The following is a 43,089-nucleotide window of genomic DNA, read 5'->3' on the forward strand; positions in this document are numbered from 1 at the left end:
GGAAATATGTTACAGTATAATTAAAATAGCTGTATAAGTAGAAAGTCGAGATATTGTAGTAAGCTAATTGAAACTTTTGCAGTAAAAGGAGAGGGAACAATGGACGAAGAAAGAAGAAATGGTTCGAATTGGGATGACAAAACGATTCCATTAGAGGAAGAACAGACTGTTCCGCTTAGAGAGAATAGAGTGTTTTCAAATCAAGTTAGAAAGCCAAAACTGAAACATGCATGGTCCTCTAATGAACGATCATCGTACAATCAATCGCAGGGAAATCGACCTCCCTATGGGCAATCACAGGATTCACAATCATGGGGTGATCCGCACAGTCAGAATCCATATCAGCAAGGTGGGCAGAATCCGTATAGTGGCAATAATAATCCATATCAACAGAGCAATCAAAACCCCTATGGTCGGCAGCCGTATCCACCGGTGGGTCAAAATCCCTATAGCCAGCAGAGCAATCAAAATCCTTATAATCATCAACCGTACCCACAAGGGAATTTCAATGCCTATGGTTCACAGTCATATCCACAAGGGAATTCCAATGTCTATGGACAACAGTCAAATTTACAGGGAGAGCCAATTTCATATAATCAGCCGTCTTATATACAGACTCCAGTAAAGGTGCGTTCAAAAATGCCATTTATTATAGCAGGAGCATTGATTGTAATATTATTTTTAGGAGGGCTGGCGATTGGGCTGATTTCCTCAAATAAAAGTGGAACACAGGCTAATAAAAATAGTCAAAATGCAGAACAAGGAGATTCATCTAAGATTCTGGTACAAAATGGCGACTTTGATACTGTAGTAACAGTGAAAAGCAAAGATATTGATAATATTAAACTTTTTAAAGAACCGGGAGGAAAGAAAAAAGCAGGAAAAGTACAGGAAGGAGTTCCCTGTGCGCTATTACAGGAAAAAACGGTAGATGGAGAAAAATGGGCAAAAATTGATTTTTGTAATCGTCAGGGATGGTGTCGGATGGACAGACTTCGGACAATCTTTGGAGAGACATGCTATTTTTATGTAAAGGAAAATAGTAATGAAAATACTGTCTTTGTAAATGAGCGAGCAATCAAATTACATACAGGAGCTGGACAGGATACAGATATTGCAGCTACCGATGTTAAATACGGAACGGAACTAACCATATCAAAAGTCGAAGATGGATGGGGAAGAACAAATTATCAAAATAAGGAATGTTGGATTGATATGAATGTTGTCGGATTCTATACATCAAAATACTGGCAAGTAGAAAGATGTGATGGAAGTAAGAATGGTATCAAGCTTCGAAAATCATCTACAGAAGATAGCGAACAGCTTACAACTGTTCCGTTATGCACGAAATTTCAATCTTCTGACTGCAGAAATGGATGGGCAAGGTTCACATATGGCGGAAAAACAGGCTGGTTAAAACTTCATTATGCAACACCATGTGGAAGTAGTAAGGGGCTTAGTTTTAGCGAAGATGAAAATAACTTCTAAGTTGCCGCATGCGAAGGAGACGCCACTAGAAAAAGAAATAACCTATATTTGTGACTTTCGTCACGGCAGGTTGAATGTCGCTTAAACGCTCGCATTCAACCATTGTTTCCAGGCCACAAATATAGGTTGTTTTTCTTAACCAGAGTTTTTATAATTTGCATTAACCCCTCGTTGTCGTAAGTAAAGCGCTTTTTTTGTTTTACATGTGTTGTGTTTATTTATGAAAAATAATTTTTGGGAACAAGTGTGTATTTTGATAACGTTGCCAGGAAAAAATGAAATGTGATAAACATATATAAATAGTAGGAAAATGAGAATGGGATTTTTTGAAAAGTATTTAAAATGAAATAGAAAAAAGATATTTTTGATAATATTATCAAGAAAGCAAGTAAGAAATAGAAATAAAACTGTAAAAAATTTACTTAAACAAATTGCATTTTGGACAAGATTATTATAGAATGAAAAAGACTATTTAAATCACAATCTGGTAGTTTATAGAAAATATAAATTTTAAATAGTTAGAATGAATGAGAAAGAGACAGGAAAGATGAAGAATCAAAACAACACAGCACAAAGTGCGGAAAAGCAGAGCTTTCTACAAAAAAAGAATGTAGAGATTTCTTTTAAGAGATATGCGATTGACGCGATGGGAGCGATGGCTCTTGGATTATTTGCGTCTCTCTTAATTGGAACGATTATTAAGACACTGGCAGAGAATGTCGGAACAACTGGCCTGATGGCAGCGCTGGCAGCGATTACGGATACAGGAGAATTGGCAGCGAAGGTTGCCGGACTTAGTATGCTGAATCGGTTCTGCTGGATTTTATGGCAGATTGGTAACTATGCAACGATGGTAACCGGTGTTGCGATGGCGGCAGCGATTGGTTATGCGTTAGATGCACCTCCATTGGTACTGTTTTCTTTATGTGCAGTCGGTCAGGCAACGAATACATTAGGCGGCTCCGGTGGGCCATTGGCTGTATTATTTGTAGCGATTATTGCCTGCGAGGCAGGGAAGCTTGTCTCTAAAGAGACGAAGATTGATATTTTAGTAACTCCGGCGGTAACGATTATTGTTGGTGTAGGATGTGCGATGGTACTGGCACCGATTTTTAAGACAATTTGTGACTCGCTTGGAACATTTATCGGATGGGCAACAAATTTACAGCCATTCTTTATGGGAATCATTATTTCTGTTGTCGTTGGTGTTGTCCTCACTCTGCCGATTAGTTCTGCGGCAATCTGTGCGGCAGTTGGTATCAGCGGCGGTGCTGTCATTGCGGGAGTAGTAGATGGCAGTATTTCTATGGAAGTGTGGAATGGTCTTGCACTTGCAGGAGGAGCAGCAACAGTAGGCTGTTGCTGTAATATGCTTGGATTTGCTGTAATCAGCTACCCGGATAACGGAGTAGGAGGGCTTGTAGCACAGGGGCTTGGAACATCCATGCTACAGGTGCCAAACCTGATGCGTAAACCTGTTTTATGGATACCGCCAGTACTTACTTCTGCAATCTTAGGCCCCGTTGCAACCTGTATTTTTCAACTTCGTAATAACGGAGCAGCGATTTCTTCCGGTATGGGAACTGCCGGTTTAGTAGGTCCGATCGGAATCATCACAGGCTGGTCAAATATGCCAAAGGGATATGCCCCTGGAGCCTTTGACTGGGTCGGCATGATTTTAGTCTGCTTTATACTCCCTGTCGTTTTAAGCTGGGCGATTGGAAAGTTCATGCGAAAGAAAGGCTGGATTAAAGAAGGAGACTTGAAGGTTGATTTAGGTTAGAAAGTTTGAAAAAATAGCTTATCGTCCATATACTATATTTGCCTTCGAAAGGAGAAAAGTTCTGATACTTGGTAAATCTAATTTGTTGTATTAGAAATAGGCGGCCGCTGTAGATATAGATATTCTATCGGATTGCTCAAAAAATGTGGAAAAGAACCCCTAAAAAATTTGTTGAATTTTGTGACTTTGTGCTGTGGGATTTTGACCATAGAAACTTCGCATTCGTTTTTGCTGCCTTAGAGCGTGTTTGAAAAATCATTCCTACAATCTGCACGCCCCAATTTGCGGTATATTTTGCCTTCATTCAGTTGACGTAGCCCGCTACGCCGCCCTCATTCAGGCGAAATCTCCCACAAATTGTAACGCACATCTTGCAGAAAGCATTTTTCAAACACGCTCTAGCAGGTCGAAAAAAGCTCCAGTGGAGGTTTTGAGAGCAAGTTTCTGCTTGATTGGGCAAAATGGAGCGTTTAGCACAATGGAACAAAATCAATAAATTTTTTAGGGATTCTTGTTGATAATTCTTCTGGCAATCCGGCTACTATTCTTCTCAGCAGCGTCTCCCTTGCCTGCGGCAACTCAGAAGTTCCTAAAGTGTTTTTCCAAGCGATTAAGAACTCCATACAATAACGCTGCAATCAGGCAAAGCAATACAATAGAGAGCATCACCCAGTCCATTTTAAAAACCTGTGATCCATATATGATAAGATAGCCAAGACCTTCTTTGGCGGCGAGAAATTCTCCAATAACAACACCGATTAGGCAAAGGCCAATATCAACTTTCAGAATGCTTAAAATCGTTGGCAGGTTCATCGGCAAGATCACTTTCGTCAGGCAGTCTGCCTGACTGCCATGAAGTGTTCGGATCAGCTTTAATTTATCCGGGTCGGTAGACATAAAGCTTGTAAAAAGGTTTAAGATACTTCCGAATATGGCAACGGATATCGCTGTTACAATAATTGTTTTCATATTGTTGCCAAGCCATACGATAAAGATAGGAGCCATAGCGGATTTTGGCAGGCTGTTTAAGATGACAAAGTAAGGCTCTAATATCTCACTTAGCGTATTGTTCCACCAAAGGAGAATGGCAGTGAAAAGACTTACTGCGGTAACGAGAAAAAAGCTTGCAAAAGTTTCTGCAAGAGTGATTCCTAAGTGTTTTAAAAGCTGGCCGTTAAGAAGAAGTTCTTTGCCAGAAGCAAGCATTCGTGAAGGGCTGCTAAAGATGAACGCATTGATTATTCCGGCACGAGAAGTGATTTCCCAGAGAATAATAAAAAATATAAATAAAAAAAGCTGAAAGAACAGGACAAACTGCTTATGTTGTCTTGTTCTTTTCATATATAGAAGCTGTTCTTTTGAAATTTCATTCATCGGCTTTTAACTCCTTCCATATCTGGTTAAAATACTCCTGAAACTTTGGGTGGATGCGTGCTTCTTTTGAAGAAAGTTTTTTGTTTGTTTTAAAGTCAATTGTGACAATCTTACGAATGTGGCCTGGACGTTTTCCGAGAACGATAATACGGTCAGCGATACTGATGGCTTCGGATAAATCATGCGTGACAAGCAGCGTGGTAACGCCGCTTTGACGGATAATTTTTGCGATGTCATCGGATACATCAAGGCGGGTCTGGTAATCTAGCGCACTGAAAGGTTCATCAAGGAGAAGAAACTCTGGTTTTAAGGCGAGAGTTCGAATTAGAGCAGCTCGCTGGCGCATACCTCCGGAAAGTTCTCTTGGATAGGAGGATGCAAAGTCAGCAATTCCATATTGACGCATCAGTTTTTGTACATATTCGAGATTTTTTTCGGTAAGCCGGTGTTGTATTTCAAGACCTAAAATGATATTTTTATATATAGTTCTATGCTCTAATAAATGGTCTTTTTGCAGCATGTAGCCGATAGCGGGTGTTTTATTACAGGCTGGATAGAGGAGACTGCCGGTTTCAATGGGAATCAGTCCGGCAATCAGCTCTAAAAGTGTAGATTTTCCACAGCCGGATGGGCCTACAATTGCTGCAAATTCACCAGGGAAAAGGTCAAAATGAATGTCTCTTAATGCCGGTGTTTCACCACTATTTGTATGGTAAGTGTGTGAAAGACTGCGGACGGACAGAAAAGGTTTTGTTTGTGGCAAAGCTGTTCATTCCTTTTTTCGCGAGGTATAATTTAACATATGCAAAGGAGGAACCAAAGTGATATATTTCATGATCATAGCATCAATAATTGTGGCAGATAAGATATTAAAAGAATATTTTAAAAGTTCATTTCAGGGAAAACATCGGGAAGTACGGACAAAAGGTAATGGATTTGGAGTAAGAAAGGAAGTAGGAAAGCAAAAGGTAAAGGAAAATTTGTTTAGAAAGAAAGAACAAAATAAAGCAGAATTGAAACAGAGGAGAAATAATAAAGAGAAAAATGATGGGAAAAATATTGGAGAAGGGAATTGGAGAGAGTATTTATCTCCAACGATTGAATTGTTAGAGAATAAGGGGGCGGCAAGTGGCATCATGGCGAAACATCCAAAAATATTAAAAATAATATCTGCCGCCATGCTCTGCTTTTGTGCGTTAGCGTTAGGAAAGGAACGACAAAAAGGAAAGACTACAATGACAGGAATCGGCTATGCGTTACTTCTTGGAGGAGGTATCAGTAATTTTATAGACAGGATGAAAAAGGGTTCGGTAACGGACTATGTACGTTTTCCTAAATTTCCAGTAAAAAAGATTAGTGAGCTGGTATTTAATCTCAGTGATTTTGGCATATTTGCAGGAGTATTTTGTCTGTTGCTTCGAAAAAAATAGGGGAAAAGGGAGGGTTATTCTGAAGCTTCAGGCAGGTATGATTCTGTCTATTATTCAAAAGATAGAGAAAAAATAGAAAGTTATTGCAAAAGTTTAGAACGGCATGATTTTATATATTATTTCTCCAAAAACAGAGAAAAGGAACTGCAAAAAGAAAAGTAAAAGAAGCATAAAAAGTGAGAATAAGCACGAAGTTATCGGATAATAAAAAATATTTTCAGAAAATAGAGAGAAACAGAGGGAAGAGCAGAATATGGCCGGGAATTGTGCAGAATAGACAATGAAATATACATAAATTTACAAACAATAGAAGGGTAAAAAATGCAGGTGGATAAGAAAATACAGTTATCCACGGGAGAAAAAGCTGAAAAATGTCGATAAACAGACTTATCCACTAAGTTATCCACATTATCCACAGTGGAAAAACAAAGGGAAAGAATGGAAAAACATCGTCAATATAAAACATCTGTTTTGTGCGATTTTTTAAAATAATACATTGCCAGAATGCAGAATTGTTGGTATAATAATTGTAATATAAGAAAAAGGAGTGTGATCGTATGCGTTACATTATTTACGGCAAAAATCTGGAGGTAACAGAAGGATTAAAGCAGGCTGTACACGATAAGTTCAGTAAGCTGGAGAAGTTCTTCACACCAGAGACAGAAGTTCAGGTCACATTAAGCGTGCAGAAAGATAACCAGATCGTAGAAGCTACGATTCCTATGAAGGGAACTATTTTAAGAGTAGAACCTAACAGCACAGATATGTATGTTTCTATTGATATGGCAGTTGATTTACTCGAACGCATGATTCGTAAGTATAAAACAAAGATTTCCAAGTACGGAAAGGGAGAGTTAAAGTTTAATGATGAGTTCATGGAAGAAGATGTGGACAATCATGAGACAGTAACTATCACAAAGAGTAAGAGATTTGCAATCAAGCCGATGGATGTTGAAGAAGCCTGCGTACAGATGGAACTGTTAGGACATAATTTCTTCGTATTCCGTAATGCAGAGACTTTCGAAGTGAATGTTGTTTATAAGAGGAAAGACAAAACATATGGTCTGATTGAACCAGAATTTTAGAAAATTAAGCGGAAATTCCTGGTGCTTAATTGCCGGGTATGTCGCAAGACAGTTCCATTATTAAGATTCGACAGGATAAGGGAATGTATTTTTTAGATTCTGGATATGAGATACTATTGAAGAAATACATGGAATTATTAACGAAGGAAGAAGGCAGATATTTTCTATCTGCCTTTCCTTTTTCTGCATATTATTCTGTATATTAATGTATATTAAGGGGATTAAAGCTTGAAAAGAGCTTCTATCAATGTTACAATATAAGCTGTATGTTTAAAATGAGCGTACAGTATCTATTAAGATAATCATACCATATAGGAGGTAAATATGGGTTTAGTTGATAAACTTTTTGGAAATAAAAGTGAAAAAGAGATCAAGAGAATCGAAAAGTATGTAGATGCCATCGAAGCTCTTGACGAGAAGATGCAGGCATTAAGCGATGAAGAGCTTCGTGCAAAGACACAGGAATTTAAAGACCGTCTGGCAGCAGGCGAAACACTCGATGACCTTTTAGTAGAAGCGTTTGCTGTAGTAAGAGAGGCAGCAGACCGTACCATCCACCTGAAACACTATCGTGTACAGCTTATGGGTGGTATTATTCTGCACCAGGGACGTATCGCTGAGATGAAGACTGGTGAAGGTAAGACATTAGTTTCTACACTTCCAGCATACTTGAATGCTCTTGAAGGAAAGGGCGTTCACATCGTTACAGTTAACGATTACTTAGCAAAGCGTGATGCAAACTGGATGGGACAGGTTCACCAGTTCTTAGGTTTAAGTGTTGGTGTTATCTTAAATAGCTATGATAATGCAGAACGCCAGGCAGCTTATAACTGTGATATTACTTATATTACTAATAATGAATTAGGTTTCGATTATCTTCGTGACAACATGGTTATTTACAAGAAGGATCTTGTACAGAGAGAACTGAATTATGCCATTGTCGATGAGGTCGATTCCGTATTGATTGATGAGGCAAGAACCCCGCTTATCATTTCCGGTCAGAGTGGTAAGTCCACAGACCTTTACAAAGCATGTGACGTACTTGCAAGACAGATGCAGCGTGGTACTTCTGATGGTGAACTTTCTAAGATTGATGCCATCATGGGTATTGATATCGAAGAAGATGGAGACTTCCTCGTTAACGAGAAAGATAAGCAGGTTATGCTTACGACAGAAGGTGTGAAGAAAGTAGAACAGTTCTTCCACATTAAGAACCTTGCAGATGCAGAGAACTTAGAGATTCAGCATAACATTATCCTTGCTCTTCGTGCACATAATCTTATGTTCCGTGACAGAGATTACGTAGTAAAAGATAACGAAGTGCTTATCGTTGATGAGTTTACCGGACGTATCATGCCAGGCCGTCGTTATTCTGATGGTTTACATCAGGCAATCGAGGCAAAGGAACATGTAAAGGTTAACAGAGAGTCTAAGACACTTGCTACGATCACATTCCAGAACTTCTTTAATAAGTATAAGAAGAAAGCCGGTATGACTGGTACAGCCATGACAGAGGACAAGGAGTTCATGGATATTTATGGAATGGACGTAGTTGAGATTCCTACAAATAAGCCAATGATTCGTGTGGATCATGAAGATGCCATCTACATGACAAAGAAAGAAAAGTTAAATGCTGTTATCAATGATATTGTAGAATCCCACAAGAAGGGGCAGCCAGTCTTGGTTGGTACCATTAATATCGATACATCTGAAGAAGTAAGCGAACTCTTAAGCAAGAGGGGAATCAAGCATAATGTACTGAATGCGAAGTTCCATGAATTAGAGGCGGAGATTGTTTCCCATGCCGGTGAAAGAGGAGCTGTTACAATCGCAACAAACATGGCTGGCCGTGGTACCGACATCAAGCTTGAAGATGGTGTTGCAGAACTTGGCGGTTTAAAGATTATCGGTACAGAAAGACATGAGAGTAGACGAATTGATAACCAGTTACGTGGTCGTGCCGGTCGTCAGGGTGACCCAGGTGAATCTAAGTTCTACTTATCTCTTGAAGATGATTTAATGCGTCTGTTCGGTTCTGAGAGAATGATGGGTGTCTATAAGGCATTAAAGATTCCGGAAGGTGAAGAGATTCAGCATAAGACAATCACAAAACAGATTGAAAAGGCACAGAAGAAGATTGAGAACAACAACTTCGGTATCCGTCGTAATCTTCTCGATTATGACCAGGTGAACAATGATCAGAGAGAGGTTATTTACGCAGAAAGACGCCGTGTATTGAATGGTGAGAGCATGCGTGATGTTGTTTACAAGATGATTAAAGACGTTGTTGCTGACGATGTGAACATGGTCGCAGGCGAGCAGCCATTAAAAGAGTTAAATCTTGTAGAACTGAACGAGTCTTTAAGAAGAAAGATTCCATTAGAGCCAATCACTCTTACAGATGAAGAAAAAGAGAAGAACGACAAAGAAGCTCTGATCTCTCGTCTGCAGGATGAAGCAATGAAGGTTTACCATAAGAAAGAAAAAGACTTCAACGAATTTGCCAAAGTTAATGTGCCAGAGGAAGGTGTAGAACTTGGTGAAGAAGATGCAGCAATCTTTAACGATGGTATCCGTGAGGTAGAGAGGGTTATCCTTCTTAAAGTTATTGACAGTAAGTGGATGAACCACATTGATGATATGGATCAGCTCCGTGAGAGTATCGGACTTCAGTCCTACGCACAGAAAGACCCAGTTGTTCAGTATAAATTCCTTGGATACGATATGTTTGAGGAGATGACAAAGAACATTCGTCACGATACTGTTGGTGCATTAATGCACGTTCAGATTGAGCAGAAGGTTGAGAGAAAACAGGTTGCAAGAGCAACAGGTACAAACAAGGATGAGCTTGTGGAAAGAGGACCTTACCGCAGAAAAGAAGCAAAAATCGGACGTAATGCACCATGTCCATGCGGCAGCGGAAAGAAATATAAAAACTGCTGCGGAAGATTTGCAAATTAGTGTGTGCTTGGAAAGACATTTTTAAAACGCGCTCCGCGCAGGAAAAGTTTTGCACAGTGAATATTTTGCAGCAGATGCAGAGAATGCACCTGCGAAGGAATAGGCACTGTGCCTTTCTTTATCATATACATGGAACTATTCAAATATACAGATAACTACAGGTAATCGTTCTAAAAGATTTCAGGATGAATAAACGTCCTTGAGAAGTTATACTGAATGATTGCAGGTTTTTATATTTTGTCTACATTTTATATAATAGAGAGGGTTTTATAATTGGTTGAATTAGAACAATACAAATTTACGGTAAATCAATATAAAGAGCCGATGAAAGAGCTTGGCGTTTCTCTGGCACTTTCTCATAAGCATGAGCAGATTAAAGAATTAGAAAGTGAAATGCGGGAAGAGGGGTTCTGGAATGACCCGGACAAGGCACAGGAAGTTACCAGAAAAGTTAAAAATCTCAAAGATACCGTTTCTGCCTATCATGCATTAGAATTAACGCTGGATGATGTTTCTACCATGATTGAACTTGGTAATGAAGAAAATGATGCCAGTGTGATTCCAGATATTGAAGAATTACTTGGAGAATTTGAGATAGAATTTGATAATTTAAAGATTCAGACACTTTTATCTGGTGAGTATGATAAAAATAATGCGATTGTTACCCTTCATGCAGGTGCAGGAGGAACGGAATCCTGTGACTGGGCAGGAATGCTTTACCGAATGTATAGCAAATGGGCGGATAGTCACGGCTTTAAGACAGAAGTTCTTGATTATCTCGATGGAGATGAGGCAGGAATCAAATCCATTACATTTGAAGTAAATGGGGAGAATGCTTACGGATACTTAAAGTCTGAGAGAGGAGTACACCGTCTTGTGAGAATTTCCCCATTTAATGCAGCAGGAAAGAGACAGACTTCTTTTGCATCCTGTGATGTTATGCCGGATATTGAAGAAGATTTATCAGTAGAGATTGCTGATGAAGATATCCGTATTGATACCTACCGTGCCAGTGGAGCAGGTGGACAGCACATTAACAAGACGGATTCGGCTATCCGTATTACCCATATTCCTACTGGTGTTGTCGTACAGTGCCAGAATGAGCGTTCCCAGCACAAGAACAAGGATAAGGCAATGCAGATGTTAAAGGCAAAGCTGTATCTGATTAAGGAGCAGGAAAACCGGGAAAAATTATCAGATATCCGTGGTGAAGTGTCCGATAATGGCTGGGGTAACCAGATTCGTTCCTACGTTATGCAGCCATATACTATGGTAAAAGACCACAGAACCGGAGAAGAGACCGGTAATGTGCAGAGCGTGATGGACGGCAACCTGGATGCATTTATGAATGCATACCTTCGCTGGATCACAACCCCAAAGAAGGCTTAAAATGAAAATTACAGACATAAGGAGCAGACAGAATAATGGATATTATAAAAAAACTGGCGCAGGAACTTGCGATTAAAGAAGAACAGGCGAAAGCAGCAGTACAGCTTATTGATGAGGGCAATACGATTCCGTTTATTGCCAGATACCGTAAAGAAATGACAGGAGCTCTTAATGACGAGACACTCCGTAATTTACATGAACGCCTTCTCTATCTTCGCAACTTAGAGGAGAAAAAAGAGCAGGTAATCAATGCGATTACAGATCAGGGTAAGATGACAGAAGATTTAAAGAAAAAGATTCTCTCAGCAGAAACTCTGGTAGCAGTAGATGACTTATACCGCCCATATCGCCCGAAAAAGCAGACAAGAGCGACAAAAGCGAAGGAAAAGGGCTTAGAGCCATTGGCTAATATTCTTCTTTTACAGAAGACAACAAAAAGCATGGAAGAAGAAGCAGCAGCCTTTGTGAACGCAGAAAAAGGTGTGGCAAACGCAAAAGAAGCGATTGCCGGAGCCAAGGATATCATTGCGGAAATGATTGCAGATATGGCAGATTATCGTAAAAGCATCCGTAACTGTACGATGAAACAGGGAAGTCTTGTTGTAAAAGCAAAAGATGAGAAAGCAGAATCTGTATACGAAATGTATTACGATTTCAGAGAGCCACTTTCTAAAGTTACGGGATATCGGGTTCTTGCGATTAACCGTGGAGAAAAAGAAAAGTTCCTTACTGTTAAGGTAGAGGCACCAGATGTGCAGATTGTCAATGCATTAAATAAAACAATGGTGAAGGATAATCTAAATACAAAAGCACTCATGGAAGAAGCGATACTTGATGCATACAATCGACTCATTGCCCCATCCATCGAAAGAGATATTCGAAGTGAAATTACAGAAAAAGCACAGGAAGGTGCCATTACTGTCTTTGGAAAGAATTTAACACAGCTTCTCATGCAGCCGCCAATGGAAGGAAGAACAGTTTTAGGATGGGACCCTGCATTCCGTACTGGATGTAAACTTGCTGTGGTAGATCCTACGGGTAAGGTGTTAGATACCGTTGTTGTATACCCAACTGCACCACAGTGTAAGGTAGAACAGGCCAAGAAAACGGTACATGATATGATTAAGAAATACAATGTTTCTGTAATCAGTGTGGGAAATGGTACTGCCTGCCGTGAATCAGAACAGGTTATCACAGAACTGATCAGGGAAATACCAGAACAGGTTGCTTACGTTATTGTAAATGAAGCAGGCGCATCTGTTTATTCTGCAAGTAAGCTCGCAACCGAAGAGTTTCCGGAATTTGATGTAGGACAAAGAAGTGCGGCCTCTATCGCCCGAAGATTGCAGGACCCGTTGGCAGAGCTTGTAAAGATTGAGCCAAAAGCAATTGGTGTTGGACAGTATCAGCATGATATGAACCAGAAGCGATTAGAAGAAGCGTTAAATGGTGTTGTTGAGGACTGTGTAAATAAAGTCGGTGTTGACTTAAATACTGCTTCCGTCCCATTGCTTTCTTACATTGCCGGAATCAGCAAGGCAGTTGCGAAAAATATTGTTGCTTACCGTGAGGAAAATGGGCGTTTCCACACCAGAAAAGAACTCTTAAAAGTGCCAAAGCTTGGACCAAAAGCATTTTTACAGTGTGCAGGTTTCTTAAGAATCCCTGGTGGAGAAGAACCACTTGATAATACAAGCGTACATCCAGAGTCCTACGAGGCAGCGACAAAGTTATTAAATGATTTGGGCTACACATCAGAAAGCATCCGTGGCGGTGGTCTTAGCTCTCTTAATTCTCAGATTAAAGATGAAAAAGGATTGGCAGAAAATCTTGGCATTGGTGAGATGACACTTCACGATATTATAGAAGAATTAGAAAAGCCAGGAAGAGATCCACGTAGTGAAATGCCAAAGCCGGTACTTAGAACAGATGTCCTTGAGATGAAAGACTTAAAAGAAGGCATGGTCTTAAAAGGAACGGTCCGCAATGTTATTGATTTCGGTGCCTTTGTAGATATTGGCGTGCATCAGGATGGTTTAGTACACATTTCCCAGATGACAGATCGTTACATTAAGCATCCGCTTGAAGTAGTCAGTGTGGGAGATATTATAGATGTGCAGGTAATGAGCGTGGATTTAAACAAAAAGAGAATCCAGCTTACGATGAAGATTGACCACAACAAGTAAGGCTGTGGTCACAATAGGAGGGGCAAAACGTGAAGAGTTTTGAAGAAATAAGCAAGATGAATCTTGCAGAACTCGACAGACCAGTTGGGGTCGGAGAGGAAGAATTAGAAACAGAAACTACCGGAGCGGCTGGAAATCACAGTGTCAGTGATGCGGAAAAGGCAGGAACACCCGGTGCAGATGACTTAGAAACTTCTATAAATATGTCAGCGGCAGTTTCCGATAATGAAGAAGAAAAGCAGCCAGAGGAATTAGAAAAAAAAGTGATGATGGAGCCACAGGGGAAGCATTATCGCATTGATGCAGACATTACACAGTCGGCACTGAATACCTTCCTTTTTGGGCATACGTATCGTCAGCCTTTGATGATTCTTGTCACTGTTTTAGCAATTGCATGGCCGATTGCCGTTATCGTTAAAAAACAGGGTAATATTGCTATGCCATTAATCTGTTCCTTATTTATTCTGATATGGATTCCATTTACGACATATCTTCGTGCCAAGAATGCAAGGAAGTTAAATCCAATCTATGAGCAGACATTCCATTACATGCTTGACGAGTGGGGCTTACATCTGGAATTATCAGAAAATGCGATTGATGTGGAGTGGAAGAAAGTAACAAAGATAATTTTCTATAAATCCGTTGCGGTTATTTATACCGGAAAGAATAATGCTTTCCTGATTCCTACAGAGGCAATGGGAGCACAGCGGGCAGATATTTTAAACTTCATTGAAGAAATGAAAAACAGATAAGAGACAAATAAAATAGATAAGCAAAAAAGTCAAAGACAAATAAAGAATCATGTCCTTTCGAAGGCTTTCTGTGATTGGTTTTATGAGATGATGAAAGAACAATTGCAAATATGAGAGAAAGAAAACTCTGTGAGGACAAGATAGATAAAAAGAGGTAAACATGAAAATAGAAAGTAACAGCGCAGAAGAGACATTTGCACTGGGAAAACAATGCGGAGAAAAGGCAGCAGCAGGTCAGGTTTACTGCCTTTACGGTGATTTGGGAGTCGGAAAAACCGTATTTACAAAAGGATTTGCGGCAGGACTTGGAATCAAAGAACCAGTCAGTAGTCCGACCTTTACTATTTTACAGGTATACGATGAGGGAAGACTTCCATTTTATCACTTTGATGTGTACCGCATCAGTGACCCGGAAGAAATGTACGAAATTGGTTTTGAAGAATATATCGAGGGAGAAGGCGTCTGCTTTATCGAGTGGGCGAACCTGATAGAGGAACTTCTCCCGGCACAGTATACAGAAATTCATATCGACAAAGACTTATCCAAGGGATTTGACTATCGTCTGATTACCGTTGAGGAGGTGCAAAGATAGATGAAACTTCTTGCATTAGACAGCTCTGGATTAGTGGCCTCTGTTGCCATTTTAGACGGGGAGACTCTTGTTGCAGAGTATACATTAAATTATAAAAAAACACATTCACAGACACTTTTACCGATGCTTGATGAGATTGTGAAAATGACACAGACAGAACTTTCTGAGATGGATGCCATTGCGGTAGCGGCAGGGCCAGGTTCTTTTACAGGGCTTCGTATTGGTTCTGCAACAGCAAAGGGACTTGGACTGGCACTGAATAAGCCAATCATTTCCGTTCCAACTTTAGAAGGAATCGCCTGCAACTTTTATGGTACAGATGCCATTATCTGTCCGATGATGGATGCGAGAAGACAGCAGGTATATACCGGAATCTATCATTTTGCAGGTGGAACAGAGTTTGAAGAACTTGTCGCACAGGAGGCAGGCCCGGTTGAAGATATTATTAAAAAGTGCAACGAGCTTGGACAAAAACTTGGTAAGCCAGTTATTTTTTTAGGAGATGGCGTTCCAGTATATAAAGATATTATTGAGGAACTTTGTAACGTAGAGCATTCTTACGCACCGGCACATTTAAGTCGCCAGAGAGCCGGAGCGGTTGCCATTCGTGCCATGAAGTTATACGAAGAAGGCAAAGCAGAGCCAGCGAGCGACCATGCGCCGATTTATTTAAGAAAGTCACAGGCAGAACGGGAGCTTGAAGCAAAGGGAAAGAAGTTAGAAGAATGAAAATTTGCCCAATGACCGAAGCAGACTGTGAAAAGACAGGACTTCTGATGAAAGAATGTTTTTCTGTTCCGTGGTCTGTAGAAGGTTTAAAAGAGATGTTTCATACCGAAGGCTATTGTTCTTTCCTTGCAAAAGAAGAAGAAGAGGTAATCGGCTATGTTGGTATGAAAATGGTGCTTGATGAAGCAGACATTACAAATGTGGCGGTACTGCCTTCTCACCGAAAAAAGGGAATTGCCGGAAAGCTGTTAAAACAGTTATTAGAAGAGGCAAAAAAGCAGAATCTGCACAGCATTTATCTCGAAGTCCGTGCTTCCAATATAGCGGCGGTTACCTTGTATGAACACGCTGGATTTAAAGAAGTCGGACAGAGAAAGAATTATTACGATAATCCGCGGGAAGATGCAAGACTTATGCTCTGGGAGGCATAAGGATGACAGTAGTTACCAGTACTTTTTGTCGTATTTTTTTGTATAATGGTATCGGAAGAATTACAAAAATAGTTTTATTTTAAGAACGATTCTTTCTATAGTTAAATGGCCTATGAGATTTATGGTGAGATACGATATTAAAATTAGAAGAAAAGTTTTTGAAAATGGAGGATACAATGGATAAAAAAGTACATGAAATTTACTGTAATTCCTGTGGAAAAAAGATAGAGACAACAGACAATATTAAGAGAGAAGATTACCTTTCCATCAAAAAGGAATGGGGATACTTCTCAAAAAAAGACGGGGAAATACACAGTATTTTTCTGTGTGAATCCTGTTATGATATATGGACGAAGCAGTTTAAACTTCCTGTAAAAGTGGAGAAACAGACAGAACTGCTATAGAAAAGTGAGGGATGTTATGCTGGAATTGTGTTTGCTTGGCTGTGGAGGAATGATGCCGCTGCCATACCGCAAACTGACATCATTGATGGCAAGATACAATGGAAACAGTATTTTAATAGATTGTGGCGAGGGAACACAGGTGGCGATCAAGGAAAAAGGCTGGAGTTTTAAGCCGATTGAAGTCATCTGCTTTACCCATTATCACGCCGATCATATCAGTGGCCTGCCAGGGCTTCTTTTAACACTGGGAAATGCACAGAGAACCGAGCCGCTGTTAATGGTAGGACCAAGAGGATTAGAGCGTGTAGTAAACTCATTAAGAGTCATCGCACCAGACTTACCGTTTCCGATTGTTTTTCATGAATTAAAGGAAAAAGAGGAAGTGCTTGATGTATGCGGCTGCCGTATTACTGCATTTCGTGTGAATCACAATATCACCTGCTACGGCTATACGATTGAGATTGACCGTGCCGGAAAGTTTGATGTGAACAAGGCAAAAGAAAATAACGTAGAGATGCAGTACTGGAATCGCCTGCAAAAGGGAGAGACAATCGAGCTGCCTGACAGAACACTTACAAGCGATCTGGTTCTCGGACCGTCAAGAAAGGGTATCAAATGCACCTATACAACCGATACCAGACCAACGGATTCCATTGTGGAACATGCAAAAGATGCCGATTTATTTATCTGCGAAGGAATGTATGGCGAGCCGGAAAAGAAGGCGAAAGCAGTCGAATATAAACATATGACATTTTATGAGGCAGCAGAAATGGCAAAGAAAGCTTGTGTGAAGGAAATGTGGCTTACGCATTACAGCCCGTCTTTAGTAAGACCGGAGCCATATATGGAAGAAGTAAGAAAGATATTTGCCGCTGCCAGTGCCGGAAAAGACGGAAAAAGTACGACTCTGTTATTTGAGGAGGAATAGGAAACATGGAAGAACAGAAAAAAGATGTATTGATTCTGGCAATTGAAACTTCCTGTGATGAGACAGCAGCAGCCGTTGTAAAAAACGGCAGGGAAGTTTTATCAAATACGATTTACACACAGATTAAACTGCATACGATGTTTGGTGGTGTTGTGCCGGAAATTGCATCAAGAAAACATATAGAAAAAATAAATATTGTAATTGAGACGGCATTAAAAGAAGCAGATGTCACATTAGAAGACATTGATGCTATCGCGGTCACTTATGGTCCGGGATTAGTTGGTGCCTTACTTGTCGGCGTTGCAGAAGCCAAAGCACTTGCTTATGCAGCGAAGAAGCCGTTAGTTGGTGTGCATCATATCGAGGGACATATCAGTGCGAACTACATTGAACATAAAGAATTAGAGCCGCCATTTTTATGTATGGTTGCTTCCGGCGGGCATTCTCACCTTGTACTTGTAAAAGGCTACGGGGAATATGAGATTATCGGAAGAACAAGAGACGATGCGGCAGGAGAGGCATTTGATAAGGTCGCAAGAGCAATCGGGCTTGGTTATCCAGGTGGTCCAAAGATTGATAAGCTTGCCAAAGAAGGCAATAAAAAAGCAATTGCATTCCCAAGAGCAAAGATTACTGATGCACCGGATGATTTCAGTTTCAGTGGCTTAAAGTCCGCCGTATTAAATTACTTAAATCAGTGCCAAATGAAAGGTGAGGAAGTCAATCGTGCCGATGTGGCAGCTTCTTTCCAGCAGTCCGTTACCGATGTGCTTACTGAACATACAGTAGGAGCGGCAAAGCGTCTTGGCATTAATAAGGTAGCAATCGCAGGCGGCGTTGCTTCAAACTCTTCTCTTCGCGCGCAGATGGAAGAAGCCTGCCGTAAAAATGGAATAGAATTCTATCATCCATCACCAATTTTTTGTACAGATAATGCGGCGATGATCGGTGTGGCAGGATATTATGAGTATATCAAAGGTATTCGTGATGGCTGGGACTTAAATGCAAAGCCGAATTTAAAAATTGGAGAACGGTAAAGATTTGAAAAACAGGAGGGAGTACATGAAAGAAAAAGTAACAGCGATTGTTCTTGCGGCAGGAAAAGGAAGCCGAATGCATTCAGAAATACAAAAGCAATATATGACTCTCTTAGACCGGCCGGTTATCACCTATGCTTTAGAAGCATTTGAGAAAAGTTCTGTAGATGAGATTATTCTTGTAGTTGCTCCGGGAGAAATAGAATATGCACAGGAAAACATTTTAGATAAGTATGATTATAAAAAAGTCAGCGGCATCATTACCGGGGGTGCAGAACGCTATGACTCTGTATATAAGGCATTGTGTTCCATGCCAGAAGAGGGATATGTTTTAATTCATGATGGCGCTAGAGCTTTTATCACGCCGGAATTGATTGAATTTTGCATTGATCAGGTGAAAAAAGACAAGTCCTGTGTTATGGGAATGCCGGTAAAAGATACGATAAAAATTGTTGATGAGGATCGCTATGCAGTTTCTACCCCACCGAGAAGCACCATGTGGCAGATTCAGACACCACAGTGTTTTGTGACAGCAGAAATCAGAGAAGCTTACCAGAAAATGATGGAAGCGGGGGATGATTCTGTAACCGATGACGGAATGGTGATGGAAACTTACGGAATCCGTGGCGTCCGCATGATAAAGGGAAGTTACGAAAACATGAAAATTACAACTCCGGAAGATATGCTGCTTGGCGAGGCAATCTTAAAAGGCAGGAGTACGGAGAGGTAATGACAGGAGATACAAACATGAAAAAGGAAAATACGATAAATCAGGAACAGGAAGAAATGGTATTTGCAGAAGCTCCTGCACAGGTTATTTTTAATGAAAAAAAGGAGCCGGACGATATTGTAGAAGACGATGCAGAAGAAATTGACGAAGAGGATTATGAGATTGAAGATGACGGAGACGAGGAAGACGATACTCCGAAAAACAAGTTTGAGTCCTGCTGTGTCTGCCATCGTACAGAAGAACAAGGTGCAAAGCTCATCCATATGCCGACAGGTTTAAGCATCTGTTCTGACTGTATGCAGAAGTCTTTTGATTCCTTTAATTCTGGATTTGGTGGTGGAAATGGCATCCAGTTCCTTGACCTGTCCAACATGGACTTTAACAATTTAAAAGATATGAATCTTGGAGATCTGTTATCAGGAACGATGTCTAACCAGAAGCCAAAGACAAAAAAGGCAAAAAAGAAAAAGAAGAAAAATAAGAAGGAAGAACCAAAGCTTACTTTAAAGAATATTCCTGCGCCACATCAGATTAAGGCACAGCTTGACGAGTATGTTATCGGACAGGATTATGCGAAAAAGGTAATGTCCGTTGCCGTATATAACCATTATAAACGTGTCATTACAAATACGATGGATGAAATCGAGATTGATAAGTCTAATATGCTTATGATCGGACCGACAGGTTCTGGTAAGACCCATCTTGTAAAAACATTAGCAAGACTGTTAAATGTACCTCTGGCAATCTGTGATGCAACTTCTCTTACAGAGGCAGGTTATATCGGTGATGACGTAGAAAGTGTGCTTTCTAAATTACTTGCCAATGCCGATAATGATGTAGAAAAAGCAGAGACTGGAATTATTTTCATCGATGAGATTGATAAAATCGCAAAGAAGAAAAATACGACAAGCCGTGATGTAAGCGGAGAATCTGTACAGCAGGCACTCTTAAAACTGTTAGAAGGCAGCGAGGTAGAAGTGCCGGTAGGTGCAAGCTCTAAAAATGCGATGGTTCCGACTGCTGTAATGAATACAAGAAATATTCTCTTTATCTGCGGTGGTGCATTCCCTGGATTAGAGGATATTATCAAAGAGAGAATGACACAGCATTCCTCTATCGGATTCCATGCAGAACTTAAGGACAAATACGATCATGAAAAGAACATGTTGCAGTATGTTACAGTAGAAGATATCCGTAAATTTGGAATGATTCCAGAATTTATTGGAAGATTACCAATAATATTTACATTAAATGCCTTGACAAAGGAAATGCTGGTTGATATTCTGAAAGAACCTAAGAATGCAATATTAAAACAGTATCAGAAACTTCTGGCATTAGATGAAGTGGATTTGCAGTTTGAAGATGGAGCTTTGACAGCCATTGCGGAGAAGGCTATGGAAAAAGATACTGGAGCGAGAGCACTTCGCGCGATCATCGAGAAATTCATGCTTGATATTATGTATGAAATTCCAAAGGATGATAATATCGGACGAGTTACAATCACAGAAGACTATATCCGTAACAATGGAGCTCCGCTTATTGAGATGCGTCCTTATCTTCAGCTTGAGCAGAAGAAGAGAGAGATAGCGGCTGCGGAAGAGCAGAAAGAGAATTAAGTAGAAACTAGAGTGTGTTTGAAAATTATTCCTGCAAGCTGTATGTCCAACTTACGGTAGATGCGGTAAAGAAGTACAGATACAAAAGACAAAGTATAAGGCAAAAATATTTAATAACGATATAATGTTAAAATTCCATAGAGGGGGTTAATTATGGAAAAGTTAAACCTGAAGTTTTTGCAGAGTCTGGCAACACAGTATCCAAGCGTGGCAAAGGCCTGTACAGAGATTATCAATCTGCAGGCAATTCTAAATCTGCCAAAGGAGACAGAACATTTTGTTTCTGATGTACATGGGGAGTACGAGCAATTTCTACATATCTTAAAAACTGGCTCAGGAGCCATTCGCAATAAGATAGAAGATGTTTTTGGTAATACACTCTGCGCCAGAGATAAAAAGAGTCTGGCAGCTCTGATTTATTATCCAGAGCAGAAAGTAGAGCGGATGCGGTTAGAGTTATCTGAAGAAGATTTTCAGGATTGGTATAAGGTATCCCTGCATCGCCTGATTGCGGTATGTAAGGAAAGCTCTGCCAAGTATACAAGATCAAAACTTAGAAAGAGTCTGCCGGCTGATTTTTCTTATATCCTTGAAGAGCTTTTGAGTGAAAATAACCGTGTTGTAGAAAAAGAAGAATATTATAATGAAATCTTTGATACGATTATCCGCTTAAACAGAGCGAAAGAATTTATTGTTGCCATTGCCGGGGTTATTCAGAAGTTAGTTGTCACACGGCTTCATGTTATCGGAGATATTTTTGACCGAGGCCCAGGCCCGCATATCATTATGGATCACCTGATGGAACACAGTAATGTGGACTTCCAGTGGGGAAACCATGATGTGGTATGGATGGGAGCGGCTTCTGGTCAAAAAGCCTGTATTGCCAATGTCATTCGTCTTTCAGCAAGATATAATAATCTTAATGTATTAGAAGATGGATATGGAATTAATCTTGTCCCACTCGCAAGTTTTGCGATTGAAACATATGCGAATGATCCTTGTCAGTGCTTCCGGGTTCATGCACAGGAAGACTCTGATTTAAGAGAAGTATCTCTCAATATGAAGATGCATAAAGCCATTGCTATTATTCAGTTTAAGTTAGAGGGACAGGTGATCAAGAGAAGGCCAGAGTTTAATATGGACAAAAGACTCCTTCTTGATAAGATCGATTACGAGGAAGGAACCATTATGATAGAAGGTAAGAAGTATGAACTTCTTGATAAATCCTTCCCTACTATTGACCCGAATAATCCATATGAACTTTCCGAAGCAGAAGAAGCCTTGATGAACCGCCTTTGCATGAACTTTTTAAACTGCGATAAGTTACAGGAACATATCCGTTTCCTATTTAATAAAGGCGGTCTGTATCTTTGTTATAATTCCAATCTTCTCTATCATGGCTGTGTGCCGCTTGATGAGAAGGGAAACTTCCGTAAAGTTAAGATTGGCAGCAAACAGTATTCTGGCAAAGAACTTTATGATGTGCTTGAGTACTACGCAAGAAAGGGATATTACGAGCAGGATAACAGAGAAGAACATGAATATGGAAAGGATATCATGTGGTATATCTGGTCTAATGAGAACTCCCCAGTCTATGGCAAGGAAAAGATGGCGACATTTGAGCGGTATTTCATTGCCGATAAAGAAGTGCAGATTGAGAGAAAAGACCATTATTACCGCCTGATAGAGAGAGAAGATGTTGTAAATAATATCCTCAAAGAATTTGGCGTAGATATCGAAAAAGGTCATATTATCAATGGGCATATGCCTGTTCACGTAAAAGAGGGTGAATCCCCTGTCAAATGTAACGGTAAAGTCATGATTATTGATGGTGGCTTTTCGAAAGCGTACCGCGGAACGACAGGAATTGCCGGTTACACCCTTATCTATAATTCAAGAGGTCTGCGTCTTGTTTCTCATGAGACATTTACTTCGACAGAAGACGTTATCGAAAAAGAGATAGACGTACATTCTGATACCGTTATCCGTGAGGTTTCTGCTCAGCGTGAGAGAGTGATAGACACCGAAACAGGCCGCCAGTTGAAAGAGCAGATCAGTGACCTTGAGAAGCTGCTGCATGCTTATCGGACGGGACAGATTTTGGAAAAAGAATAAAAGGAGACGAACTCCAAAAAGAGAATCCATAGAAGGGCATATTTCTCTTGTAAACTAACATATATTTAATAAGACAATCTGAGATAGTGTGTTACGTTTTTTTATAAACAGGGAGATTTTTATCTTCTTCTAGCAAGAAGATTCCCCATTTAAGGGGATATCACTTGGTATACAGAGAAAACGGGAGGGTTGCTATGAATATGGACAGGAGCCAGAAGAATTTGGAGAAGAAAAAGGATGATAGAACGATTGAATATTTAGAATTGAAGTATGATACAAATATACAAAGGGGGCTTACGCTGGCAAAAGTGAGGCAGAAGCAGCGTGGGAAGAGGAGTTCTAGGAATAGTATAACGAAAGAGAAGAAGCGGATTTGGTTTATGTGTTTAAAACAGGAGTGCCAGGATCTGCTTTTCTTTTTCTTTCTATATTTATGTGTGGTAAGTGTTTTGTTTCAATTTGATCAAAGAGTAAAAACAGTGTTGTTTGTGTCTTTTATGGTATTTCTTTTTGGGAAGGTGGAAAAGACATTTCGTTATAGTAAAGTATTATTTAAGAAGGAAGAAATATATAAAACTAAAGTAGTGGTTTTACGAGAAAATATATTTCAATGTGTGCAGGTAAATAGTCTTGTAAAAGGGGACATTGTGCGTTTGAAAAGAGGGGAAAAAGTTCCGCTCGCTGTTATAAGTTTAAAGTTACCATATAAAGAATATAAACAGGGAGAAATTTTTGCAGAAAATACAGGACGGGCTATTGTAATACAGCAGGTGGTGTATCCTTTCTTTGAAAATGTGAAAGAGAATACAGGTATAAACAGAACTGTTAAAATGACAGAGAATATAGAAGATAAGTATGTAGAAAAAAATGAAAGCATGAAAGGAAAAATCTCTTTGAATACAATTTGTAAACAAAGGAAGAAACAAGGAAGACTATATGCGGCAGAGGAGAAAGAGAGAGAAGAAAATGGAGGAAGTTATACAGAAAATATGATTCTCCAGGAAATTTTTATCCGTCAGGGAATTTATTTTCAACCAGATTTTTTAAAAAAAACTGTGGTAGAAGGAGACAGGCCAATCGTTGCTGTTGGTTTTGAAGATATATATTTTCCGTCCAGATTTCAAAAGGAGAAGTTTCAGCGATTTATGCAGGGATTAAAGAAAACAGGTGTGAAATACTTCTTTTTTACGAATCAGAACAGAGAATCGGCATTTTCTATTGGAAAACAGACGGGAATAGTGAAAGAAAAAAGAGAAGTGATAGATAGAAAACAGTTTTTGCTTCTAAAAAACGTGGCTCTCGAAAAACAGATAAAAAGTATTCGCATTTATTGCGGACTTTCAGAAGTCGAAAAAAGCCAGATTATAGCCATATGGAGAAAACATCAGCAGGAATATTCAAAAAAATTCTTGCAAAAGCAGGGAAGAATCCTGTTTATGTCTGGTTTAAATCAGAGTGGCAGAGAAAAAATAACAGAAGATTGTGTATACGCCTGTTGCCATAGCGGCAGCCAGGAGGGGGATATCTGGTTCAAAAAAAATTGGAGAGATACAATCGTAAAATATCTTACTGGACAAAATATCTGGCAGAAATTTCTTGAAAATACCCAAAAATGGGAAGGACAGATTCTGGCAAGCTTATGTATATTTATGCTCATATCTCTTCTGCTGTCCTTATATATGCCACAACAGGAAAACATGCAGAAAATTACACAGACAGGAAGCCTGTTTTGTGCAGCATATATTATTGGAAAAGAAATTGTAGAAGAAGGATTCCGCAAATGGTTTCTGAAAAAATTGAAAAATAATTAGATTCTGATTTGCGTAGCAAAGGAGACGCCGCTGTAGAGGAATCTGTAGTCGGATTGCCAGAAGGATTATTGAGAAGAACCTCTAAAAAAATTTATTGATTTTGTTCCGTTGTGCTAAACGCTCCATTTTGCCCAATAAAACAGAAACTTCGTAGAAACGAATGCGAAGTTTCTATGGTCAAAATTCTACAGCACAAAGTCACAAAATTCAATAAATTTTTTAGGGGTTCTTCCTCGTATTTTTTGAGCAATCCTACAGAAAATTTACAGCGGCTAACTATTCCAAATCCTACAAATCAGTTTCATGGAAAGCTATAATCGTCTGAATGATATCCAAATCCTATAATATGAATTCTGATTTTGCCTCGGCAACCTGGAAGTTTACAAAATTAATACCACTTATGGATTATTGAATTTTATCCTGCGTTTATGCTAATATAATTAACAAGCGTAACGATATGAAAAGGCTGAAGGATTTCGTATCATTACAAATATCTTACTAATAATATATTTTAGGAAAGGAAAAGCTATTCAAGCGAAAGCTTCAATAGCAGGATAGAATGATGGAACTGTTAAAAACAGGAGCGTATCTTGTAAATGGAACAGAAATTATAGAAGATACTCCGGAAGCCCAGGCAAGACTGCAGGCAGTGGCTGGTCCGAATGCACCTTCTAAAGAAGAAGCAGCGAAGGGAACAATTGCTTATGGTATTTTAGAAGCCCATAATACTTCTGATAACATGGAAAAGTTAAAAATTCGTTTTGATAAGTTAACTTCCCATGATATCACTTATGTAGGAATTATCCAGACAGCACGTGCGTCAGGATTAGAGAAGTTCCCTATGCCATATGTTCTCACAAACTGTCATAACAGCTTATGTGCTGTTGGTGGAACAATCAACGAAGATGACCATATGTTTGGACTTACCTGTGCAAAAAAGTACGGTGGAATCTATGTACCTCCTCATCAGGCAGTTATCCATCAGTTCGCAAGAGAAATGCTTGCCTGCGGTGGAGCAATGATTCTTGGTTCTGATTCTCATACCCGTTATGGAGCACTTGGAACAATGGCAATGGGTGAAGGCGGACCAGAGCTTGTAAAGCAGCTCTTAAACCAGACTTACGATATTAATATGCCAGGTGTTATTGGAATCTACATGACAGGAGAGCCAATAAAAGGTGTCGGTCCACAGGACGTAGCTCTTGCGATTATCGGAGCAGTATTCCAGAATGGTTATGTAAATAATAAAGTTATGGAGTTTGTTGGACCAGGTGTTGAGAAGCTGAGTGCAGACTTCCGTATCGGTGTTGACGTAATGACAACAGAGACAACCTGTCTTTCCTCTATCTGGAAAACAGATGATGTAATTAAAGATTTCTATGATATCCATGGAAGAGTAGAAGATTACAAAGAATTAAATCCTGCAAAAGTTGCTTACTATGACGGAATGGTTAAGATTGATTTAAGCAAGATTTGTCCAATGATTGCTATGCCATTCCATCCAAGTAATACATATACGATTGAAGATATGAATAAGAACCTGATGGATGTTCTTCACGACTGTGAGCAGAAAGCACTTGTCAGCTTAGATGGACAGGTAGACTTTAAACTTACCGATAAAGTTCGCGATGGAAAGCTCTATGTAGAACAGGGAATCATCGCAGGATGTGCCGGTGGTGGATTTGAAAACTTATGCGCAGCAGCAGATATTATCAAAGGAAAATCTATTGGAGCGGATGAATTTACATTAAGTGTTTATCCTGCAAGTACACCAATCTACATGGAATTAGTAAAGAATGGTGCAGCAGCAGCCCTTATGGAAAGTGGTGCTATCGTAAAAACAGCATTCTGTGGTCCATGTTTCGGTGCGGGAGATACGCCATCCAACAATAGCTTAAGTATCCGTCATTCCACAAGAAACTTCCCGAACAGAGAAGGTTCTAAGTTACAAAATGGTCAGATTGCTTCCGTAGCATTAATGGATGCCCGCTCTATCGCAGCAACCGCAGCCAATAAAGGATACCTTACGCCAGCAACAGATCTTGATGTAGAATATACAGGAAGAAAATATCACTTTGACAGCAGCATTTACGCAAATCGTGTATTTGACAGCAAAGGAGTGGCAGATCCATCTGTAGAGATTAAGTTCGGACCAAATATCAAAGACTGGCCAAAGATGAGCGCGCTTCCAGAAAACATGATTCTAAAAGTTGTGTCAGAGATCCATGATCCAGTTACAACGACAGATGAATTAATTCCATCAGGAGAAACATCCTCCTATCGTTCGAATCCACTTGGCCTTGCAGAGTTTACTCTTTCAAGAAAAGATCCTGCTTATGTAGGACGTGCCAAAGAAGTAAGAGCAGCACAGGAAGCAGTAGAAGCGAACAGCAATCCAGTAGAAGCATTAGCAGAATTAGCACCAGTAATTGATGCAATTCACGCTAAGTATGCAGATGTTACCAATGAAAATATTGGAATCGGAAGTACAATCTTTGCTGTAAAACCAGGTGACGGTTCCGCCAGAGAACAGGCAGCATCCTGCCAGAAAGTATTAGGTGGCTGGGCTAACATTGCAAATGAATACGCTACAAAGCGCTATCGTTCCAACCTTATTAACTGGGGTATGCTTCCATTCCTTATTGAAAAAGGTGACCTGCCATTCGCAAACGGAGATTACATTTTCCTGCCAGACGTAAGAAAGGCAGTCGAGACAAAGGCAGCAGAATTTGAAGCTTATGTTGTAAAAGACGGAAGTCTCACACCATTTGCTTTAAAAATGGGTGAATTAACAGATGATGAGAGAGAGATTATCTTGAAGGGATGCCTCATTAACTACAATCGACAGTAATTCTGAGTTGCCGCAGGCAAGGTAGACGGTGCTACAGAGGAAGTAGCGTTCGGATTACCAGAAGATTATGAGTAGAACCACTAAAAAATTGCCCCATTTTGTTCCGTTGTGCTAAATGGGGTAGATTTTTAAGTGGTTCTTTCTTGTGTTTTTTGAGCAATCCGACTAAAAGCTTTTGTAGCGTCTCCCTTGCCTGTGGTAAATCAAAATTGTATACATATTAGTGCACTATTGACAAAAGGAAAGTATTTGGTATATCATAAAAAAGATTATTAACTTTTAAATGTAAGTTATCTAAAAATCAGAACAAAAGACAATTGACAACATTGAATGAGAGAAGAAGGAGTGGAGTAAGCATGAAGGTTTCAGGAAATGACCTGTTTGTAACGGCAATGAAAAAGGAAGGCGTGGATACGATTTTCGCATATCCGGGTGGCATGGTCGTCAATCTTCTAGACGCACTCCATGATTGTCACGGGATTGACCTCGTATTACCAAGACATGAGCAGGGGTTGATTCACGCAGCGGATGGTTATGCCAGAGCAACCGGCAAGGTTGGTGTATGTTTAGTAACCAGTGGACCGGGTGCTACGAACTTAGTAACAGGAATTGCTACAGCAAACTATGACAGTATTCCATTAGTATGTTTTACTGGCCAGGTTCCAGAGCATTTGATCGGTAATGATGCGTTTCAGGAAGTAGATATCATTGGAGTGACTAGAAATATTGCGAAGTTTGTTATCATGGTCCGTGATAGAGAGATGTTAGCACAGCGAATTAAGGAAGCATTTTACATTGCAAGATCAGGAAAGCCAGGACCGGTTCTTGTAGATTTACCAACAGACGTTATGGCAGAACTGGGTTCAACTTCTTATCCAACAGAAGTAAATATCCGTGGATATAAGCCGAATAAGGGTGTTCATGTAGGACAGCTTAAGAAGGCGATTAATCTGTTAGAAGAAGCGAAAAAGCCGATGTTTTTAATCGGTGGGGGAGTAAATCTCGCTCATGCTCAGGAAGAGATGACAAAGCTTGCAGAAAAGATTGATGCTCCAGTAATTACGACCGTTATGGGACGAGGAGCTATTTCCACAGAGCATCCTTTATATATTGGTAATATCGGAATGCATGGTTCTTATGCTGCTAATAAGACTGCAGATGAGTGCGATTTAATGTTCTCTATCGGATGCCGTTTTAATGACCGGGTAACTGGTGAGATTAAGAAGTTTGCACCGAATGCTAAGATTGTCCATATTGATATTGAATCCGCAGCGATTTCAAGAAATGTTACAGTAGATATTCCGATTGTTGCAGATGCGAAGGCAGCAATCTTAAAGATATTAGAGCATACAGAACCAATGAAGCATGAGGAATGGATTGCAGAGGTAAAAGGCTGGGATAAAGAATATCCTCTTCATATGGAAGTAGAAGAGGGAGTAAACCCACAGCGTATCATCGAGACTTTGAATGAAGTGTATGCAGACAGAGATACAGTATTTACCAGTGATGTAGGACAGCATCAGATGTGGGCTTCCCAGTATCTGAAGTTAGATGCGACTCATAGATTAGTACAAAGCGGAGGACTTGGTACGATGGGATTTGGCCTTCCATCTGCCGTAGGAGCACAGATTGGATGTCCAGAGAAGTCTGTCGTATCAATCAGTGGTGACGGTGGATTCCAGATGAACATGCAGGAGCTTGCAACAGCAGTATGCCAGGAACTTCCGTTAGTAAACATTGTATTTAACAATAATCGTCTCGGAATGGTTCGCCAGATGCAGGAACTCTTCTTTAAGAAGCGTTATACAATTACCTGCCTGCGCTATCATAAGTCCTGCAAGGGTAAATGTGGTACACCGGGCTGGGTATGTCCAGAGTATGTTCCTGATTTCGTAAAGATGGCAGAAGCTTACGGTTCTAAAGGATATTTTGTTACAAGTAATGATCAGTTAAAAGATACGATTCTTGAGGCGAGAGAGTACGCAGAGAAGAATAAGAAACCAGTTATTGTAGAATGTATGGTTGCTCCAGATGAACTGGTTATGCCGATGATCAAGGGTGGAGCAAGCTTTGAAGATATTATGTTATAGGAGGATGCAGAGATGAGAGAGATAAATACAGAAAAGAAAAAAAGATGGGTATCTCTGTATGTGGAGAACCGAATTGGTGTATTAGCACGTATTTCAGGAATGATGTCTGGAAAGTCCTATAACATTTCAAGTATTACAGTAGGTGTTACAGAAGATCCTACAGTATCAAGAATGACAATTGGCCTTTCTTCTGACGATGCAACTTTTGAGCAGATTAAAAAGCAGTTAAACCGCTGCGTAGAGGTAATTAAGCTTAACGATATTACCGATGCCCCAACCCATATGAAGGAGATTCTTTTCGTGAAGATTCATGAATGTTCTGAATTTGAGAAGGGTGAGATTTTCCGTATCTCACAGGTATTTGGAGCTAAAGCGATTGACTACGGTATTAACAGTGTTCTTTTAGAGAGTGTAAATACAGAGGGACGTAATAACGACCTTATTGCTCTTTTAACAAGAAAGTTTGATCATGTGGAAGTTGTTCGAGGTGGTATTGTTGCAATAGAGTCTATCAGCATGATTGACCGTTAATATTTAGAATAAAATATTGTTTTTCCATTATAGAATTTACGATTTAGAGCGTATTTGAAGAATTATTTCAACAATCGGTATATTTGTTTTGTAGAGAATATGTCCTTTGTTTGGATAAGATTTCCATAAATTGTGATTTATACTTAACAGAAAGTATTTTTGAATGCGGCTTAACAGAAGGGTATTTAAACATCTATGTTTAGATACTCTTCTTTTTTTGCTTTTGGGATTGGAATGTTATATATGGGGAAATGAAAGTACAAAAATATAATTGATGAATAAAAAAGAAATAAAGTAAAATATTGACAATTAAGAAGTGGAATGCTAAAATGAAATGGAAATATTTCCTAAAAATGAAAGGAGTGTAAAACGAGAAGAGAGATATTTTAAGCAACAGGGAAATATAGAATTTTTCAGGAGGGCAGAAAATGCGGATATTTTTTAGGAGAATCCTTATTTTTGTTTTAGTAGCTGCACTTTTTTTTACAAATATCAACATAAGCGTAGCTGCTTCTGGAATAGGGAAAGAGAGTTTCTACCAGATGAAAAATGAACAGGAAGATACCAGACAGATAGAGAATATTACAACAGAAAGTCAGGAGAGTACGACAGCCATTTCTAAAGAAACAACGGAAGAAAAGGAAAAATCAGAGCAAGGAACCACGGAGCAGCATAATGAAGCAGAAGAAAAGTGTACAGAGCAGGAATCGGAAAGTGCAGGAACACAGGATAAATCTCAGCAACAACAGGAGAAATTAACAGGTTCAGAACTAAAAGAAGGGGGACAGACAAAAAAATCTACAGAAAGGAATCAGGAACAGTCCACAGCGGAGCAGAGGGAAGACGAGGAGGAAGAGTCTGTACCAGTAGTAATGTCTACTCATCCAAGCACAAACCATTCTGTAACAATGCCTGATGTTACCAGCCATTATTTTTTATTACAAAAAAACAGCAAAAAAGTGGGAAGCGTGACAGGAAAAAATCTGCTTACAGTAGCTAATGCACAGGCGGCATCGAAGTATATTTATGAAAGTTATTCAAATGGAAGACAGTACAATTTTACTCCCCGTTTTAATAATAACAGTTCAGTAAGCGTTGGTGGAGGAACAGGAGGGGAAGTTTCTTTTACAAAAGTGAAAAATGGAACAGAAAGTGAATTTGGTACTTTATATCCTGCCGTATCGAAAGGACGTATTGCATCGAAAGTATTTAATTTACAGAAAACTACGGTGAATCCATACGCAGTATATAAAGATGTTGGAAATTGGTATGATTATAATACGAAGAGAACATATAAGATTGATTTAAAGATTACAGTAACAGGATATAAATTTCCAAGGGCAGCGATAAGAAAGCAGTTGTCGAATCAGGATTTAAAAGCGCCATATATTGGATTCCAGAAGAACAAGATTGGTATATCTGTTATGGGTACAGATTATGTGCAGACTCGCATGGATTTCTATTATAGTGGAACGACAACACCGGTTTCAGGAATCAAAGGATTAATTCAGTTTTGTGATATTGATGCACAGCAGGGTGTTGATTTTGGAACAGGTTTTGAGAAAGTACTTATGTTTCAGATGCAGCAGTCAAAACTTCAGTATAATGCGACAGGATTGATTACTGGTTCGAAAGGATATGTTTCTTCAAGGACGAGTGAAGGTTTTGACAATAATGATGAGACAACAACCGCAGTTGGAATTTTCGCGGGAAGTACGGTGAATTGTCGATGGACAGTAGCCAAATGTGACCAGAAGGATACGGGCGGTAATGCGGCATATGCGGTAAAAAGTGGATATGGGATTCCAGCGGATAGTTCACTGGCAGATTCTACATCCTATTATTGGTCAAACAGTACAGGACTGCTTTCTATTCGTGCAGATGTAGGGATTGGATTATTACCAGATGAAGTAAAGAAAGCGATTTATCACGGAAAAATCAATTCTAAAAATTCAGAATCAGCAAAAAAATTTCTGGGGTTGTCTGATAGAAAGGAGACATTTTCCTATGTTTTATCTGCACCAGTTCCGAGTCCGTCCAATGTAACTACGGCGAAGTATACATCATTTCAGTTTGAGGATAAAGTAGAATCGCTTTTGAACGTAAAAGATGTGAAAGTATATGCAGATGAGGCGGTAAATAATAATGTCCAGGCTGATCAGATGAATTATACAGATGTAAGTGCCAATTTTAATATAACAAAAACGCAAGGGACAGATCATGCCACGACAGTGAAAGTGGCAGCGAAAAATGCGAAGTTATCAGCGGCAGCTTTTTATGGACACAGTTATTATGTGCATATAGAAGTGCAGATGAAATCGGATGAAGAGTTACATAAAATTAATAAATCAGTTGCGGACTGGTATCAGACAGATAATACTGTGACTGCGAAAGTATCTGAGGCAGGAAAATGTCAGGGAAGTGTAGCAGTTTTAAATAAGGGAACATTAAATGTAGCAAATAATCAGGGTGGTTCAGTAAAAAAAGAATCGAATTATGTGGCATCTAAAGCAGGGATGATAATTAAAGTAAAAAAGACAGATCAAAATAGCGGGCAGCCAATCGAAGGAGTGAAATTTGGTTTATTTGGCGGTGAAAATGTCAGTATAGATAAAGCAGAACCAATAGATACGGCAGTAACAAATAAAGAAGGAATTGCTGTATTTAAGACAGGAACTAGCTATAGTTTTTATAAAGATAAATATGGAGATGGTCCATATTGCGTTAAAGAAATTGCTATTCCTGCAGTCTATAAAAATGTGTGGAAGCCATCTCTTAATAAAGAGTGGACTTACAAAATTCCAACTTTAAAATCAGAAGCTCTGTTTGATCTTTCTTCAAATATACCACTGGAGGCACAGTTAGAAAATACAAATTATCAGGCGGAAAAGAATTTAATAAAGGTTTACAAAAAGAGCAAAGATACGGGAGCATATTTATCTGGAGCGGAATTTACCCTGTTACAGTGGTCACAATCTAAAAATCAATATGAAGAACTCTTTACTTTAGAAGAAGATGTGGATGAGAATAAGAGATCGGTTTATCAAAATAAGCAGGAATTTAAAAATACTCTGGATAATTTAGGTCGTTATAAAATTGTGGAGAAGAAAGCGCCGAAGGGATGCATATTAACGAAGCAAGAGTGGACGTTTGAACTGTCGGAAAATACAGACAATAAGGAGAATCCTGTCATTTTTGAAAATTTGTCAACAGGAGAAAAGCAAAAAGGCAGTTTAGTATATGAGAATCCACTTCAAAAAGGAAAGCTCCTTATCCAAAAAGAAGATGATGAGGGGCAGCCAGTGAGTGGTGCTGTTTTTTCAGTAACTGCGGCGCAGGACATTTACGCACCGTGGGATGTCAAGGAAGATGGAACACCAGCTTCTGATGCAAAACCTCTTGTTACAAAGGGAGAGGTAGTAGATAAGATTACAACCGGAGAAGATGGAAAAGGAGAAAGCAATAAGTCATTATATATTGGTAAATATATCGTAGAGGAAATTAAAGGAGCATGGAATCATATTAAAGGAGATACGATTTATGAAGCAGAGCTGCATTATGGTTTAGACAGCAGTAAAGAATTGATTAGTTATCATCTTAAAGTAAACAATCTTTTGATGCATCCATCACTTGCAGTTTCTAAGCTTGCAGATAAAACAACCAATGAAGAGAAAAAAGAAGTTTCTTTTGATGAAAAAACAGGACGTTATATAGAGAAAAAGGTGACAGGACGCTATAAGGCAGGAGAATTCGTTGATTATACAATAAGAGTAACAAATACAGGAAATGTTTCTCTTTACAATATTAAAGTGACAGATGATATGGATTGTAAGGGGGAATTTGCTGGACAGACACTCTCAAAATATGCAGATATGGAAACTGCAGCATTTGTACTTCCTGAATCGGGCTATTTTGTGACGAAAAGCGGAGATAAAGTATATGCTCAGATGTCAGCATCATCTAATCTTGTATTAAACCTGCATCATCTTGCAATAGCTGACAGCGTTGAGATGCATGTGAAAGTAAAATTAAAAGAAGCTGTGAAAGATGTGTGGAAGCTTAAGAATGAAGTTCGCGTTCAGGCACAGTATGATGATAATGGACAAGAAGACGATGCGGATAAGCCACATCTAGTTGATGTACCAGTAAAGGACTTAGTAGATGGAGAGAATAATAGTCTGGTCGTAGACTGGGATTATATCAATATTCCAGGAATTCCAGAGGAAAAGGTAATAAAGACTGCCGATAGAACAACAGGAATTCAGATTGAAAATGGAGAGATAACATCAGGGTCTAAAATACCTGGAATATACAATGCAAAGGAAAAAGTAAAGTTCTCTATTGTAGTAAAGAATTCCGGGGAGGCAGCTTTAAAAAGGATTACAGTAAAAGATGCATTAAGCGATGAACTTAAAGCCGTATCCGATATGGAAAGTGCAGGTTTTGTTTTTGATGATGCAACTGTGGATAAAGATAGTTTTTATGTTCTCACTACAGCAAAAGGAAAGAAGATTACAGCCAAAGTAATAGATAAAAATACAGTGATATTATGTAATACAGGAGAGGATGGTTCTGGAACAGACCGCCTCTTTGCAGATGATTATATTACGTTAAATTATAGTGTTAATTTATTGCCTGGAACAGCGAATTTATATGATCTTTCTAATAAAGTATATGTTAATGGATGGTACTTTAATGGAAATGAAGACGAAGAAGTTCCAGGAGAAGACGATGAAGATATTATTGAAGTGCCAGGAATACCAGAAGGAAGAACCGCAAAACTAGCTGATAAAACAACTGGGGTTGTCTTAAAAGAAGGCAGATATGATGCAGGGGCTAAGATTTCCGGCGTTTATGAGAATGGAAATGAAGTAACTTATAAAATTACAGTAAGCAATACAGGAAGTGCCAATTTATATGATTTAAGATTAACGGATGTTCTTAGTAAGGAATTAGAAGAAGCTCTTGAAAAGGATAGTGTTTCTTTTATAGAGCAGGTCTACACATCCAAAGACAATCGCAAAGTGCGCACAAACTTAGAAGAATCACAGAAGTTATGGATGGATTTCCTGGCAGCAGGAGATGCCGTAGATGTGTATTTGAAAGGAAAAGTACGCATAGATGTCGGAAATCTTTTTTCACTTGAGAATATTGTAAACTTAACAGCAAGGTATAAAAAAGGAGACGAAAAAGCACGCAAAGAACAGGAAGAAACAGAAAAAGAAGAAGCTAGTACAGAAAAGAAAGAAGAAACATCAAAAGACGATGCGGCAGAGAAAGAAGAGGATAAAAAAGATGACCAAAAGGATGATCAGGAAGGAACAAAGGTACCGAAAAAAGAATTAGAACCATTATCAAAAGAAAGTAAAAAGGCAATAGAAGAAGCCTACGAGGCTATTCAGAAGCTTACCGTGGAAGAACTGAAAGAAGAAAGTAAACAATATGCAGAAATCCCAGTCACAGAATTAATGCAAGACGAAGATTATATTAATATACCAGGAACCCCGCTTGCAAAGATTGCAAAATTAGCAGATAAAACACAGGGAGTCACACTGGTAAAAGGCAGATATGAAGGTCAGAAAGAAGAAGGTATTTATGAATACGGGGATACCGTAGATTATACAATCACACTAACGAATGCAGGAACTGCAGATTTATATAACCTGCTTGTGGATGACACTTTAGATAAGAAACTATTATCTGTATTAAAATCAGATTCTATTACTATTACAACTGGGCAGGTTACAACAAAGATGGGAGATACCATTCAGGTTAGGACAGCAGAGAAAGATGAAGACATAGGAAAAGACTCAGAATCCATAACAAAGCAGTCAGAAAGTCGTTCTGTTGTATTAGATCATCTAAAAAGTGGAGATAGTGTCGCTATTCATTTAAAGGGAATCATACAATCAGGAGCGAACAGAGACACTGGATTAAATAATATGGTACATCTTGTAGCGCAGTATAAAACAGTGAATGAGAATGGAGAAAACGAAGAAAATTATGTTGAAGATACCCCAGAGATGACGGATAACGATACAGTAGGAATCGGTACTCCAGATATTTTAGCAGCCAAAAAAGCAGATAAAACGAAAAATGTTATTTTAGAAAATGGACGTTATACAGGAAAGAAAAAGTATGGAACTTATAAAGAGGGAGAAGAAGTTCAGTTTATACTTACAGTCACTAATGTGGGTAATGGAACGGCAAATCATGTAAAAGTAACAGAAGAACCATCAGCGGAGTTGAAAAAATATGTTCAAATGAAAGGGTTTGCCAATAAAGCTGGTGATGTGATACGAACAAAAAAGGGAAAAGAACTACATATAGAAACATCAAAAAAACGAGAACTCTGTTTGAAAAAAATAGAAGCGGAGGATGCTGTAGAACTAATATACATTGGAAAAGTAAAGAAAGATATTCCATCTATAAAATTCCTGAAAAATGAAGTGGTCATTACAGGACAAAATAAAGATGGCAGTAAGATACCAACGACATCAAAGATGAGTGATTATGACAAAATTAATTTAAAAGAAAAGGAAATAAAGAATCAAAATCCAAAGAAAAATAGAGAAACTGGCACGAAAGGAAATGGAGCAAAAACAGGAGATAATACTCCGGTTTTGATGTATAGTTTCTTAAGTGTAGCAGCCATCTTAGCACTTAGTGTTCTCATCTCTTATAAAAATAAAAAACGAAAAAATTGAAAACGCGAAGAAACATAATAGCAATATAACGATAAAATAAGAGAGGGTAAGAAATATTAATCTCTGCTTACCCTCTCAAAAACTTGACATAATCTATGAATTTTGATATTATATTCATTGTGAAAACGAGGCGTGGCTCAGTTTGGTAGAGCGCTGCGTTCGGGACGCAGAGGCCGTGGGTTCGAGTCCCGTCGCCTCGATTCTAAAACCGCATAAATAAAGGCTCTGAGGACTCCGTGAATATTTAGTAAATCAAAGTAATCAAGAAGTGAGATTTTGTACGAAGGAGCTTAATAAAATTTTGAAAATTATATCAGCAAAAGCATCGGAAATCTACTTAAACGATAGATTTTCGGTGCTTTTTTGTTGAGATAGTTTTATTTGAAAGAGAAAATAATATATAGTGCTTTATGGTCTCTGTCCCATTCCACCTTCTAATGTGAGTGTCTCTCCGTTCATATATTTGAAATCTGGAGAAGCAAGCTGTACACAGGCGCGACCGATTTCTTTTTCTACATCTCCATAATGACCTGCTGGCGGCATCTTAACATTTGCTTTGAATGCTTCAGGATAAGCTTTTTCAAAGTTTTCAAGCTGAGCAGTCCAGGCAAGGGGACAAACAACGTTAACGTTGATTCCGTCTGCGCCCCATTCTGTAGCGGCTACACGGGAAAGTCCACGTATTCCTTCTTTGGCAGCGGCGTAAGCACATTGACCGTAATTTCCGAATAAGCCAGCGCCGGAAGCAAAATTAATAACAGATCCCTTTGTTTCTTTTAAATATGGATAGCATGCTTTCATGTAATAGAATACGGCATATAATCCAGAATATAATGCGAGATTGAACTGTTCTGTTGTGTGGTCCGCAAGACTGACACCAGAAGCAGAAGCCTGTGCATTATTAATTAAAACATCAATTTGTCCGAAAGTGTCAATAGCCTGTTTTACTACATTTGCAACAGCGGCTTCATTGTCTGTTCCTGCATTAACATCTGCCTGCACTGGAAGTACCTGAATGCCATAGAGCCTTTCTAACTCTTCTTTCGCATCTTCTAATTTCTGCAGATTTCGTCCGGTAATCACGAGGTTTGCGCCCTCTTTTGCGTAAGCCGTTGCAATACCATATCCAATAGAACCGCAACTTCCGTCACTTAATACGGCACGGCCGCCACCTGTGATAATCGCTGTTTTCCCTTTTAAAAATCCCATAATATGTACTCCCTTCTGTTCGTCTATAATTGGATATCCGAATTACTTTTTTATCTTCTTATTCTTTTTCAATTTCATTTTCTTTATTTTACGAATCGCATGACTGTATGATAACAGAAAATTGTACTAAAATCAATACACAAATCTGTTAATATTCTGACAACTATGTTAAATAAATATCTTTTAACTTTATTATCTGATAAATAATAAACAATCTCTTTATATCCTTTAAAATAGCGGGTTTCCAGTTGAATTTGTTTAAAGAAAAAATTATCTGATTTTTGACAAATAAAAAAATGAAAATGAAACACAACATGATATAGCCTGCATTTGTATAAAAAATAGCAATAGTTTTAGGCAAATTAATAAAAAAGATGAAAGAAAATGAAAAAAATATTCAAAATAAATTTATATAGCTAAAATATAGACAAAGAAAAATAAAAATGTACGCATGTTGGTACAGAAAAGTTGTGCGAATTGAAAGAAAAATTGGGATAAAGGAGCATATTTATGCAAGAAACAGGCTGATAAAATTGATTTTTAGAAAAAATAACAATCTTAATCCTATTTTTTCTTCAATGTTCTAACTGATTTCCTGAGCTGACCATAAACAGAACCCACAAATCATTATTGTCATGTTATTTCGCCAGGAGTATAATGTAAAAAGAATATCTTACAGGAGGCATTATGGCAAAATATTTTTATTTTACAAGACACGGACAGACCGTATGGAATGTAGAGAATAAAATTTGTGGTGCAACAGACATCGCACTGACAGATTTAGGGCATCAGCAGGCGGCGGAACTAGGTGAGAGAATTTTAAAAGAAGGAATTAAGATTGATGAGATTTTATATTCTCCTTTAATGCGTGCTGCCGATACAGCAAAACATATTTCAGAAGTAACGGGAATTCCGGCGAGAGAAGAACTTCGATTAAAAGAACAGAATTTTGGAAAATATGAATCAACTCCAAGAAATGGTGAAGAATTCAAAAGAGCGAAACAAGATTTTGTGTGCCGTTATGAAGGCGGTGAATCTATGTTACAGCTTTGCCAGAGAATCTATAATCTTCTTGATGATATAAAAAAAGAAGACAAAGTGTATCTGTTAGTAGCGCATAATGGAATCTCAAGAGCAATCGAGTCTTATGTCCGGGATATGAGCAACGAAGAATTCGCAGGCTTTGGAATTAAGAATTGTGAACTTCGTAAGTATGAATTTTGATTATCAGAGCTTTGTGATGATTTGATTTGCTCCAACTGCCAAAGCACAGCTCTTTGAGAATGAAAAAATCCTTATTTGTGACTTTAGTCGCGGCGTGTTGAATACTTGCTCTGAGGCCACAAATAAGGATTATTTCATTCTCAGGGGGCATCCTTCCTGAGGCAACTCAAAATCTATCCAGCCAATCTGCTGTTTACTTTTTTAAAGTATGGTGATTCAAAGTCGTAATTTTTATTGTTGACGCTAATCCAGCCAGTTTTCTTTCCATACTGGAACTGAAGGTAAATATTACCTTTGGACAGTGTGAGTTTTTTCAGAGTAACCTGTTTACCCTTTGGAACAGTAAAGGCAAGTTTCTTTCCGTTATAAAACCTTAATTTTTTTGCTGTTACAAAAATATTTTTGCGGAATAACTTACTGTAAGAGTCTTTTCTGCTGTAACCGATTGTGCTTTTTACGGTAGAAGTAGTAGCATTTGTCAAAACAAGTTTATTATTACGGAATTTATAAGACATTTTCCAGGTAAGCCATCCTGTTTCAGCAGGCTGTTCTCCGTGATGAAGAGTCAGACGGTTTTTCTTGGCAGATACAATCTCACAGGCGGTATTGTCTAGTTTGCTTACAGAATACAGCTTTTTAGATGTATTGTTATATTTGTAAATTTGGTTAAATACAATGTAATCGTTATCGCCAATACCCATTAATTGAATAAACTCATTTTTGTTTGTCATTTTGGCATATTTAGCGGTGATATAATTAATTCCGCTGTCAGTACAATTTTTACTAAAAGCCGTTTTCTTATTTACCGTAACTTTAAGTTTTTTTACGCGGAAATCATCGTCCATAGTAGTTGTGATAAGAATTTTATCCGCTTTTCCATCCCCGGTAATATCTGCAGATATTGTTTTCTTGACAGGAATATCTTTTACAGATGCGGCATTAGTAATAGTAGAGAAAGATAGACATAGCATAACCGTAAGCATCAATGAAAAAGTAAATTTAAATGATTTAAAAATAGTATTCTTCATAGCAATCCCTCCTTAAAATATTGCATAAAAGTACTACATGTATAATGTTACTATGGCATATTTTCAGAAAAAAGTCCTTAATTATCCTGAAATATTTGATACAAGTACCATATGTAATATAATTTATTATATCAACAAGTAAGCTTTCAAAAAAGTAACTAGTAGTCACTATTTATCCTTTTCCAGAAGGAAATAGAACAGCGAACTATCCAACAAACATGTCCAGAGCAATTTTAAAATGCTATCAAGCATTTTAAGAGCTGTGATATGAAATGTCTGTAGATAGTTCGCTGTTCTATTTTCGCTTATTTAACAACTCTAGAGCGTGTTTGAAAAATCATTTCTGCAATCTGCACGCCCCAATTTGCGGTATATTTTGCCTTCATTCAGTTAAAATTTTCCACAAATTGTAACGCACATCTTGCAGAAAGCATTTTTCAGACACGCTCTAGATAGTTGCGTTTTTCATTTTTGTCTGTTTATTCTAAGATTAGATATTTAACAGATCACTGTAAGCCTTTAAAGCTCCGTCTGTATCGTGTGCAAGAACACGTTTTGCAAGAACTTTACCAAGCTGTACACCTTCCTGATCAAAACTGTTAACATTCCATACAAATCCCTGGAACATAATCTTGTTCTCGAAATGAGCTAATAAAGCACCGAGTGATTCAGGTGTTAACTGGTCACCGATAATGATACTGGATGGACGTCCACCTTCGAAATTCTTATTAAGATTTTCATCTTTCTTACCGCATGCGAAAGCAACGATTTGTGCAGCTACATTTGCACATAATTTCTGCTGACTTGTGCTGTCTTCGATTACTACATCCATGCCAATCTGGCTGTTTTTAAATCCAACAAACTGTAAAGGAACGATGTCTGTTCCCTGATGTAATAACTGATAGAAAGAGTGCTGTCCGTTTGTTCCAGGTTCTCCAAAAATTGTAGGACCTGTTACATAGTTTACAGGTTCGCCGAAACGGTTTACAGACTTACCGTTAGATTCCATATCACACTGCTGTAAGTGCGCTGGGAAACGGCTTAATGCCTGAGAGTATGGTAAGACTGCAGTAGATGGATATCCCTGAACGTTACGCTCATAAACACCAATTAATGCATCCAACATATCTGGGTTCTCTAAAATATTTTTGTTTGCAGCAAGTTTATCTTCTTCAGCAGCACCATTTAAGATTCTTGCGAAGATTTCTGGACCAAATGCGAGGGAAAGAACAACTCCGCCAACTGCAGAAGAGGAGGAATAACGTCCGCCGATGTAGTCATCCATGAAGAATGCTTCTAAGTAATCATCACTCTTTGCTAAAGGAGATGTCTCACTTGTTACAGCAAGCATATGATTTGCAGGATTTAATCCGGCCTTTGTTAAAGCATCTTTAACGAAAGCTTCGTTTGTTAATGTCTCTAAAGTTGTTCCGGATTTGGATACAACGATGAAAAGAGCGTGAGCTAAATCAGTAGATTTTAAAATAGCAGCAGCATCATCAGGATCTACGTTACTGATAAACTTTGCTTCCATCTTAGCAACACCATTCTCTTTTGCCCAGTTCTCTAATGCGATATATAAAGCACGAGGGCCCAAGTCACTTCCACCGATACCAATCTGAACTACAGTTGTGAACTTCTCGCCTGCAGCGTTAGTAATTTCTCCAGCATGAACTTTATTCGCAAAGTCTGCTGCTTTTTCCTGCTGGGAAACGTAAAATTCACGCTTGTTTACACCGTCAACAACAACATCATTACCTAACTGTCTACGTGCTAAATGATGAAGAACAAGACGTTTTTCTCCTGTGTTGATAACAGCACCGTTATATAATTCTTCGAACTTTTCAGCAAGCTGTGCTTCTTCAGCTAATTCTGTTAATGCAGTTAAAACAGTATCATCTACCTGTTTTGCAGCATAATTAAAGCTAAGACCTTCAGCCATTGGTGCTGTGTACTTTGCTACACGTTCTGCACCATTCTCACCAGCCATAGCTTCTTTGATGTCTACATGATTTTTCAGTCCGGCAAGTTTTTCATAAGATGCCAGAGTGTCAAGGTTGTTCCAAGTTGCCATAAATAAATCCTCCTTAGTTAATGTGACTATACATTAAACATGATTAAAATTAAGAATGTAAAGAAAATGAAATCTTTGCATCCAAAATCCTATATATCAATTATACTAAAAAATATTTCCAAATGCAATGGATTCTTACTATTTAATTCATTAAGCAAACTACAGACGAAGCCATTGCCCTCAATAAGGCATATTTGTGCTTTTAGTCGCGACGTGTTGAATGTTCGCTCCACGCGCTCGCATCCAACACTTGCTCCGAGACCACAAATATGCCTTATTGAGGGCAATGGCTTCTGTGCTGTGGCTGGAGAAGGTGAATTAAACAGGAGGGGGGATTTGGGGACAGAAGCTGATGTCTTCTGCTTACTCGAGAATGACTGGGAATAGAGGGGATGATTTGACCGCCTGTATGTAATAGTAAAATGAAGAAATCGGCATTTTAAATTTGATTTTATAAATATTGTGGATGATAACATAATAATTACATCAATTTGCTTAAAATCTAATATAGTATCCAATCAATAATAATAGTTT

Annotated in this window: 29 protein-coding genes, 1 tRNA gene and 3 pseudogenes; 26 read left to right on the forward strand and 7 right to left on the reverse strand. The window is 38.7% G+C overall.

Annotation, left to right across the window (positions count from 1 at the left end):
- Positions 1-99 precede the first annotated feature (99 nt).
- Together EUBHAL_RS14815 and EUBHAL_RS07795 are read left to right on the forward strand one after the other, a co-directional pair.
- Complete coding sequence (locus tag EUBHAL_RS14815) at positions 100-1,488, forward strand: SH3 domain-containing protein (RefSeq protein WP_005347573.1); 1,389 nt, start codon at positions 100-102, stop codon at positions 1,486-1,488.
- Between the two features lie 523 nt (positions 1,489-2,011).
- Entirely contained in the window at positions 2,012-3,271 is a 1,260-nt protein-coding gene (locus EUBHAL_RS07795; protein ID WP_005347599.1) for a PTS sugar transporter subunit IIC, read from the forward strand.
- Positions 3,272-3,407: 136 nt separating this feature from the next.
- Here EUBHAL_RS07795 and EUBHAL_RS16815 read toward each other — a convergent pair.
- Positions 3,408-3,641: pseudogene (locus tag EUBHAL_RS16815) on the reverse strand (DUF6783 domain-containing protein).
- Between EUBHAL_RS16815 and EUBHAL_RS16820 the strand changes: the two are divergent.
- Positions 3,579-3,767: pseudogene (locus EUBHAL_RS16820) on the forward strand (DUF6783 domain-containing protein); the annotation flags it as partial. The pseudogenes EUBHAL_RS16815 and EUBHAL_RS16820 sit on opposite strands and share 63 nt — an antisense overlap.
- Before the next feature lie 83 nt (positions 3,768-3,850).
- Here the strand turns inward: EUBHAL_RS16820 and EUBHAL_RS07800 are convergent.
- Together EUBHAL_RS07800 and EUBHAL_RS07805 are read right to left on the reverse strand one after the other, a co-directional pair.
- Positions 3,851-4,645 carry an ABC transporter permease gene (locus EUBHAL_RS07800; protein ID WP_005347604.1) on the reverse strand — a complete coding sequence of 265 codons (795 nt, stop codon included), beginning with the start codon at positions 4,643-4,645 and terminating at the stop codon, positions 3,851-3,853.
- Positions 4,638-5,408, reverse strand: a complete 771-nt coding sequence (locus EUBHAL_RS07805; protein WP_005347606.1) for an ABC transporter ATP-binding protein — start codon at positions 5,406-5,408, stop codon at positions 4,638-4,640. The genes EUBHAL_RS07800 and EUBHAL_RS07805 overlap by 8 nt, the downstream gene beginning before the upstream one ends.
- 58 nt (positions 5,409-5,466) lie before the next feature.
- Here EUBHAL_RS07805 and EUBHAL_RS14820 point away from each other — a divergent pair, with 58 nt between their 5' ends.
- The 21 genes from EUBHAL_RS14820 (at position 5,467) to EUBHAL_RS07910 (ending at position 37,220) form a co-directional block, all read left to right on the forward strand.
- The gene (locus EUBHAL_RS14820) at positions 5,467-6,075 is read left to right on the forward strand and encodes a signal peptidase II (protein WP_049940644.1); all 609 of its coding nucleotides are present in this window, start codon (positions 5,467-5,469) and stop codon (positions 6,073-6,075) included.
- 557 nt (positions 6,076-6,632) lie between these two features.
- Complete coding sequence (hpf, locus tag EUBHAL_RS07815; RefSeq protein ID WP_005347609.1) at positions 6,633-7,160, forward strand: ribosome hibernation-promoting factor, HPF/YfiA family; 528 nt, start codon at positions 6,633-6,635, stop codon at positions 7,158-7,160.
- A gap of 324 nt (positions 7,161-7,484) precedes the next feature.
- Positions 7,485-10,121 carry a preprotein translocase subunit SecA gene (secA, locus tag EUBHAL_RS07820; RefSeq protein ID WP_005347612.1) on the forward strand — a complete coding sequence of 879 codons (2,637 nt, stop codon included), beginning with the start codon at positions 7,485-7,487 and terminating at the stop codon, positions 10,119-10,121.
- Positions 10,122-10,394: 273 nt separating this feature from the next.
- The gene (gene prfB / locus EUBHAL_RS07825) at positions 10,395-11,510 is read left to right on the forward strand and encodes a peptide chain release factor 2 (RefSeq protein WP_005347614.1); all 1,116 of its coding nucleotides are present in this window, start codon (positions 10,395-10,397) and stop codon (positions 11,508-11,510) included.
- A 35-nt stretch (positions 11,511-11,545) separates the two neighbouring features.
- Positions 11,546-13,696, forward strand: a complete 2,151-nt coding sequence (locus EUBHAL_RS07830; protein ID WP_005347615.1) for a Tex family protein — start codon at positions 11,546-11,548, stop codon at positions 13,694-13,696.
- A gap of 29 nt (positions 13,697-13,725) precedes the next feature.
- Positions 13,726-14,448 carry a YcxB family protein gene (locus EUBHAL_RS07835; protein ID WP_005347616.1) on the forward strand — a complete coding sequence of 241 codons (723 nt, stop codon included), beginning with the start codon at positions 13,726-13,728 and terminating at the stop codon, positions 14,446-14,448.
- A gap of 160 nt (positions 14,449-14,608) precedes the next feature.
- Positions 14,609-15,040, forward strand: a complete 432-nt coding sequence (gene tsaE / locus EUBHAL_RS07840; RefSeq protein WP_005347619.1) for a tRNA (adenosine(37)-N6)-threonylcarbamoyltransferase complex ATPase subunit type 1 TsaE — start codon at positions 14,609-14,611, stop codon at positions 15,038-15,040.
- Complete coding sequence (gene tsaB / locus EUBHAL_RS07845; protein WP_005347622.1) at positions 15,041-15,769, forward strand: tRNA (adenosine(37)-N6)-threonylcarbamoyltransferase complex dimerization subunit type 1 TsaB; 729 nt, start codon at positions 15,041-15,043, stop codon at positions 15,767-15,769. It abuts the gene before it with no gap.
- Entirely contained in the window at positions 15,766-16,200 is a 435-nt protein-coding gene (rimI, locus tag EUBHAL_RS07850; RefSeq protein WP_005347625.1) for a ribosomal protein S18-alanine N-acetyltransferase, read from the forward strand. Before tsaB ends, rimI begins: the two co-directional genes overlap by 4 nt.
- 176 nt (positions 16,201-16,376) lie before the next feature.
- Positions 16,377-16,604, forward strand: coding sequence for a hypothetical protein (locus tag EUBHAL_RS07855; protein ID WP_022170654.1), 228 nt, complete (start codon positions 16,377-16,379; stop codon positions 16,602-16,604).
- A 16-nt stretch (positions 16,605-16,620) separates the two neighbouring features.
- Positions 16,621-17,532 carry a ribonuclease Z gene (locus tag EUBHAL_RS07860; RefSeq protein WP_044922599.1) on the forward strand — a complete coding sequence of 304 codons (912 nt, stop codon included), beginning with the start codon at positions 16,621-16,623 and terminating at the stop codon, positions 17,530-17,532.
- Positions 17,533-17,537: 5 nt separating this feature from the next.
- A complete protein-coding gene (gene tsaD, locus EUBHAL_RS07865; protein ID WP_005347631.1) occupies positions 17,538-18,569 on the forward strand; it encodes a tRNA (adenosine(37)-N6)-threonylcarbamoyltransferase complex transferase subunit TsaD in 1,032 nt (343 codons plus the stop codon).
- A gap of 25 nt (positions 18,570-18,594) precedes the next feature.
- Positions 18,595-19,299, forward strand: a complete 705-nt coding sequence (gene ispD, locus EUBHAL_RS07870) for a 2-C-methyl-D-erythritol 4-phosphate cytidylyltransferase (RefSeq protein WP_044922602.1) — start codon at positions 18,595-18,597, stop codon at positions 19,297-19,299.
- A gap of 56 nt (positions 19,300-19,355) precedes the next feature.
- The gene (clpX, locus tag EUBHAL_RS07875) at positions 19,356-20,915 is read left to right on the forward strand and encodes an ATP-dependent Clp protease ATP-binding subunit ClpX (RefSeq protein ID WP_044922614.1); all 1,560 of its coding nucleotides are present in this window, start codon (positions 19,356-19,358) and stop codon (positions 20,913-20,915) included.
- A gap of 153 nt (positions 20,916-21,068) precedes the next feature.
- Entirely contained in the window at positions 21,069-23,030 is a 1,962-nt protein-coding gene (locus EUBHAL_RS07880) for a fructose-bisphosphatase class III (RefSeq protein WP_005347637.1), read from the forward strand.
- 194 nt (positions 23,031-23,224) lie between these two features.
- The gene (locus EUBHAL_RS07885; protein ID WP_005347640.1) at positions 23,225-24,841 is read left to right on the forward strand and encodes a hypothetical protein; all 1,617 of its coding nucleotides are present in this window, start codon (positions 23,225-23,227) and stop codon (positions 24,839-24,841) included.
- Positions 24,842-25,400: 559 nt separating this feature from the next.
- Positions 25,401-27,692, forward strand: coding sequence for a hydratase (locus EUBHAL_RS07890; protein ID WP_005347642.1), 2,292 nt, complete (start codon positions 25,401-25,403; stop codon positions 27,690-27,692).
- A gap of 356 nt (positions 27,693-28,048) precedes the next feature.
- Positions 28,049-29,782: a biosynthetic-type acetolactate synthase large subunit gene (gene ilvB / locus EUBHAL_RS07895; RefSeq protein ID WP_005347643.1), complete on the forward strand. Its 1,734-nt coding sequence runs from the start codon at positions 28,049-28,051 to the stop codon at positions 29,780-29,782.
- 12 nt (positions 29,783-29,794) lie between these two features.
- Positions 29,795-30,313 carry an acetolactate synthase small subunit gene (gene ilvN / locus EUBHAL_RS07900; protein WP_005347646.1) on the forward strand — a complete coding sequence of 173 codons (519 nt, stop codon included), beginning with the start codon at positions 29,795-29,797 and terminating at the stop codon, positions 30,311-30,313.
- Between the two features lie 428 nt (positions 30,314-30,741).
- Positions 30,742-37,020 carry a DUF7507 domain-containing protein gene (locus tag EUBHAL_RS07905; RefSeq protein ID WP_005347647.1) on the forward strand — a complete coding sequence of 2,093 codons (6,279 nt, stop codon included), beginning with the start codon at positions 30,742-30,744 and terminating at the stop codon, positions 37,018-37,020.
- Positions 37,021-37,146: 126 nt separating this feature from the next.
- Positions 37,147-37,220: transfer RNA gene (locus tag EUBHAL_RS07910), tRNA-Pro, on the forward strand.
- Between the two features lie 208 nt (positions 37,221-37,428).
- On the opposite strand, the gene EUBHAL_RS07915 is transcribed toward EUBHAL_RS07910, so the two are convergent.
- Positions 37,429-38,229: an SDR family NAD(P)-dependent oxidoreductase gene (locus EUBHAL_RS07915; RefSeq protein ID WP_005347649.1), complete on the reverse strand. Its 801-nt coding sequence runs from the start codon at positions 38,227-38,229 to the stop codon at positions 37,429-37,431.
- 687 nt (positions 38,230-38,916) lie between these two features.
- On the opposite strand from EUBHAL_RS07915, the gene EUBHAL_RS07920 reads away from it, so the two are divergent.
- The gene (locus EUBHAL_RS07920) at positions 38,917-39,453 is read left to right on the forward strand and encodes a histidine phosphatase family protein (RefSeq protein WP_005347655.1); all 537 of its coding nucleotides are present in this window, start codon (positions 38,917-38,919) and stop codon (positions 39,451-39,453) included.
- 173 nt (positions 39,454-39,626) lie between these two features.
- On the opposite strand, the gene EUBHAL_RS07925 is transcribed toward EUBHAL_RS07920, so the two are convergent.
- Positions 39,627-40,481 (reverse strand): hypothetical protein, encoded by an 855-nt coding sequence (locus tag EUBHAL_RS07925; protein ID WP_005347658.1) that lies wholly within the window; start codon positions 40,479-40,481, stop codon positions 39,627-39,629.
- 305 nt (positions 40,482-40,786) lie between these two features.
- A complete protein-coding gene (locus EUBHAL_RS17385; protein ID WP_408629981.1) occupies positions 40,787-40,837 on the reverse strand; it encodes a DUF6783 domain-containing protein in 51 nt (16 codons plus the stop codon).
- On the opposite strand from EUBHAL_RS17385, the pseudogene EUBHAL_RS17390 reads away from it, so the two are divergent.
- Positions 40,830-40,877: pseudogene (locus EUBHAL_RS17390) on the forward strand (hypothetical protein); the annotation flags it as partial. The gene EUBHAL_RS17385 and the pseudogene EUBHAL_RS17390 sit on opposite strands and share 8 nt — an antisense overlap.
- Before the next feature lie 94 nt (positions 40,878-40,971).
- Here the strand turns inward: EUBHAL_RS17390 and EUBHAL_RS07930 are convergent.
- A complete protein-coding gene (locus tag EUBHAL_RS07930; protein WP_005347661.1) occupies positions 40,972-42,555 on the reverse strand; it encodes a glucose-6-phosphate isomerase in 1,584 nt (527 codons plus the stop codon).
- Positions 42,556-43,089 lie beyond the last annotated feature (534 nt).

It is taken from the genome of Anaerobutyricum hallii DSM 3353, assembly GCF_000173975.1.
Lineage (GTDB): Bacteria > Bacillota > Clostridia > Lachnospirales > Lachnospiraceae > Anaerobutyricum > Anaerobutyricum hallii.

Excerpts from the sequence above, each read along its gene's own strand:
- tsaE (WP_005347619.1), top strand. The coding sequence starts at position 14,609 with ATGAAAATAGAAAGTAACAGCGCAGAAGAGACATTTGCACTGGGAAAA.
- EUBHAL_RS07905 (WP_005347647.1), top strand. The coding sequence starts at position 30,742 with ATGCGGATATTTTTTAGGAGAATCCTTATTTTTGTTTTAGTAGCTGCA.
- EUBHAL_RS07795 (WP_005347599.1), top strand. The coding sequence starts at position 2,012 with ATGAATGAGAAAGAGACAGGAAAGATGAAGAATCAAAACAACACAGCA.
- rimI (WP_005347625.1), top strand. The coding sequence starts at position 15,766 with ATGAAAATTTGCCCAATGACCGAAGCAGACTGTGAAAAGACAGGACTT.
- EUBHAL_RS07860 (WP_044922599.1), top strand. The coding sequence starts at position 16,621 with ATGCTGGAATTGTGTTTGCTTGGCTGTGGAGGAATGATGCCGCTGCCA.
- ispD (WP_044922602.1), top strand. The coding sequence starts at position 18,595 with ATGAAAGAAAAAGTAACAGCGATTGTTCTTGCGGCAGGAAAAGGAAGC.
- EUBHAL_RS07930 (WP_005347661.1), bottom strand. The coding sequence starts at position 42,555 with ATGGCAACTTGGAACAACCTTGACACTCTGGCATCTTATGAAAAACTT.
- EUBHAL_RS07855 (WP_022170654.1), top strand. The coding sequence starts at position 16,377 with ATGGATAAAAAAGTACATGAAATTTACTGTAATTCCTGTGGAAAAAAG.
- EUBHAL_RS07925 (WP_005347658.1), bottom strand. The coding sequence starts at position 40,481 with ATGAAGAATACTATTTTTAAATCATTTAAATTTACTTTTTCATTGATG.
- hpf (WP_005347609.1), top strand. The coding sequence starts at position 6,633 with ATGCGTTACATTATTTACGGCAAAAATCTGGAGGTAACAGAAGGATTA.
- EUBHAL_RS07920 (WP_005347655.1), top strand. The coding sequence starts at position 38,917 with ATGGCAAAATATTTTTATTTTACAAGACACGGACAGACCGTATGGAAT.
- ilvB (WP_005347643.1), top strand. The coding sequence starts at position 28,049 with ATGAAGGTTTCAGGAAATGACCTGTTTGTAACGGCAATGAAAAAGGAA.
- EUBHAL_RS07890 (WP_005347642.1), top strand. The coding sequence starts at position 25,401 with ATGATGGAACTGTTAAAAACAGGAGCGTATCTTGTAAATGGAACAGAA.
- secA (WP_005347612.1), top strand. The coding sequence starts at position 7,485 with ATGGGTTTAGTTGATAAACTTTTTGGAAATAAAAGTGAAAAAGAGATC.
- ilvN (WP_005347646.1), top strand. The coding sequence starts at position 29,795 with ATGAGAGAGATAAATACAGAAAAGAAAAAAAGATGGGTATCTCTGTAT.
- clpX (WP_044922614.1), top strand. The coding sequence starts at position 19,356 with ATGGTATTTGCAGAAGCTCCTGCACAGGTTATTTTTAATGAAAAAAAG.
- EUBHAL_RS07830 (WP_005347615.1), top strand. The coding sequence starts at position 11,546 with ATGGATATTATAAAAAAACTGGCGCAGGAACTTGCGATTAAAGAAGAA.
- EUBHAL_RS07885 (WP_005347640.1), top strand. The coding sequence starts at position 23,225 with ATGAATATGGACAGGAGCCAGAAGAATTTGGAGAAGAAAAAGGATGAT.
- tsaD (WP_005347631.1), top strand. The coding sequence starts at position 17,538 with ATGGAAGAACAGAAAAAAGATGTATTGATTCTGGCAATTGAAACTTCC.
- EUBHAL_RS14815 (WP_005347573.1), top strand. The coding sequence starts at position 100 with ATGGACGAAGAAAGAAGAAATGGTTCGAATTGGGATGACAAAACGATT.
- tsaB (WP_005347622.1), top strand. The coding sequence starts at position 15,041 with ATGAAACTTCTTGCATTAGACAGCTCTGGATTAGTGGCCTCTGTTGCC.
- EUBHAL_RS07880 (WP_005347637.1), top strand. The coding sequence starts at position 21,069 with ATGGAAAAGTTAAACCTGAAGTTTTTGCAGAGTCTGGCAACACAGTAT.
- EUBHAL_RS07915 (WP_005347649.1), bottom strand. The coding sequence starts at position 38,229 with ATGGGATTTTTAAAAGGGAAAACAGCGATTATCACAGGTGGCGGCCGT.
- EUBHAL_RS07800 (WP_005347604.1), bottom strand. The coding sequence starts at position 4,645 with ATGAATGAAATTTCAAAAGAACAGCTTCTATATATGAAAAGAACAAGA.